The organism is Pseudomonas sp. Q11, assembly GCF_024494355.1.
In the GTDB taxonomy this organism is placed as follows: domain Bacteria; phylum Pseudomonadota; class Gammaproteobacteria; order Pseudomonadales; family Pseudomonadaceae; genus Aquipseudomonas; species Aquipseudomonas hefeiensis.
The window spans coordinates 64,474-122,144 of record NZ_JAKNQY010000003.1 but is presented as its reverse complement, the minus strand read 5'-3'; the positions used below and the strand labels follow the sequence as shown (position 1 = coordinate 122,144).

The 57,671-nt window shown below is 60.4% G+C and carries 48 protein-coding genes and 2 tRNA genes (2 of these 50 only partly in view); 39 read left to right on the top strand and 11 right to left on the bottom strand.

From position 1 onward, the window contains the following. The 10 genes from MA884_RS04775 to MA884_RS04730 form a co-directional block, all read left to right on the top strand. On the top strand, positions 1-213 hold the end of the coding sequence (locus tag MA884_RS04775) for an NUDIX domain-containing protein (RefSeq protein WP_256229296.1). It extends 405 nt beyond the left edge of the window; the window shows 213 of its 618 coding nt (coding positions 406-618); its start codon lies beyond the left edge, outside the window; its stop codon occupies positions 211-213. Further along, positions 204-656, top strand: coding sequence for a DUF1249 domain-containing protein (locus MA884_RS04770; RefSeq protein ID WP_024781420.1), 453 nt, complete (start codon positions 204-206; stop codon positions 654-656). Before MA884_RS04775 ends, MA884_RS04770 begins: the two co-directional genes overlap by 10 nt. Positions 657-779: 123 nt before the next feature. Then, positions 780-1,595 (top strand): 3',5'-cyclic-AMP phosphodiesterase, encoded by an 816-nt coding sequence (gene cpdA, locus MA884_RS04765; RefSeq protein WP_256229295.1) that lies wholly within the window; start codon positions 780-782, stop codon positions 1,593-1,595. Positions 1,596-2,579: 984 nt separating this feature from the next. Beyond that, positions 2,580-2,936, top strand: coding sequence for a DUF6124 family protein (locus tag MA884_RS04760; RefSeq protein ID WP_256229294.1), 357 nt, complete (start codon positions 2,580-2,582; stop codon positions 2,934-2,936). 830 nt (positions 2,937-3,766) lie between these two features. Next, positions 3,767-4,375, top strand: coding sequence for a YqiA/YcfP family alpha/beta fold hydrolase (locus tag MA884_RS04755; protein WP_256229293.1), 609 nt, complete (start codon positions 3,767-3,769; stop codon positions 4,373-4,375). Positions 4,376-4,416: 41 nt separating this feature from the next. Further along, positions 4,417-6,321, top strand: coding sequence for a DNA topoisomerase IV subunit B (gene parE, locus MA884_RS04750; protein ID WP_256229292.1), 1,905 nt, complete (start codon positions 4,417-4,419; stop codon positions 6,319-6,321). Then, positions 6,321-7,307 (top strand): esterase-like activity of phytase family protein, encoded by a 987-nt coding sequence (locus tag MA884_RS04745; RefSeq protein ID WP_256229290.1) that lies wholly within the window; start codon positions 6,321-6,323, stop codon positions 7,305-7,307. Before parE ends, MA884_RS04745 begins: the two co-directional genes overlap by 1 nt. Further along, positions 7,304-7,825 carry a TIGR02281 family clan AA aspartic protease gene (locus MA884_RS04740; protein ID WP_256229289.1) on the top strand — a complete coding sequence of 174 codons (522 nt, stop codon included), beginning with the start codon at positions 7,304-7,306 and terminating at the stop codon, positions 7,823-7,825. Before MA884_RS04745 ends, MA884_RS04740 begins: the two co-directional genes overlap by 4 nt. Positions 7,826-7,835: 10 nt before the next feature. Then, a complete protein-coding gene (gene parC, locus MA884_RS04735) occupies positions 7,836-10,100 on the top strand; it encodes a DNA topoisomerase IV subunit A (RefSeq protein ID WP_256229288.1) in 2,265 nt (754 codons plus the stop codon). 179 nt (positions 10,101-10,279) lie between these two features. Then, positions 10,280-10,984 (top strand): membrane integrity-associated transporter subunit PqiC, encoded by a 705-nt coding sequence (locus MA884_RS04730; protein ID WP_256229287.1) that lies wholly within the window; start codon positions 10,280-10,282, stop codon positions 10,982-10,984. A 237-nt stretch (positions 10,985-11,221) separates the two neighbouring features. On the opposite strand, the gene MA884_RS04725 is transcribed toward MA884_RS04730, so the two are convergent. Next, positions 11,222-12,739 carry an AhpA/YtjB family protein gene (locus MA884_RS04725; RefSeq protein ID WP_256229286.1) on the bottom strand — a complete coding sequence of 506 codons (1,518 nt, stop codon included), beginning with the start codon at positions 12,737-12,739 and terminating at the stop codon, positions 11,222-11,224. A 133-nt stretch (positions 12,740-12,872) separates the two neighbouring features. Between MA884_RS04725 and serB the strand changes: the two genes are divergently transcribed. Beyond that, complete coding sequence (gene serB / locus MA884_RS04720; protein ID WP_256229285.1) at positions 12,873-14,087, top strand: phosphoserine phosphatase SerB; 1,215 nt, start codon at positions 12,873-12,875, stop codon at positions 14,085-14,087. Positions 14,088-14,208: 121 nt separating this feature from the next. Here serB and MA884_RS04715 read toward each other — a convergent pair whose 3' ends face one another. From MA884_RS04715 to MA884_RS04690, 6 genes are all read right to left on the bottom strand, one after another. Continuing rightward, positions 14,209-15,969, bottom strand: coding sequence for a molecular chaperone (locus tag MA884_RS04715; RefSeq protein WP_256229283.1), 1,761 nt, complete (start codon positions 15,967-15,969; stop codon positions 14,209-14,211). Positions 15,970-16,121: 152 nt separating this feature from the next. Beyond that, complete coding sequence (locus MA884_RS04710) at positions 16,122-16,721, bottom strand: serine acetyltransferase (protein ID WP_256229282.1); 600 nt, start codon at positions 16,719-16,721, stop codon at positions 16,122-16,124. Then, positions 16,711-17,928, bottom strand: a complete 1,218-nt coding sequence (locus MA884_RS04705) for an O-antigen ligase (RefSeq protein WP_256229281.1) — start codon at positions 17,926-17,928, stop codon at positions 16,711-16,713. Before MA884_RS04705 ends, MA884_RS04710 begins: the two co-directional genes overlap by 11 nt. A gap of 96 nt (positions 17,929-18,024) precedes the next feature. Further along, entirely contained in the window at positions 18,025-18,888 is an 864-nt protein-coding gene (gene asd / locus MA884_RS04700; protein ID WP_256229279.1) for an archaetidylserine decarboxylase, read from the bottom strand. Between the two features lie 19 nt (positions 18,889-18,907). Further along, positions 18,908-19,723: a thiosulfate sulfurtransferase gene (gene rhdA, locus MA884_RS04695; RefSeq protein ID WP_256229278.1), complete on the bottom strand. Its 816-nt coding sequence runs from the start codon at positions 19,721-19,723 to the stop codon at positions 18,908-18,910. Between the two features lie 42 nt (positions 19,724-19,765). After that, positions 19,766-21,304 carry an HDOD domain-containing protein gene (locus MA884_RS04690; RefSeq protein WP_256229277.1) on the bottom strand — a complete coding sequence of 513 codons (1,539 nt, stop codon included), beginning with the start codon at positions 21,302-21,304 and terminating at the stop codon, positions 19,766-19,768. Between the two features lie 166 nt (positions 21,305-21,470). Between MA884_RS04690 and motA the strand changes: the two genes are divergently transcribed. Together motA and motB are read left to right on the top strand one after the other, a co-directional pair. Then, positions 21,471-22,322 carry a flagellar motor stator protein MotA gene (motA, locus tag MA884_RS04685; RefSeq protein ID WP_256229276.1) on the top strand — a complete coding sequence of 284 codons (852 nt, stop codon included), beginning with the start codon at positions 21,471-21,473 and terminating at the stop codon, positions 22,320-22,322. Positions 22,323-22,325: 3 nt separating this feature from the next. Then, positions 22,326-23,363: a flagellar motor protein MotB gene (gene motB, locus MA884_RS04680; RefSeq protein ID WP_256229275.1), complete on the top strand. Its 1,038-nt coding sequence runs from the start codon at positions 22,326-22,328 to the stop codon at positions 23,361-23,363. A 173-nt stretch (positions 23,364-23,536) separates the two neighbouring features. On the opposite strand, the gene rsgA is transcribed toward motB, so the two are convergent. After that, complete coding sequence (gene rsgA / locus MA884_RS04675) at positions 23,537-24,568, bottom strand: small ribosomal subunit biogenesis GTPase RsgA (RefSeq protein WP_092395734.1); 1,032 nt, start codon at positions 24,566-24,568, stop codon at positions 23,537-23,539. A gap of 251 nt (positions 24,569-24,819) precedes the next feature. Here rsgA and orn point away from each other — a divergent pair, with 251 nt between their 5' ends. Together orn and MA884_RS04665 are read left to right on the top strand one after the other, a co-directional pair. Beyond that, on the top strand, positions 24,820-25,362 hold the full coding sequence (orn, locus tag MA884_RS04670; RefSeq protein ID WP_024780809.1) for an oligoribonuclease: 543 nt from the start codon (positions 24,820-24,822) through the stop codon (positions 25,360-25,362). A gap of 235 nt (positions 25,363-25,597) precedes the next feature. Next, positions 25,598-26,212 carry a trimeric intracellular cation channel family protein gene (locus MA884_RS04665; RefSeq protein ID WP_186656755.1) on the top strand — a complete coding sequence of 205 codons (615 nt, stop codon included), beginning with the start codon at positions 25,598-25,600 and terminating at the stop codon, positions 26,210-26,212. On the opposite strand, the gene queG is transcribed toward MA884_RS04665, so the two are convergent. Continuing rightward, positions 26,194-27,273, bottom strand: coding sequence for a tRNA epoxyqueuosine(34) reductase QueG (gene queG / locus MA884_RS04660; protein ID WP_256229273.1), 1,080 nt, complete (start codon positions 27,271-27,273; stop codon positions 26,194-26,196). The genes MA884_RS04665 and queG overlap by 19 nt on opposite strands. 63 nt (positions 27,274-27,336) lie before the next feature. On the opposite strand from queG, the gene MA884_RS04655 reads away from it, so the two are divergent. The 12 genes from MA884_RS04655 (at position 27,337) to MA884_RS04600 (ending at position 42,331) form a co-directional block, all read left to right on the top strand. Further along, positions 27,337-28,836 carry an NAD(P)H-hydrate dehydratase gene (locus MA884_RS04655; protein WP_256229271.1) on the top strand — a complete coding sequence of 500 codons (1,500 nt, stop codon included), beginning with the start codon at positions 27,337-27,339 and terminating at the stop codon, positions 28,834-28,836. Then, a complete protein-coding gene (tsaE, locus tag MA884_RS04650; RefSeq protein ID WP_256229270.1) occupies positions 28,824-29,294 on the top strand; it encodes a tRNA (adenosine(37)-N6)-threonylcarbamoyltransferase complex ATPase subunit type 1 TsaE in 471 nt (156 codons plus the stop codon). Before MA884_RS04655 ends, tsaE begins: the two co-directional genes overlap by 13 nt. Continuing rightward, a complete protein-coding gene (locus tag MA884_RS04645; RefSeq protein ID WP_305518417.1) occupies positions 29,294-30,724 on the top strand; it encodes an N-acetylmuramoyl-L-alanine amidase in 1,431 nt (476 codons plus the stop codon). Before tsaE ends, MA884_RS04645 begins: the two co-directional genes overlap by 1 nt. Next, complete coding sequence (gene mutL, locus MA884_RS04640) at positions 30,721-32,634, top strand: DNA mismatch repair endonuclease MutL (RefSeq protein WP_256229268.1); 1,914 nt, start codon at positions 30,721-30,723, stop codon at positions 32,632-32,634. The genes MA884_RS04645 and mutL overlap by 4 nt, the downstream gene beginning before the upstream one ends. Beyond that, positions 32,634-33,605 (top strand): tRNA (adenosine(37)-N6)-dimethylallyltransferase MiaA, encoded by a 972-nt coding sequence (gene miaA / locus MA884_RS04635; RefSeq protein ID WP_256229267.1) that lies wholly within the window; start codon positions 32,634-32,636, stop codon positions 33,603-33,605. The genes mutL and miaA overlap by 1 nt, the downstream gene beginning before the upstream one ends. A 91-nt stretch (positions 33,606-33,696) precedes the next feature. After that, the gene (gene hfq / locus MA884_RS04630; RefSeq protein WP_214913595.1) at positions 33,697-33,957 is read left to right on the top strand and encodes an RNA chaperone Hfq; all 261 of its coding nucleotides are present in this window, start codon (positions 33,697-33,699) and stop codon (positions 33,955-33,957) included. Positions 33,958-33,969: 12 nt separating this feature from the next. Further along, a complete protein-coding gene (gene hflX, locus MA884_RS04625; RefSeq protein ID WP_256229266.1) occupies positions 33,970-35,271 on the top strand; it encodes a ribosome rescue GTPase HflX in 1,302 nt (433 codons plus the stop codon). Between the two features lie 85 nt (positions 35,272-35,356). Further along, positions 35,357-36,529 (top strand): FtsH protease activity modulator HflK, encoded by a 1,173-nt coding sequence (hflK, locus tag MA884_RS04620; RefSeq protein ID WP_256229264.1) that lies wholly within the window; start codon positions 35,357-35,359, stop codon positions 36,527-36,529. Next, entirely contained in the window at positions 36,529-37,398 is an 870-nt protein-coding gene (gene hflC / locus MA884_RS04615) for a protease modulator HflC (RefSeq protein WP_256229263.1), read from the top strand. The genes hflK and hflC overlap by 1 nt, the downstream gene beginning before the upstream one ends. Positions 37,399-37,711: 313 nt before the next feature. Continuing rightward, complete coding sequence (locus MA884_RS04610) at positions 37,712-38,899, top strand: ATP phosphoribosyltransferase regulatory subunit (RefSeq protein ID WP_047227314.1); 1,188 nt, start codon at positions 37,712-37,714, stop codon at positions 38,897-38,899. A gap of 54 nt (positions 38,900-38,953) precedes the next feature. After that, positions 38,954-40,246, top strand: coding sequence for an adenylosuccinate synthase (locus MA884_RS04605; protein WP_256229261.1), 1,293 nt, complete (start codon positions 38,954-38,956; stop codon positions 40,244-40,246). A 150-nt stretch (positions 40,247-40,396) separates the two neighbouring features. Then, entirely contained in the window at positions 40,397-42,331 is a 1,935-nt protein-coding gene (locus MA884_RS04600; protein WP_256229260.1) for a methyl-accepting chemotaxis protein, read from the top strand. A 237-nt stretch (positions 42,332-42,568) separates the two neighbouring features. Here the strand turns inward: MA884_RS04600 and MA884_RS04595 are convergent. Both MA884_RS04595 and MA884_RS04590 read right to left on the bottom strand, forming a co-directional pair. Further along, positions 42,569-42,655 (bottom strand) — tRNA-Leu (locus MA884_RS04595). A 176-nt stretch (positions 42,656-42,831) separates the two neighbouring features. Next, positions 42,832-42,918 (bottom strand) — tRNA-Leu (locus tag MA884_RS04590). Between the two features lie 226 nt (positions 42,919-43,144). Between MA884_RS04590 and rnr the strand changes: the two genes are divergently transcribed. The 12 genes from rnr to MA884_RS04530 all read left to right on the top strand — a co-directional run. Continuing rightward, positions 43,145-45,763, top strand: coding sequence for a ribonuclease R (rnr, locus tag MA884_RS04585; RefSeq protein WP_256229259.1), 2,619 nt, complete (start codon positions 43,145-43,147; stop codon positions 45,761-45,763). Then, on the top strand, positions 45,760-46,527 hold the full coding sequence (rlmB, locus tag MA884_RS04580; RefSeq protein ID WP_256229258.1) for a 23S rRNA (guanosine(2251)-2'-O)-methyltransferase RlmB: 768 nt from the start codon (positions 45,760-45,762) through the stop codon (positions 46,525-46,527). Before rnr ends, rlmB begins: the two co-directional genes overlap by 4 nt. Before the next feature lie 303 nt (positions 46,528-46,830). After that, positions 46,831-47,259: a 30S ribosomal protein S6 gene (gene rpsF, locus MA884_RS04575; protein ID WP_025211554.1), complete on the top strand. Its 429-nt coding sequence runs from the start codon at positions 46,831-46,833 to the stop codon at positions 47,257-47,259. Positions 47,260-47,287: 28 nt separating this feature from the next. After that, the gene (rpsR, locus tag MA884_RS04570) at positions 47,288-47,518 is read left to right on the top strand and encodes a 30S ribosomal protein S18 (RefSeq protein WP_002551829.1); all 231 of its coding nucleotides are present in this window, start codon (positions 47,288-47,290) and stop codon (positions 47,516-47,518) included. A 36-nt stretch (positions 47,519-47,554) separates the two neighbouring features. Beyond that, positions 47,555-48,448, top strand: coding sequence for a hypothetical protein (locus tag MA884_RS04565; RefSeq protein ID WP_256229257.1), 894 nt, complete (start codon positions 47,555-47,557; stop codon positions 48,446-48,448). Positions 48,449-48,466: 18 nt separating this feature from the next. Beyond that, positions 48,467-48,913, top strand: a complete 447-nt coding sequence (gene rplI, locus MA884_RS04560; RefSeq protein ID WP_047227319.1) for a 50S ribosomal protein L9 — start codon at positions 48,467-48,469, stop codon at positions 48,911-48,913. Between the two features lie 136 nt (positions 48,914-49,049). Beyond that, positions 49,050-50,447, top strand: a complete 1,398-nt coding sequence (gene dnaB, locus MA884_RS04555) for a replicative DNA helicase (protein ID WP_003197253.1) — start codon at positions 49,050-49,052, stop codon at positions 50,445-50,447. A 188-nt stretch (positions 50,448-50,635) separates the two neighbouring features. Next, a complete protein-coding gene (locus MA884_RS04550; RefSeq protein WP_256229256.1) occupies positions 50,636-52,936 on the top strand; it encodes a YgiQ family radical SAM protein in 2,301 nt (766 codons plus the stop codon). 294 nt (positions 52,937-53,230) lie between these two features. Then, positions 53,231-54,151, top strand: coding sequence for an NAD synthetase (locus MA884_RS04545; protein ID WP_256229255.1), 921 nt, complete (start codon positions 53,231-53,233; stop codon positions 54,149-54,151). Further along, complete coding sequence (locus MA884_RS04540; RefSeq protein ID WP_256229254.1) at positions 54,151-54,609, top strand: hypothetical protein; 459 nt, start codon at positions 54,151-54,153, stop codon at positions 54,607-54,609. Before MA884_RS04545 ends, MA884_RS04540 begins: the two co-directional genes overlap by 1 nt. Before the next feature lie 445 nt (positions 54,610-55,054). Beyond that, positions 55,055-55,408 carry a hypothetical protein gene (locus tag MA884_RS04535; RefSeq protein WP_256229253.1) on the top strand — a complete coding sequence of 118 codons (354 nt, stop codon included), beginning with the start codon at positions 55,055-55,057 and terminating at the stop codon, positions 55,406-55,408. Positions 55,409-55,583: 175 nt separating this feature from the next. After that, a protein-coding gene (locus MA884_RS04530; protein WP_256229252.1) for a transglutaminase family protein crosses the window boundary here: on the top strand, positions 55,584-57,671 show its 5' portion. The gene runs 1,203 nt beyond the window's last position; the window shows 2,088 of its 3,291 coding nt (coding positions 1-2,088); it begins with the start codon at positions 55,584-55,586; its stop codon lies beyond the right edge, outside the window.

Below are 57,671 nucleotides of genomic sequence, written 5' to 3'. Positions count from 1 at the left end.
TTTGTGCATCTTTACCTGGGGCGTTGCGACAGTGCGGGGGCCGGTGGCCTGCATGGGCTTGTGGAAGAGGCCGAAGACATTCGTGTGAAGGTCTGGGCTTTCGAAGATGCCTTGCAAGCAGTGCGCGACGGGCAGATCTGCAACGCGGCCAGCATCATTGCCTTGCAATGGCTGGCCTTGAATCGCGATGAAGTGAGGGGGCTATGGTCTTAAGCAAGCTGCGCGACCGTTATCGCGTCGATCTGGTGGGGTTGCAGGCCGCCTGCGAGGCCAACTACGCCCGCCTGATGCGCTTGTTGCCGGACATGCGCAACGACCCTGCGCCCCGGCGCATTGCCGTGACCCATGGCGACCAGATGCTCGGTGTGCTGGCCCTTGAAGTGCTGCAGACCTGTCCGTACACCACCACGCTGCAAGTGCGCCAGGAGCACAGCTTGCCGTGGCTGCCGGTGCCGCAGTTGGAAGTGCAGGTCTATCACGATGCGCGCATGGCCGAAGTCGTGAGCGCCGAACATGCGCGACGCTTTCGCGGTATCTATCCTTATCCCAATGCGTCAATGCACCAGCCGGATGAAAAGGCCCAGTTGAACCTGTTCTTGGGTGAATGGCTGAGTCATTGCCTGGCGCTGGGTCACGAATTCGAGGTCGTTCGGTAGTTGCCAGTCAAATACTGGGCGCTGGTTGTGAACCGGTTCCGGTTCGCGGGTTTCCCCTTTCGATCATCACCAGCATAATTGCGGCTTCATCCAATGGCGTGACTGCGCCTGGGAGAGAGCGATTTGCCGAGCGTACCCACCTTGACCACCGCCGATGCGGCGCTGCTGGTCCAACTGTCCGACAGTCACCTGTTTGCCGAGGCCGATGCCTCGTTGCTGGGCATGAACACCCGCGACAGCCTGCGGGCGGTTATTGAACTGGTGCTCAGACAGCAGCCAAACATTGACCTGATGCTTGCCACTGGGGATTTGTCCCAGGACGGTACGCTACAGTCCTACGAGGCGTTTCGGCAACTGAGTGCGCGAATTGACGCGCCGGCGCGTTGGATTCCCGGTAACCATGATGAGCCTCAGGTGATGCTTGAGGCGGCGGTCAAGAGTACGTTGCTCGATCCGGTGGTGGACATTGGCAATTGGCGGGTGACGATGCTCGATTCTGCCGTGCCAGGTTCGGTGCCGGGTTTTTTGGCAGAGGAACAACTGATTCTGTTGGCCAATGCTTTGAGTGAGGCGCCGCAGCGGCATCACTTGGTGTGCCTGCATCATCATCCTGTTTCGATCGGGTGTGTGTGGATGGAGCCGATCGGGTTGCGTAATCCTGAGGCGTTGTTTGCGGTGCTGGATCGGTTTCCTCAGGTGCGTGCTGTTCTGTGGGGGCATGTGCATCAGGAGATTGATCAGGTGCGTGAGGGGGTTCGTTTGTTGGCTTCGCCTTCGACCTGTATTCAGTTTGAGCCAGGGAGTGAGGATTTTGCGGTGGGCTCGCAGGCGCCGGGGTATCGGTGGTTGCGGCTTTGGCCGGATGGGCGGTTGGAGACGGGGGTTGAGCGGGTGGTTGGGTTTGCGTTTACCCCTGACTATGGCTCCAACGGGTATTGAAGACGAGGCGGTCTGATAGCCGGCCTGTCTCTCCCTGGCGTATACCCCTCAGACCTGTTTGAGCAGGACCTGTGGGAGCAAAGCTTGCTCGCGAGGCGGCCTTATAGCCGACCTGCTCTTGCGGATGTACTCCAATCCAACTGTGGGAGCGAGCCTGCTCGCGATGGCGGCCAGATAGCCGGGTAGGATTTTGTTGATCGGGTACATATCCATTGCTGCGGTAACGGCCGCTTAGGGTTCCGCCCTGACGGCGGCTCACTTTTGAAAATCCGGAAGCCGGCCCAGGCGAAAGTAAGCAAAACGCTTTTGCCCCACCACTCGGCACCTCGCCTAGGCTCGGTGTGCCCTCACTCCGGCATTGCTCCGTGGGCCCGCCGCGAAGGGCCATCCATGGCCCAGCGCGGCTAACCCGGCATCCATGCCGGGTTGCCCACTACGCAATACCTGCGTTCGGCCAGCGTGGTTAACGGGGCGCCCAAGATCAACGTCCACCGCGAGGCGGCCTGACAGCCGGCCTGGCTCTTGGGGGGTACACCCATCAGATTTGTTTGAGCTGGGCCTGTGGGAGCAAAGCTTGCTCGCGAGGCGGCCTTATAGCCGACCTAGCTGTTGCGGGTGTACTCCCATCCAATTGTGGGAGCGGGCTTGCTCGCGAAGGCGGCGGTACATTCAGCATCGATGCAGCAGACCCACCGCTATCGCGAGCAAGCTTTGCTCCCACAAGATTGGCGGTGGGCACTGATCTTATAAACGACCGAAACCAGTGTGGGAGCGAGCCTGCTCGCGATGGCGGCCTGACAGCCGACCAGGATTGTGGGAATGGTCGGACAATCGTCCTGACGCAAGCAGATTTTTCCGACGATTTCTGGCGGTTGCCGGGTGGGAAGGGTGTCGCTAACCTTCTCCCGTCGCTGCAAATTCAGTGGCCGGGCCTGGAAACCCGAAAGAAAAAGGGCGTTATTTTAATCCTAGTGGAGCGCCAACATGTCTGAAGATAACTCTGGGCCGACAAAAAACGATTCCATTTCTCCCGAAGCCAGCCAGATTCCCCCAATGCTCGATGAAGCCGCCAAGCGCGCCATCGACCATTATCTCGACCCCAAACCTCAAGCCAAAAAGAAACAACCCTCAAGCCAACTGTTCTCCGTCGCGGAGAGCGCCGACACCGAAACCCTCCTGGTCAACCTCAGCGAAACCCTGGCCTCCGCCAACGCCATGCTCGGCGACCTGACCTTCGATCTGGAAGGCTCGCGTCGGCATTTCGCCCTGGGAGTCCAGCAGATGATCGAACTCAGTGAATTGTTGGCGAACCGGGCGTTGGACATCGTCGATCCGCGCTAACGTCAAGCGCAAGCATTGTGGGGAGCACTTATCGCCGACCTGTCTCTAGTGGCTGTACTTCAATCCAGCTGTGGGAGCGGGCTTGCGAAGACGGCGGGACATCCAGCGCTGATGCAAGCTGTTCCACCGCCATCGCGAGCAGGCTCGCTCCCACATTTTTCGGAGTTGTTCTCAGGTCGCATTCACCACAAATCCTCTGTGGGAGCGAGCCTGCTCGCGAAAATGGTGTGTCATCAACATTGATGTTGGCTGACCCGACGCATTCGCGAGCAAGCCCGCTCCCACAAGAGAAGCGCGGTCCCCATCAAGAACAAGGTCGGCTCTCAGGCCGCCTCGCGGTGGACGTTGATCTCGGCGCCCCGTTAACCACGCTGGCCGAACGCAGGCATTGTGGAGTGGGCATCCCGGCATGGATGCCGGGATAGCCGCGCTGGGCCATGGATGGCCCTTCGCGGCGGGCCCACGGAGCAATGCCTTCGTTCGGGCATGCCGAGCCTAGGCGAGGCACCGAGTGGTGGGGCAAAAGCGTTTTGCTTACTTTTGCGCTTCAAAAGTGAGCCGCTGTAAGAGCGGAACCATAAGCGGCCGTTACCGCAGCAATGGATATGTACTCAATCAGACCGCCATCGCGAGCAGGCTCGCTCCCACAGTTTGATCGAAGTACAACCGTGAGAAACAGGTCGGCTATAAGGCCGCCTCGCGAGCAAGCTGTACTCCCACAGGTGCATTGATCGACGGGTCATAGGAGGCGACAACACGGGCAAATCCCCCCCAATCACCGCAATCTCCCTGTAAACTCCGGCCTTTGCCCAACACCCAGGGAGTCGGCAATGTCGGGTTCGATCCTTTATATCCATGGCTTCAACAGCGCCCCAGCGTCGACCAAGGCCAGTCAGTTGATCGAGGTAATGGCACGCCTGGGCCTGAGCGACCAGTTGCAGGTGCCCGCCTTGCATCACCACCCCCGCCAAGCCATCGGTCAGCTGGAACAGGCGATTACAGAACTGGGGCGCCCGCTGCTGGTCGGCAGCTCGCTCGGCGGCTACTATGCGACTCACTTGGCCGAGCGCCACGGCCTCAAGGCCCTGTTGATCAACCCTGCCGTCAGCCCGCATCGGATGTTCGACGGCTACCTGGGCACGCAGAAGAATTTGTACACCGACGAAGCCTGGGAGTTGACCCACGACCACGTCACGGCCCTGGCCGAACTGGAAGTGCCGGCGCCCCAGGATCCGCAGCGGTATCAGGTATGGTTGCAAACCGGGGACGAAACGCTGGATTATCGCCACGCCCAGCAGTATTACCGTGCCTGTGCCTTGCGCATCCAGGCCGGTGGCGATCACAGTTTCCAAGGGTTTGCACAACAGTTGCCGGCGCTGCTGAGTTTTGCCGGCATTGGCGCCGATTTGTACCAGGCGATCGACTTCACGTCGCTGTGAGCCATCGCCCCTTTTTCATTGAACACTGACGACGAGACCCCATGGCCACTCCCAGCGCTAGCTCTTATAACGCAGACGCCATCGAAGTCCTCTCGGGCCTCGACCCGGTGCGCAAGCGCCCCGGCATGTACACCGACACCAGTCGGCCGAACCACCTTGCCCAGGAAGTCATCGACAACAGCGTCGATGAAGCCTTGGCCGGGCACGCCCGTTCGGTGCAGGTGATCCTGCACGCCGACCACTCGCTGGAAGTCAGCGACGACGGCCGCGGTATGCCGGTGGATATTCACGCTGAAGAAGGCGTGTCGGGCGTCGAGTTGATCCTCACCAAGCTCCACGCGGGCGGCAAGTTTTCAAACAAGAACTACCAGTTCTCCGGCGGTCTGCACGGGGTGGGTATTTCCGTGGTCAACGCCTTGTCGACCCTGGTCCGCGTGCGGGTCAAGCGTGACGGCAACGAGTACCAGATGACCTTCGCCGACGGCTACAAGGCCACCGAACTGGAAGTGGTCGGCACCGTCGGCAAGCGCAACACCGGGACCAGCGTGTATTTTGCGCCGGACCCCAAGTATTTCGATTCGCCGAAATTCTCCGTCAGCCGCCTCAAGCATGTGCTCAAGGCCAAGGCCGTGTTGTGTCCGGGGCTGCTGGTCAGTTTCGAGGACAAGGCCACCGGCGAGAAAGTCGAATGGCATTACGAAGACGGCCTGCGTTCTTACCTGGTGGACGCGGTCAACGGTTTCGAACGCCTGCCTGATGAGCCGTTCTGCGGCAGTTTGGCCGGTAACAAGGAAGCGGTGGACTGGGCGCTGTTGTGGTTGCCCGAAGGGGGCGAAAGCGTTCAGGAGAGCTACGTCAACCTGATCCCCACCGCTCAGGGCGGCACCCACGTCAATGGTTTGCGCCAGGGTTTGCTCGACGCCATGCGCGAGTTCTGCGAGTTCCGCAACCTGTTGCCCCGTGGCGTGAAGCTGGCACCCGAAGACGTCTGGGAGCGCATCGCCTTTGTGCTGTCGATGAAAATGCAGGAGCCGCAATTTTCCGGCCAGACCAAGGAGCGGCTGTCGTCCCGCGAAGCGGCGGCGTTTGTCTCCGGGGTGGTCAAGGACGCGTTCAGCCTGTGGCTCAACGCCAACCCGGAAACCGGCCTGGCCCTGGCGGAGCTGGCGATCAACAACGCCGGGCGTCGTCTCAAGGCCAGCAAGAAGGTCGAGCGCAAGCGCATCACCCAGGGGCCAGCATTGCCCGGCAAGCTCGCTGACTGCGCCGGGCAGGATCCGATGCGTTCCGAGCTGTTCCTGGTCGAAGGTGATTCCGCCGGCGGTTCGGCCAAGCAGGCGCGGGATAAAGAGTTCCAGGCGATCCTGCCGTTGCGCGGCAAGATTCTCAACACCTGGGAAGTGGACGGCAGCGAAGTGCTGGCCAGCCAGGAAGTGCATAACATTGCCGTGGCCATCGGGGTCGATCCGGGCGCCGCGGACATGAGCCAATTGCGTTACGGCAAGATCTGCATCCTCGCCGACGCCGACTCCGACGGTCTGCACATCGCCACATTGTTGTGCGCCTTGTTCGTCCAGCATTTCCGCCCGCTGGTGGACGCCGGTCACGTCTACGTCGCGATGCCGCCGCTGTATCGCATCGACTTGGGCAAAGAGATTTACTACGCCCTGGACGAGGCTGAGCGCGATGGCATTCTTGATCGTTTGGTGGCCGAAAAGAAACGCGGCAAACCGCAGGTCACCCGATTCAAAGGCCTTGGCGAGATGAACCCGCCGCAACTGCGCGAAACCACCATGGACCCCAACACGCGCCGCTTGGTGCAGTTGACCCTGGATGACTTCGAGGCGACTTCGGAAATGATGGACATGTTGCTGGCGAAGAAACGCGCCGGCGATCGCAAGTCCTGGCTCGAGTCCAAAGGGGATCTGGCCGAGGTGCTGGCCTGATGCGCAACGGTTTCGCCCTGGCGTTGTTGCTGTGGGCGGGGGCGGTGGTCGCAGGTCCTGCACCGCAATTGAAGTTGCTGTCCGAGCATGCCGTCGAAGACTTGCGTGGCGGTAATTTGTCCGGTCTGGCCGTGTGCGGCGGGGAAATGTGGACGGTATCGGATCGCGACGATGATCGGATCTACCGCCTCAAGTCCTCTGATGCGCCGGTCTGGCAGGCAGAAGCGGTGGAGATTGAGGTGCCGCGGGTGCCGGACAGCGGTTTACCGTGGGGTTTGAGATCGCGGACCTGGGCGGCGTCGTTCCTGCGCGGTGGTGAGCTGGACTTCGAAGGCATCAGCTGTGACAGCGCCGGCAATCGCTACGTGGTCAGTGAATCTCATGCGGCGGTGTTGCAGGTGCCGCCGACGGGCGCCGCGTCCTGGTTGAAAATCGCACCAGCGATGATTCGTCAGGCGCGGGCCAGCGGCATGTTGCTGCATTTCAATGCTTTGTTTGAAGGCTTGGCGATCAATCCGGCCGGCGATCAGCTATGGCTGGGGGTTGAGCGTGAGCGTCGCGGCGTGGTGCTGATCAAGCGTCAGCAAGCGGTGTGGGAGTGTGATGGCAACTGCGTGTTGCTGAGTGAAGCGGGGAAGCAGATGCAGCCGGCGCAGTTCCTCAATGCCCAGGCGGTATCACGGGACTTCGCGGATCTGTCACTGTTCGACGGCAAGCTGTTTACCCTGGAGCGCAACGCTTATCAGATCTGCCGGCGTGACGCGCAAAGCGCTCAGGTAGAGCGTTGCTGGTCGTTCGCCGCCGAGGCGTTGCAGGAAAACCGTCGTTATTCACAGAACTATGGCCTGGCCGAAGCGCTGGTGGTGGATGCCGAGGGCGCCTGGATTGGCCTGGATAACAACGACGGCGCACGGGCCGACGGCGAACAGCGGCCGATCATCTGGCGCTTTGCCGCGCCGGACGGTGGCTGGAGTGCCAAGCCATGAGCCCACAGCCACCGGGCAAGCGCGCTGGCCGGGTGCTGATGATACTGGCCTGGTGCGCGGCACTGTTCCTGGCAACGCGGTTTTTTGCCCAGTGGGAGCAGCGTGCGCAAAACCCCAATACCGAGGTGTATTCGCAAAAGGGTGAAGGTTTTATCGAGGTGAAGCTGGTCAGCAATAAACAGGGGCATTTTGTCGCCAGCGGTCAGATCAATGGCCAGCCGGTGGACTTCATGCTCGACACCGGCGCTACGGACGTGGCGATCCCGCAAGAGCTGGCAGCGCGCCTCAAGCTGGAAAAAGGTTTCGGCGTGACGTTGAGTACCGCCAACGGTTTGAGCGAGGGTTATCGCACCCGCATCGACCGGCTGCAATTGGGTGACATCGTGTTGCGCGATGTCCGTGCCCTGGTGGCGCCAGGCCTGGGCGGCACGCAAGTGCTGCTGGGCATGAGCGCCCTGAACAAACTTGAATTTACCCAGCGCGGCGGCACCATGCTGCTGCGCCAGACAACGAACTGATGAGGCCCGCATGAGCGACATTCTTGCAGACAGCTTGGACGGCGTAGAACGCCGATCGCTGGCTGACTTCACCGAAAGTGCCTACCTCAACTACTCCATGTACGTGATCATGGACCGTGCCTTGCCGCACATCGGCGATGGCCTTAAACCGGTTCAACGGCGGATCATCTACGCCATGAGTGAGCTGGGGCTGGACGCTGATTCCAAGCACAAGAAGTCGGCGCGTACCGTCGGTGACGTGCTCGGCAAGTTCCACCCCCACGGCGACTCGGCGTGCTACGAGGCCATGGTGCTGATGGCCCAGCCGTTCAGCTACCGCTACACCCTGGTTGACGGGCAGGGTAACTGGGGGGCGCCGGACGATCCCAAGTCTTTCGCCGCCATGCGTTACACCGAGGCGCGGTTGTCGCGTTATTCCGAAGTGCTGCTCAGCGAGTTGGGCCAGGGCACCGCGGACTGGGGGCCGAACTTCGACGGCACCCTCGATGAACCCTTGGTATTGCCGGCACGTTTGCCGAACATCCTGCTCAATGGCACCACCGGCATCGCCGTCGGCATGGCCACCGATGTGCCGCCCCACAACCTGCGGGAAGTGGCCACGGCATGCGTGCGTCTGCTGGACGAGCCCAAAGCCACGGTGGAACAGCTCTGCGAGCACATCCAGGGGCCGGACTACCCGACCGAAGCGGAAATCATCACCCCGCGCGCCGACCTGCTGAAGATCTACGAAACCGGTCGCGGTTCGGTGCGTATGCGCGCGGTGTACCACATCGAAGACGGCGATATCATCGTGACCGCATTGCCACATCAGGTTTCCGGGGCGAAGGTGTTGGAGCAAATCGCCGCGATGATGCAGGCAAAACCGTCAAAAGCACCGCAAGTCGCTGACCTGCGCGATGAGTCCGACCATGAAAACCCCTGCCGGATCGTGATCATTCCGGTCAACAACCGGGTTGATCATGACGCGCTGATGCAGCACCTGTTCGCCAGTACCGATCTTGAGTCCAGCTACAGGGTCAACATCAATATCATCGGCCTGGACGGCAAGCCGCAGCTGAAAAACCTGCGGGCACTGCTGGTGGAATGGCTGGAGTTTCGCGTAAGGACCGTGCGTCGGCGCCTGCAATTTCGCCTGGACAAGGTCGAGCGTCGCCTGCACCTGTTGGACGGTTTGCTGATTGCCTACCTCAACCTGGATGAAGTGATCCACATCATCCGTACCGAGGAGCACCCCAAGGCCAGCCTGATTGCGCGTTTTGACTTGAGCGAAACCCAGGCCGATTACATCCTCGATACCCGTCTGCGGCAGTTGGCGCGACTGGAGGAAATGAAGCTGCGGGCCGAGCAGGATGAATTGCTCAAGGAGCAGGCCAAGCTGCAAGCTTTGTTGGGCAGCGAAGCCAAGCTCAAAAAACTGGTGCGCACCGAACTGCTCAAGGATGCTGAAACCTACGGCGACGACCGTCGTTCGCCCATCGTCGAGCGCGCCGAAGCCAAGGCGCTGAGCGAACATGATCTGTTGCCGAACGAGAAAGTGACTGTCGTGCTGTCAGAAAAAGGTTGGGTGCGCTCCGCCAAAGGTCATGATATTGACGCGACGGGGCTTTCCTACAAGGCTGGGGATGGTTTCAAGGCCCTGGCGGCCGGGCGTTCCAACCAATTTGCGGTGTTCGTCGATTCCACTGGGCGCAGTTATTCGGTGCCGGCGCATACCCTGCCATCGGCTCGCGGCCAGGGCGAGCCACTGACCGGTCGATTAACTCCACCACCGGGTGCAACTTTTGAATGCGTGCTGATGCCTGATGATGACGGGCTGTACGTTATTGCGTCGGACGCCGGCTACGGGTTTGTCGTCAAGGGTGAGGACCTGCAAGCCAAGAACAAGGCGGGCAAGGCGTTGTTGAGCTTGCCAAACAACGCCAAGGTCATAGCGCCGCGACCTGTATCCGATCGCGAGAACAACTGGCTGGCTTCGGTGACGACCGAAGGACGATTGCTGGTCTTCAAAATCAGTGACTTGCCGCAGTTGGGTAAAGGTAAGGGCAACAAGATCATCGGTATTTCCGGCGAACGGGTGGCAAGTCGTGAGGAATATGTCACGGATATTGCAGTGTTACCGGAAGGCGCCACGCTTGTGCTGCAGGCTGGAAAGCGTACGCTTTCGTTGAAGGCGGACGATCTTGAACACTACAAAGGTGAACGCGGTCGGCGGGGCAACAAGCTTCCGAGAGGGTTTCAACGGGTCGATGCACTGCTCGTCGAAAACCTCAATTAAGCGTGCTAGAGCGCTCGGTCTGCGATTAAAAGCCGCAGATCGACGCTTTCGCGCTGGAGTCGGAGCGCATATTCACGGATGATAGGCCCTTTCAAGCGCCGGCGTGGCCGAGCGTTCTTCATATTGACCGAGTATTTTTTCACTGTGGTAAGCCTTGTGGCCGCCACCTGGACGGGACGATGACTGCTCTGCGCCTTCCTATTTTGTGGCTCGCCGGCCTGCTTGGCCTGGCGGGCTGCAGCGTCAATCAGCCAGTATCGCTGTATCAACTCGACAGCGGAAACCCGGCCCAGCCTGCGCAAAGCGCAGGTATGGCGGTATTACTGGGCCCGGTATTGATTGCCGATTACCTGCAACGCGAAACCCTATTGCAACGCCAACCGGACGGCAGCCTGCAGGCCGCCACCGATGGCCGTTGGGCCGGTAGCCTGTCCTCGGACATTGACCAGTTGTTGCTGCGTCAGGTCGCCGGGCACCTGGACAGCCAGCGTGTGGTACTGGCGCCGGCCAACCAGGGCTTTACCCCGGATGTTCAGGTGTTGCTGTCGATTACCCGCCTGGATTCGGGCGCATCGCAACCGGCAGTGCTGGACGCCCAATGGCGGCTGATTGACCGTCGCGGTAAGGTTCGCGAGAACCGTATCGTTCATCTGCAAGAGCAACATGCCGGCGGTACCGCTGCGCAGGTCCAGGCTCAGGGCGTGCTGCTGCAGCGCCTGGCCGAACAACTGTCCACGGCGCTCAAGCCCTTGGCCAACCAGACTCCCATTGCAGAAGTCCCGCGCAAGTCCGCTCCGGCGGCGACCAAGAAGGTCGAGAAGGAAAAGGACAAGATTCCTATGGCCTTGCCGATCCGTACGGACATGGAAGTGTTCAGGTTCTGATGGTTGAACTGGATGCAAAACAAAGCCCGCGTTGATGCGGGCTTTGTTGTTTCTGTGGGTTGCAGTCTCGGGTGTCTATGCCGGCCTCATCGCGAGCAGGCTCGCTCCCACAGGGACCTCTGCTAGCCACAGATCCAGTGTGGGAGAGAGCCTGCTCGCGATGAGGTAGACGAAGGCCACAAAAAAGCCCGCAGACAATCACTCATCTGCGGGCTTCGTCATTTCAGGTGCTGAGGCTCAAGCCTGGCGCTCATGCATCCGCGCCAGTTGTCGCTCCAGCATCGACGGATAAGGCTCCATCAGCCTCTCGACGCAGCATGCGCCTTCCGGGCTGGCGATTGGGCGGATGCGGGCGCGCTGGCGGATCAGGGCGTCGTCGTTGATCTTGCGCTCCACCAGCAGCAGGTTGCGGCTGTGCTGCGACAAGGCTAGAGCGTCCTGGGCGGTTTCGGTCAGCAGCAGGTCGATCTGGCTCAGGCCGAACAGCCCGTCGCCCAAGGTCAGGCCCAATTGCAATTGCAGGGTGATGCCGCTGTCGGCGACTTCGATCTGCAACTGGTGGCCGAGGGCTCGGAGCAACTCGCCGCAGCAAATGGCATTGGTAAGGTAGTCATCACCGCTGTCTTCGGTGTGGAACAGCATCAGCGTGCTGCCATCGTTCAGGGTGTGCAATTGGCCCTGATAAAGCGATGCAGCCTGGTCGAGGCAGTCGCGGTAGCGCTCAAGCAGTTCCTTCAGGCGTGCCTGGGGCAGGCGGCGCAGTTGGTCCTGGGCGCCTAGTTGCACGGCGAGTACGGCGCTGTGTTGTGGCAGGTCCGAGGCGACAGGTCTGGCGACCGATTGCGGCTCATCGGCAATTGAATCGTCACGCAGATCGGCGAAAGCATCGTCGTCTTCATCGTCCTCCACCGTGCGTACCACGCGGCGTAGAGCGGGTTTGGAAGCGGGGACAGGTTGGCTTTCGTCGAAGTCCGGGTCACGCAGGTTACGCACTTCGAAACCGGGCTCGGCTTCGTCGTCGTCAATGTAGTCGATGTCCTCAGGCTCTGGCACGGGCTCAGGTTCCGGCGCGAAGCTGGCGTGCAGTTGCCGGGCCAGATCGCCTATTTCGTCTTGACGCTGGGTGGCTGGGGTGTGTTCGTCGATATCCCGCAACCAGACACGCAATTGCAGCAGCGGCGTAGAAATGTGTCGTCCCAGGCGCAGACTCAGTGCCAGTGCCAGCGCCAGCAATATCGCGCTGAGGATGCCCATGCTTTGCAGGCTGATGGTCATCGGTTGCTGGAACTGGTCCATGTCCAGGCTGATGCGCAGTTGCCCGGCGGTCACGTCTTGGAAGGTGATCTTGCTTTGGTACATGCCGCCGGATTCGCCCAGCAGGCCCGGCTTGGGGCGCTGGCCGGCTTCGGCGAGGATGCGGTTGTCCACGCTATAGATGGCGGCGTGCGCCACCAGTTTGTTCTTGGTGAGGTTGTTGAGCAGCACGTTGAGGCTGAGGATGTCGTTGGACACCAGTAGCTCGGTGGCGGAGGTGGCGGTCTGCGTGGTCAGGCTCTCGCCCAGGGCATCAGCCTGCTCGTGCATTGCCTGCTTGAACTGCAGGCCCATCACGCAGGCATAGATCACCAGGGCCAGGGCGACCAGGATCACATTATGGCTGGCAATGCGTAATGCAATCGGCACGCGACGGTGGCGCAGTGCACGGAAGATCAGCAGAAAGAAATTGTCGGTTTTGACTGGCGTGGGCCGGTTCACTGAGCTCGGCTCTTTGTCCGTGAAATTGACGCGCAGTATAGCGACAGCCCCATGACCGGCAAAGCACCGACGGTGCCCGATGGTCACTGAAAGTGGGTAGAATGCGGTTTTTTTCCACCTGCGGGGGTGCGCCTTGCGCGAAATCGTCCTGATAAACATCACTGGCAGTGACCGTCCGGGTCTGACTGCGGCCATTACCGGCGTTCTGGCCCAGGGTGGTGTGAACATTCTCGACATTGGTCAGGCGGTGATTCACGACACATTGTCGTTCGGCATCCTGGTTGAAATCCCCGACGCCGAACAGAGCAAGTCGGTGCTCAAGGACATCCTGTTCACCGCCTACAAGCTCGACCAGCAGGTGCGTTTCACCCCGGTGTCCGAAGCCGATTACCAGCACTGGGTGAGCGGCCAGGGCAAGACTCGCCACATCGTGACCCTGTTGACCCGCAAGGTCACCGCCGAGCAATTGCAGCGGGTCAGTTCGATCACTGCCAAATACGACCTGAATATCGACCACATCGATCGGTTGTCCGGGCGCATGCCGCTGGATACGCCGGATGACCAGGGCAAGGGCTGCATCGAGTTCTCCGTGCGCGGTGAGCCGGCCGATCCCCAGGCGCTGCGTGCCGAATTCCTCAGCGTGGCCCAGGAGCTGAACGTCGACATCGCGTTCCAGGAAGACTCACTGTTTCGGCGTAACCGCCGTCTGGCCGTGTTCGACATGGATTCGACGCTGATCGAAGCCGAGGTCATTGATGAGCTGGCCAAGGCGGCCGGCGTGGGTGATAAGGTGTCGGCCATCACTGAGCGAGCCATGGCCGGCGAGCTGGATTTTCGCGCCAGCTTCAAGGAGCGCCTGGCGCTGCTCAAGGGGCTGGACGTCAGCGTGCTGGACTCCATTGGAGCTTCGCTGCGCCTGACCGAAGGCGCCGAAACCCTGTTCGCCGAACTCAAGCGTTTGGGCTACAAAACCGCGATCCTGTCCGGTGGTTTCACTTACTTCGCCAAGCAATTGCAGGCCAAACTCGGCATCGACTACGTGTTCGCCAATGAACTGGAAGTAGTGGATGGCAAGGTCACTGGCGTGGCCGTCGAACCGATCGTCGATGCCCGGCGCAAGGCGGATCTATTGCGCGAACTGGCCGAGAAGGAAGGCTTGCGCCTGGAGCAGACCATTGCCGTGGGCGACGGTGCCAACGACTTGCCTATGCTGGCGATCGCGGGCCTGGGCGTGGCGTTCCGGGCCAAGCCGTTGGTCAAGCAGTCGGCCCGGCAGGCGATCTCTACCTTGGGGTTGGATGGGGTGTTGTATCTGCTGGGCTTCAGGGATCGTGACGGGCAGCTTTAAGGCCGACACTTACCTGTGTAGGAGCTGCCGAAGGCTGCGATCTTTTGATCTTGATCTTGATCTTTCGCTGGAGGCTCAATGGGTCTTGGAAAGATCGCAGCCTCGCTTCGCTCGGCAGCTCCTACAGCGACTTCCACAACGAATCAAAATTCCCTTCTTGCTCGCTGCCATCCTCGGCGGCGGTTGAGTCTTCCTGGCGATAAGCAAACTGGTTGAAGCTGTGCGTGCTGGTCACCCGTCGGTCCAGGCTGGCGCGGCGTTCCTGGCCGTTGGTATTGATCAGCACCTGCTGGCCTTCCTGGAACGGCAGGCGGGGAGCAATCATGGTGGGCGGCAGGTCAATGGCGCTGATCTCGGGCAGCAACAACCCTCGCAGGTAGTGGCCATGCTCATCCTTCTCTCGCACCAGTTGCAACCCGCAAGGCTGGGCATGGGGGGCGACCAGTTCGATGCCCATTTGCATGGCGCCACTGCGCACCTGCCTGATCCAGCGCACCACGGCGATGCTCCAGGCCTGATCGTTGGTGTCGCGAATGCCGACCATTTCCCCGGCCTGCAGTTGCTCGGGTACCTCTTTCGGCCAGCCGAGGCAGTAACCTCCTGGGCTGTGGTTGATGATGGGCAGGTCGTAGGTCGCAAAGTGATGCCGGTTGTCGGAGCTGGCACTGTCGTCATCGGCCGGATTGACCGGGTACTCGATTTCTTCATAGGGCAACAGATCAATGTCACCGGTCGGAGCGGCGTCGAAGGCCTGGCTCCAGGTGTCGTTGGTCTTGCTCGGTGAGGCTTCGAACCGGGCCTTGCGCGTTGCGGAGTCCTTCAGGATTTCGCTGAAAGAGCGTTCGCCACCGAGGTAATAGTGCAATGCACTCATGCCCACGCAGAGCGTCAGCGTACCGTTGCCCTCTGTGCGCTGGAAGCTGCGTTCGACCGCTTCGCCCCAGGCGGCTTGCAGGTGATGCAAGGTGTCGGCGCTCATTGCGCCAGGCACTGGCAGGGTGTGATCGGCAGGTTGTTCCAGGTGAGTGGCAATGGCACGCACCAGCGGCTGCGGATCGAACCCCAGCAAGCTTGATTGTTGCTCGGCCCTGAACTTGGAGCGATAGCGCGGCCCGACATCCAACTGCGGTGAGACGGCGAACAGGCTCGTGGCGGTGACTGCCGGGTCCAGCGTGGCCCTCTGACTCCAGGATTCCAGCGCCTCGGCGAGCCGCGCAATCTGGCCCTGGCGCAGTTGATTGCTGCGTGAGGCGCCCAGCAGCAGGGCGACGACGTAGGTTTGCTCGGCACTCAGTTGGTGAACCTGGCTGGCCAGTTCATCGCTGACGCTGAGGTATTGCAGTCGATGGTGGCAGGCGATTCGATATAGCTGATGCAAATCAAGCCACAGTCCTTCAGGTACCGGGCTATACAACTGGCTGACACGCAGCAGCGTGCCGTCCAGGGCATGCATCGCGCGTTGCAGCGCGGTGCTCAGCAGGCGGGCGCGGTCTTTGGTGTATTTCGGCGAAATACGCGCGACGATCTGTTTGTAACCCATGGCCAATTGGGTTTGCAGGGCCTGGCAAAGGTTGACGATTTTGCGCGAGCGCTCATCCAGGACGATGGCCTGTTGCAGAAAATGCCGCTCCAGGTGTTTGCAGACGTAATACACCTCGGGCCGCAGCAATTCGAGCAGTTGCAGGCGATTATCGCTGGGCGTGAGCAACTGGTTGAGTTCACCAAGGGCCTGGTACAACAGACGTGCGGTTTCGCCGATGTTGGCCTTGGGCAGGTTGGCGATCCAGCGCTTGAGGTCCCGCGGCGTTGCGTCGCAGAACGACAGGCGCGACTGTGTCGGTGTCAGAACGCGCGATAACTGGAGAGGGCTGGTCTCATTCATGCCGTGGATGGGCTCCGGCGGGAAATGAAGGGGATGTTTCCAACTCTAGCAGCTGTGGGCGAAAGAACGTGTGTTATCGACGCTCATTGTCTTGCTCGGGCGGCGCCACTTATCGCTCATTTGCCATAGGTGCAATCGAAGGGCGGTAGCGCCTATTCCTCCCGCTTTTTCGTCCGTTTTTGCAGGCGGCCCATTGATTGAGGATCGTATCGCTTTATTTCGCCTACGCTCCTGGTGATGTACATGTGGTCGGACGGGACGCTCTTGTTGACGAAAGCACCGGCGCCAATAATGACATTGTCGCCCAGCACCAGATCGTCAGAAATAATGCAGGCGTGTGCGTGTACCCTCACTCCGTCACCAATGCGCAAGGTTGCGGATTCGCTTTGTCCCTTGATACCAAGTGTGCAGTTTTGCCAGATCCTGAAGTCTTTCCCGATAACGGCATGGGACGTAATGACTATTCCGTTCGGATGTGCAATCCAAAGTCCTTCCCCGATACTGGCCCCCAGCATGATCTCGACATTGAATTGGCGGCTTATTCGTTCGTTGAGCAGTTTGCCACGTCGTTTCCAGAATTTACTGTCTTGCTGATGCATGGCATAGCCGAGGCGAAACCAGAATAAATAACGGTATCTATTGATCCTCTGGCACTTCTGGAAAAGCCGCCTCCATCTGAACGGTTTATCCAGGCCGCCCAGAATTTCGATGTGCCAGTAGCGCTTGGCTGACCGAAAAATATCAATGAGCATGAGCCGTCTCTTTGTGCGGGACATTAGGAAGGGTCGTTTGGGAGAGAACTATTCCGATAGGCAACCAGAAGACAATCCAATAAACACCCGGTCTGTTGAATACGGTGTGATAGTCAAACAGGGCGGCGGTAATACCAAATAAGAGTAGAGGCAGACCAATCGAGCCCATGGGAAGCTTCCAGGCGCTCTTGTCCAGAGAGTATTTGAAGGCGTAAAAAATGGTTAGAAGCATCAGCGCAGCACCTATGACCCCAAATTCATAAAAAAACTGAAGGAGCAAGTTGTGTGCCTGGTTGAAGCAGGCTGTCCCGGCAATGCAGAAGTCAAAATCACGACCTGCTCCCGCGCCGAATATCCAGAAATCTCCAAAGCGGTTCAGCCAACCGGCCCATATATCGTCCCGCAGGCTGAAGCCACGGCTTTGCTGCTGAACCAGTATGGGCCACAACCATGCCGCCAGAACGAGAAAAACCATACCTGCCAGGTACAGCCATTTCCTTGATCTGGAATTATGATGGAAAAGAATGGTAGTACAGGCGGCCATGCCGTATCCAAGCCAGACAGCCCTGGAGAGGGTGCTAAACAGATACATCGATAAGCCCAGTACGCATACCGAGAATAAAACCCTGGACCACAAACCGAAGGTTTTGGTCAGCAGTAGGTGAAAACCGTAGATACCAAAAAAGCCAAAATATAGAGCGGCAATGATAGGGTTCTTGAAATTTGCGTAATCGCCATACCCCAAGCTGAATAACCGCTTGCCACTGAACAGGATGTTCTGTCCGTGTTGCATCGAGTGGATCAGCAAGCCCGCAATGGCAAAGAGTCCCGCCACTACAAAGGTAAGGGTGAGACATTTTTCAAGTAGCCCCTCCCTGTTCAATATATGAATCGTGCCCAGGTACAGGGCAATATACAACACGGTTTTGAACTGTATGAAAGCGGACGTCGTTGCGTGGGGGTTTAGCAAGGCCATGAGTATAGAAAAGACAAGCAGTAGCAGAACGGGTCGATACCGTTTTTGGATAAGGCTTCTGCGCAGGTCTGTGTCGCCAATACATAAAATCAAAGCAGGCAGGAAAAGACCAAGATTGGATATGGTCGTGTAAGTGCTCCCGTCAACGATGAAAAGTAACCCAGTTAGGTGTGCAGTGAATCCGATCGTTAAAATGAACAATGTGTATCTTAGAACAGCCGAACTCTTCATGCCTGTTTTCCAGGGGTAATAGATAATAGCTTCGTCAGATAATTCGGAGCATTGAACGTCTCGCTCGCGAGATGGCGGCTCCATCCAGTCGAGCCGTCAATCAAGCTGAGGCAATGCCAATCCCTGGCCCATCTGCACAGGCGAACCTGCCACCAGGTCTTCGACCCATTTCACCTGATCCGGGCCGAACAGCACGATGGCGGTCGATCCCAGTTTGAAGCGGCCCAGTTCGGCACCTTTCTCCAGATGGATCGGCGCGCGGGCGGTTTCGTCGTAACGGAAAGTTTTCAGCTCGCGCTTGGGCGGAGTCACCAGCCCGGCCCAGACGGTTTCGATGGAGGCAACGATCATCGCGCCCACCAGCACCACGGCCATGGGGCCGCGCTCGGTGTCGAAAATGCACGCCACGCGCTCGTTACGGGCGAACAGCTCCGGAACGTTTTCGGCGGTGGTCTGGTTCACCGAGAAAATTCGTCCCGGAATGTAGACCATTTCCCGCAGGGTGCCGGCCAGCGGCATGTGCACGCGGTGGTAGTCCTTGGGTGACAGGTAGATGGTGGCGAAATCACCGCCCATGAACGGCGCTGCGTTGGCCGCGTCGCCGCCCAGCAGTTCCAGCACACTGAAGCTGTGGCCCTTGGCCTGGAATACCCGTCCGTGCTCAATCGGGCCGAGTTGGCTGACGGAACCGTCCGCGGGGCTGAGGACCGCACCTGGCGTTTGGTCCAGTGGGCGGGCGCCTTCTTTCAGCGCTCGAGTGAAGAACGCATTGAAATGCTCGTAGGCGGTGAGGTCTTCGACCAGCGCCTGGGACATGTCCACCTGATAACGTTTGGCGAACCACTGGGTGAAGGCATTCTTGAACCAGCGCACGCGGCATTCGGCAATGCAGCCGGCCAGGCGAGACAGCAGGTGGTGAGGGAGCAGGTATTGGCTGAGGATGAACAAACGGTTTTTCATTAACTGTCCTTAGGAACCTTCAGAGCTCGATGGGGGTGTCGGGGTGGTTGCCCCATTCGCCCCAGGAACCGGCATAGCCTTTGACTCGCGGATAACCGAGTGCCTTGGCCACCAGATAGGTGAAGCCAGAGCGGTGGTGGGTCTGGCAGTGGGTGATGATTTCTTTGTCAGGCGTGATGCCCAACTGTTCGAGGATCTGCGGCATGTCGTTGCGGATGCGCAGGTTGCGCGCCTGATCCATGCCGGCGGTCCATTCGAAGTTGATCGCGCCGGGAATATGCCCGCCTCGGGCCGCTACGACTTTCTCGCCGGAATATTCCAGCGGTCCGCGTGCGTCCCAGATCGCCAGGTCAGCGGCACCGAGGCGGCTTTGCAGGTATTCGCGGGTGGCGGTGGGTTCATCATGCAGGGTCAGGCTCACCGGGCCTGCGCCGGGCGCCGGCACTTCAGTGGAGACCGGCAGGCCCTCGTCCAGCCACGACAGCAAGCCGCCGTCGAGGTAGTGGTAGTTCGAATGGCCGATCACATCCAGCAGCCAGATAAAACGTCCGGCCCAGCCACCACCTTCATCGTCATAGACCACGTAGACCGCATCCGGGTTATGCCCGAGTTCACCGAACAGTGCCTCAAGATCGGCTTTTGCCGGCAACAGGCCCGGCGCCGGGGGCTGGCCCAGTTGGGTGCGCTTGGGGTCGACAAAACGTGCGCCAGGGATGTGCCCGGTGCTATAGCGGGCTGCGCTGGTCAGGTCCACCAGAATCAGTTCGCGGGCGTCGAGGCGCGAGAGCAGGTCGCTCGGCTCGATCACCAGCGGCAAGCCAGAGAAGTCAGGCATGTGAGGTCTCCAGAGGCGCAAAGGGAAAGGATTGTATCAAGATCAGCGACCGCGGTTGGTAAAGCTGTGCAAGGCGCGTTCGATACACTGCACGGTTTTGCCGAAGGCCTGCACCGTCACGTCCGAGAACGGCCCGCCGCCCTGGTCCACCGCCACCAGCATGATCACCCGGCCGTTGCAGGTCAGTGAGCGAAGCAGCAGGTGTTCGCCGCGGAACAGGCTGCGCAGGCCCGGCGGCAGCAATGCCGAAAACTGGGCGTTGTTGTCCGGGTTCAGGCGCACCTGGGCCTGTTGGGCCTGCAACCGTTGCAACACCTTGCTTTGGCTGATGGAAAAACTCATGGCCGCCGCTTCTTTGGGCAGGCCGGCGATCTGATGCACGCGCAGGCTGGTCTGGCTGCGGTCGGCCATCAGAATCATCACCCTGCGCATGCCGCATGCCACCAGTGCATCCCGGGCCAATGTGGTCAGGTGCATGGCGTTGCTGAACGGGCTCGGTTCTACCAGCAGTTCGGCGCATTGCTTGCGCCACTGGGTCAGGTCTTCGGCGCTGGGCGGGGCAGCTGGCAGCAGCCCCGGGTGGACGCGCCGGCTGCCCCGGGGCCAGATCAACGCCACGGCCGGATGCCAGAGGCCTGACAGGGTGTTATGACGGGCGCTGTTGACGGCTTGCTGGTGCAATTGCTGCTGGACGTCATCCATGGACATTTGCAGATACAAACTAGTGAGATATTGCCAGCGGGTACTGTGAGGGCCATCCCACGCCTGTTGTGCTGAAAGTGCCAGGCCATTGGCCAGCAACACAGTGTTGGCCGGCTGATTGAGCCAGCGCCGCAGGGTCGGGTCATCGTCCAGGCGATTCTGCTGGCGCAGTGGGTGTTCGCTATCGCGGGCTATACGCAGTACTTGCACCAGTTCGCGACGTTCGTTGAGCAGCAGGCGATAGCCCTGCGCCACCCAGACCGGCAGGCGCCAGGCCTCCACCAGTGCCAGGCAGATTTTCAGCAGGCCGACGCCGAACAGTTCGCGCTCCACCTTGCTCGCTGACTGGCCTTTGTGGACAACCCGCAACTCCCACTCCCCCAGCAATCCTGGATGAGTCAGGGCCAGCGGCCAGAGCGGGGACAGAAACAACAGGCTGCCCCAGTGGATGTCTTGCCACAGCCGCGCCAGGCGGCTGGCAAAAAAACCATTGGCCTGTTGCGTTGCGTGCTGGCTGATCAGTTGCAGCTGGCGCAGGGCGACAGGTATTTGCTGCTCTGGCAACGAGGGTAGGCGCGCGAGCAACTCTTCGGTGCGCTTGAGGCCGAGGCGGTTGATGGCCACTTCGAGGTTTTCTGCCGGTTCCGCGAAGTTGCCATGGGTGTGATGGTTGGCTTCACGGATGACGCTTAGCGCCAGGGCGGGGCTGTCCTGGATCAGCTCGGCGATGTCACGCAGGGACCGGCGGCTGTCGGCAATGGCTTTGCAGACCAGGTCATGACTGGCCTGGGGCACCGGCAGATGGACGCCCTCGAGCAGCTTTACCCAGCCTTCGAGCGTGGTCGGTCGTGGAGTTGGAACCTTCGTTTCGTTAGCCATGGCTGGACGCGATCATCATAGGAAGTATCTACGCCCGGAACGGGGCAAATTGGCTTTTCGCCTGAACTGGCTATAGTCTGGCGCAGTTTTGCCGATAAGTAGAAGAAGAGATTTTTCAGCTTCCGAATATGACCTTGAACCCGACTTAAATAAGTACTTTCTATCTATGGCTAAAATTATCGGCATCATTGTCGTGTTCGCGAGCGTTCTGGGCGGATACGTGCTTTCCCATGGCAAGATTGCCGCCCTGGTCCAGCCCTTTGAGGTGCTGATCATCGGCGGTGCGGCCCTTGGCGCATTTTTGCAGGCCAACCCCGGCTACATGACGCTGCACGTGCTCAAGAAATCCTTGAGCATGTTCGGCTCGCGTTTCAGCCACACCTTCTACCTTGAGGTGCTGGGGCTGATCTACGAGATCCTCAACAAGAGCCGCCGCGAAGGCATGATGGCGATCGAAGGGGATATCGAAGACGCGGCGTCCAGCCCGATCTTCGCCAAGTACCCCTCCGTGCTCAAGGACGATCGCATGACGGCGTTCGTCTGTGACTACCTGCGCATCATGTCGTCCGGCAACATGGCTCCCCATGAGCTCGAAGGCCTGTTCGACATGGAACTGTACAGCCTCAAGGAAGACCTGGAGCACCCGTCTCACGCCGTCAACGGTATCGCCGACGCCATGCCCGGTTTCGGTATCGTCGCGGCGGTATTGGGGATTGTCGTCACCATGGCTTCCCTGGGGGAAGGCGACCAGGCATCCATCGGCTTGCACGTCGGTGCGGCACTGGTAGGTACGTTCTTCGGTATTCTCGCCGCGTACGGTTTCTTCGGCCCGCTGGCCCATTCCCTGGCCCATGACGCCAAAGAAGAACTCAACGTCTACGAAGCCATCAAGGCCTCGCTCGTGGCCTCGGCGTCGGGCATGCCGCCATCGCTTGCTGTGGAGTTCGGTCGCAAGGTCCTGTACCCGGCGCACCGTCCAAGCTTCGCCGAGTTAGAACAAGCGGTTCGCGGTCGTTAAGTCATGGAGAATAACCAGCCGATCATTATCAAGCGCGTCAGGCGCTTAGCTGCCGGGCATCACGGAGGCTCCTGGAAAATCGCCTTCGCCGACTTCGCGACGGCGATGATGGCGTTCTTCCTGGTGCTGTGGCTGCTATCCACCGCCACCCCGGAGCAGAAAATCGCCATTGCCGGTTACTTCAAGGATCCGGTGGGTTTTTCCGAAAGCGGCACGCCCTACATTATCGACCTCGGCGGTTCGCCGACCCTTGCGCCGGAAAATACCCTCAACCCTGAAGTCGAGTCCCAGCCCCAGCCCGACCAGATCAAGGTGGACGCCGATCAGGCCGAAGGCATGGCCGAGGAGGTCGAGCGCGAGCGTCTGGAGTTGTTGCTGCAAGAGTTGCAGAACAAAGTCGAAGAGAACCCTGAACTACAGAAGTTCAAGGACCAGATCCTGTTCGAAATCACCCCCAACGGCTTGCGTATCCAGATCATGGACGCCGAGAACCGTCCGATGTTCGACTCTGGCAGCGCGCGCCTGAAACCTTACTTCGAAGATATTCTGCTGGCCATGGCCGACACCATCAAAGCGGTGCCGAACAAGATCAGCATCAGTGGTCATACCGATGCCAAGCCCTTCATCGGCAAGGGCGATTTCGGTAACTGGGAGCTTTCCGCCAATCGCGCCAACGCGGCGCGTCGGGCCCTGGTGGCCGGCAGTTATCCGGACGAGCAGGTGGCGCGGGTGGTCGGTTATGCCTCCTCGGCACTGTTCGATCGCAAAGACCCGTTCAACCCGGTCAACCGGCGTATCGATATCGTGGTATTGACCAAAAAGGCCCAGAAAGCCATCGAAGGTTCGCAAACTGATGATCCGGCGCCGGACCCGGCCCAAGGCGATGGCGCGCCAGGTGAAGTGCCGGCAACGCCAGGTGCGGCGGCTGATCCCAACGCATTGCCGGCGGACCAGCAGCCTGTTCCGGCCCATGAGGTGCGCGAGCGTCTGAACCTGTTCGATGATCTCGCGCCGAAACCGGCGGAGCCGCCTGCGCAGTGACCTGACTGGCGAGCGCAAACCTGTGGCGAGGGGATTTATCCCCGTTGGGCTGCGAAGCAGCCCCTCTTTTTTTCATCTGATATTCGGGGTTGAATAAAAAGGGGGGGCGCTTCGCGCCCCAGCGGGGATAAATCCCCTCGCCACAACTGTGTCCGGCTTACCTTTCTTTCAGGTCAGTAACTGCTTTCCGGCAAGCTGGCGATGATCGAGCGGTAGCTGTTCATCCGTTGCTGTTGCACACGACCGTCTTCCAGCGCCTTGAGCAGGGCGCAACCGGGTTCGCGGTCGTGCTTGCAGTCGCGGAAGCGGCAGGTGCCGATCAGGTCGTTGAACTCAATGAACCCCGCCTCCACATCGGCTCGGCTGACATGGCCCAGGCCAAATTCGCGGATGCCCGGCGAGTCGATCAGTTCACCGCCGCCGGGGAAGTGGAACAACCGCGCAGTGGTGGTGGTGTGAGTGCCCTGGCCGGACAGCTCGGACAACGGCCCGACGCGAGTCTCGACTTCCGGCAGCAGGCTGTTGACCAGCGACGACTTGCCGACACCAGACTGGCCGACGAATACGCTGATGCGTCCGTCCAGTTGTTCCTGCAATTTCTCCATGCCGTCGCCGTGGTGAGCCGAAACCTCTAGCACCGGGTAGCCCAATTGCCGATAGACCGAGAGCAAGGCGTTCAGCGCCGGGGCGTTGTGCTCGTCGATCAGGTCGAATTTGTTGAGCAGCAACAATGGGCGGATCCCGGCGTGTTCGGCTGCCACCAGATAACGGTCGATCAGGTTGGCGTGGGGCTCGGGCAGCGGGGCGAAGACGATGACGATCATGTCGACGTTGGCCGCTACCGGCTTGAGCTGGCCTCGGCTGTCCGGGCGGCACAGCTCGGTGTGGCGCGGCAGTTGTGCCACGATCACGCCGATGCCTTGGTTGCCGGCACGCCAGACCACTTGGTCGCCGGTGACCAGGGCCGGCAGGTTGGCTCGCAGATGGCAGCGGAATACCTGGCCGGCCAATTCGCCTTCACGGGCCTCGACCTCGACCTGTACACCGAAGTGCGCGATCACCAGGCCTGTCTGTTCAGGGCCCAGGTCGCCGCCCTCCAGCGCTTGCACCGCGCTGGATTCGCGTTTGGCGGCGCGGGCGGCGCGCTCGCCCTGGATCTTTTCGATGCGCCAGTTTTGACGACGATTGAGTTGGCGTTTGGCCATGGGTGTTCCGTATGAAGAATGCAGCGATTAGGTAAAACGGCGGCGAGTTTAGCACGCCCAAGGGCCCGCCTCGGGTTTGAACGAAAAGTCGCCGAGCGGCGATCAGGCAAGGCGAAAACAGGCGAGGAAGCGGAGTTGACTGGTTGCCAATGAGCATTCCGAGTCTGTTTTCAACGCAGCATGATCGTCGCGCAGGCACTTTTCGTTCAAAGCCTAAGCTAAACTGCGCAGCTACGCCGAGGAGCTCCCCCATGCAAAACCCGCAGAACCTGATCTGGATCGACCTGGAAATGACCGGTCTGAACCCGGACACCGACGTCATCATCGAAATGGCCACCATCGTCACCGACAGTGACCTCAACACCCTGGCCGAAGGCCCAGTGATCGCGATCCATCACAGCGACGAAATCCTGGCCGGCATGGACGAATGGAACACCCGCCAGCACGGCGGCTCCGGGCTGACCCAGCGGGTGCGCGAGAGCAAAATCAGCATGGCTGAGGCCGAAGCCCAGACCATCGCCTTCCTGGAGCAGTGGGTGCCAAAGGGCAAGTCACCGATCTGCGGCAACAGCATCTGCCAGGATCGGCGCTTCCTCTATACCCACATGAAATCCCTGGAAAGCTACTTCCACTACCGCAACCTGGACGTCTCCACCCTCAAGGAACTGGCCGCCCGCTGGGCTCCAGAGGTGCGTGACAGCTTCCAGAAGGGTGGTAGCCACCTGGCCCTGGACGACATCCGCGAGTCCATCGCCGAGTTGCAGCATTACCGCAAGCATTTCATCAAGTTCTGATTGAAGCGCACGGCGCTCTTGTGGCGAGCGGGGAGTGGGGGCAAAGCTTGTGGGAGCAAAGCTTGCTCGCGAAACAGGCGACTCGGTTTCTGTAGGGCCGTACCGCCATCATCGCGGGCAAGCCTTGCTCCCACAAATCTCCTCGCCACTGGGATTGTGTTGGACATGTCGGAGCTGCCCTCTTTTGGTGCCTGCCCGAAATGGCTAGACTGCGCGCCTTCCTGCAAGGACCGCCATCATGTTGCTGATGCTTTATCTGATCGCCATCACTGCTGAAGCGATGACCGGTGCCTTGTCTGCCGGGCGTCGTGGCATGGACTGGTTCGGCGTGGTGCTGATCGCCTGCGTCACCGCGTTGGGGGGTGGCTCAGTGCGCGATGTGCTGCTCGGTCATTACCCGCTCACCTGGGTCAAGCACCCGGAATACCTGGTGCTGACCACCGCAGCGGCGATGCTGACGGTGATCCTGGCGCGCTGGATGCGCCATTTGCGCTCGTTGTTCCTGGTGCTCGACGCCGTGGGTCTGGTGGCGTTCACCTTGATCGGCTGCATGACCGCCCTGGAAATGGGCCACGGCATGCTCGTGGCTTCGGTCAGTGGAGTGATTACGGGGGTTTTCGGTGGCATCTTGCGGGACATTTTCTGCAACGACATCCCGCTGATCTTCCGCCGCGAGCTCTACGCCAGCGTCTCGTTTGCCGCGGCGTGGTGCTACATGCTGTGTGTCTATCTGCAGTTGCCGAGTGAACAGGCAATCCTTATCACTCTGTTCGGCGGTTTCCTGTTGCGGCTCCTGGCGATCCGCTTTCATTGGGAAATGCCGAAGTTCGTCTACAACGACGAGGTCTGACGCTCGGCGTGTTGGCGCAACGCCCACTCGACATGCTCGCGCACCAGTTCCGATGGGTAATCGCGCCGCGCTTCAAGCGCTTGCAAGACCGGGATGGTTGACGGCGCATTCCCCAACCCCACCGCCAGGTTGCGCAGCCAGCTTTCGTACCCGGCGCGGCGCAGGGGCGATCCTTCGGTACTGCTGAGAAATTTTTCCTCGTCCCACATGAACAGCTCGGCCAACCCTGCATTGTCCAGGTTGTGTCGCGGTTTGAAGTCGCTTTCTCCGGACGGCCGGGCGAAGCGGTTCCACGGGCAGACGATCTGGCAGTCATCGCAACCGAACACCCGATTGCCGATCAACGGCCGCAGTTCTTCGGGGATGGCGCTTTTGAGTTCGATGGTGAGGTAGGAAATGCAGCGTCGGGCATCCAGGACGTAGGGGCCGACGAAGGCATTCGTAGGGCAGATGTCCAGGCACGCCGTGCATTTTCCGCAGTGTTCGCTGGCGTGGGGCGGGTCCGCCGGTAGCGGCAGGTCGACGAACAGCTCGCTCAGGAAGAAATAGCTACCGGCCTTGCGGTTCAATACCAGGGTGTTTTTACCGATCCAGCCCAGTCCGGCCTGTTCGGCGATGGCTTTTTCCAGCACCGGCGCGCTGTCGACGAAGGCGCGATAGCCGAAGGGGCCGATGGCCGCCTGGATTTTTTCTGCCAGTTGTTGCACGCGTTTACGGATCAATTTGTGGTAATCGCGGCCCAACGCATAACGCGAGATGTAGGCTTTTTCCGGTTGGGCGAGCCTCTGCGCCATTTGCGTGTCACCCGGGAGGTAGTCCATGCGCAGGGAAACCACGCGCAATGTGCCCGGCACCAGTTCCTCGGGGTGCGAGCGTTTGCTGCCGTGGGCGCCCATGTATTGCATTTCGCCATGGTAGCCGGCGTCGAGCCAGCGTTGCAGGTGGTGCTCATGCTCGGCCAGGTCCAGGCCGCTGATGCCGACCTGCTGGAAACCCAGCTCGCGGCCCCAATCCTTGATGGATTGGGCGAGGGCGGGGAGATCTATGGGAATGACAGGCATGAGGCGAGAGAAACCGGAGCTGAGATGCGTATAATTCTGCCAGACATCGGAGCCTGAAGACGCATGCCGCACACTAAAGATGATTTTCCCGACGCGCTGTACAGTGCCGCACAGGTCCGGGACCTCGACGCCCGGCTGATCGCGGCTGGCACTACCGGCTTCGAGTTGATGCAGCGTGCGGCCCGCGCCACCTGGCGGGCCATTGTCCGGCGCTGGCCGGACGCCAGGGAGCTGACCGTGCTGGCCGGGCATGGCAACAACGCCGGCGATGGTTATCTGGTGGCGACCCTGGCCCGACGCGCCGGTTGGTCAGTGCGGGTGCTGACGGTGGGCGAGCCCCGGCGTTTGCAGGGGGATGCCGCTAATGCCCACGCCGAGGCGGTGGCGGTGGGTGTGCCGGTGGAACCATGGTCGGACGAGTCCGACTTGCGCGGCGTGCTGCTTGATGCCTTGCTCGGCACCGGACTGAGTGGCGAAGTACGCGAGCCTTATGTCCGGGCAATCGACACCATCAATGTCAGTGGCCTGCCAGTGGCTGCGGTGGATATCCCTTCGGGGCTGTGTGCCAACACGGGGCGGGTGTTGGGTACGGCAGTGGCGGCAGACCTGACGGTGACGTTCATCGGCCTGAAACTGGGCCTGTTCACCGGCGACGCGGCGGATCGGGTCGGCGAGCTGATGTTCAACGACCTGCATGCCGATCCGGACATCATTGAGTTAGCGCCGGTCACGGCCCGGCTTCTGCTGCCCCATAATCTGCCGTCCCTGACGCCTCGTGCGCGCGCATCCCACAAAGGCAAGTTCGGGCATGTCCTGTTGATCGGCGGCGACCGAGGTTTTGGCGGCGCCATCCAGATGAGCGCCGAAAGTGCCCTGCGTTGCGGCGCGGGGATGGTGTCCATGGCCACTCGCAATGAGCATGTGTCCGCTGCGCTGACGCGTTTACCCGAAGTCATGGTGCAGGGCACCCACTCGGCCAACCAATTGATGGGGTTGATTGAGCAGGCCACGGTGTTGGTGGTTGGTCCGGGCCTGGGCCAGGCTGCGTGGGGGCGTAGCCTATTGTCGGCGGCGGCCAACACATCGCTGCCCCAGGTGTGGGATGCCGATGCGCTGAACCTGCTGAGCAGTGGCGCGGTCAGTTTGCCCGAGCACTGTGTGATCACCCCTCATCCGGGCGAGGCGGCGCGGCTTCTGGGTATCTCCACGGCCCAGGTGCAGGCTGATCGTCCGGCGGCAGCCCACGCCTTGAGCAAAAAATACGCGGCCACGGTGATTCTCAAGGGCGCTGGCAGTCTGATTGCCAGTGCGGACGGTCGCCTGTCGGTTTGCAGTCAGGGCCATCCGGCCATGGCTACGGCAGGCCTCGGGGATGTGCTGGCCGGGGTGGTCGGCGCGTTGCTCGCCCAAGGCATGGAGGGCTTCGATGCCGCCTGCCTGGGAGTGTGGTTGCATGCCAATGCCGGTGTGCAAGCCGGTCAGTCGGGCCGGGGGTTGGCGGCGACCGATCTGATCCCGGCCATTCGTCAGTTGTTGGAGGAGCATTCACCGTGTCTGAAGTAACCCTGTACGTGGCGGACGAACAAGCCATGACGGAATTCGGCGCGCGCATTGCGCGTACCACGGCAGGCCATGGTCTGATTTTTCTGGAGGGCGACCTCGGCGCGGGAAAAACCACCCTGTCCCGCGGCATTATTCGTGGCTTGGGACACATCGGCGCAGTGAAAAGCCCTACGTTCACGTTGGTTGAGCCCTACGAGATCGGCGACATTCGTGCCTTCCATTTCGACCTGTATCGACTGGTGGATCCTGAAGAATTGGAATTCCTCGGTATCCGCGATTACTTCGAAGATGACGCCTTGTGTCTGATCGAATGGCCCCAGCAGGGTGCAGGCTTTTTGCCAAAGCCTGACCTGACCATTACCATTGGCGCGCAGAACGGCGGGCGTTCGTTGATACTGACGCCGCAAGGCTCGCGCGGCGAGTCGTGGTGTGCCGCTTTGGCATTGGAAACTAATTGATGATGGGGTTTGGTATGCGCTTTCGCGCGGTGGTTGCTGTCGTAGGAATGTTGCTTACGGCACTGGCCGTCGATGCTGTGGCTCAGACGAAGGTCAGCAGCGTTCGTCTGTGGCGGGCGCCGGACAACACTCGACTGGTGTTCGACCTGACGGGGCCGGTGCAGCACAGCGTATTCACCCTGACCGCTCCGGATCGCCTGGTGATCGACATCAATGGCGCGTCCCTGGGGGCGCCGCTGACTGCAGCCACTGCCAACACGCCGATCACGGCCATTCGCTCGGCTCAGCGCACGCCGACTGACCTGCGGGTCGTCATCGACCTGAAAAAGGCCGTGACCCCGAAAAGCTTCACCCTGACGCCCAACGCCCAGTACGGCAACCGGCTGGTGGTGGATCTGTTCGACAACCCGGCCGATGCCGCGCCACCGCCTCCACCCCCGACCAAAGTCGCCACAGTGCCGGCGGTGCCGGTCACGCCAACTGAGCCTGCTCTCAAGCTACCGCCGATGCCTTCCGGCAAGCGCGACATCATCGTCGTGATCGATGCCGGTCACGGTGGCGAGGACCCTGGCGCCTCGGGCTCGCGCGGGCAACGTGAAAAAGACGTGGTGCTGTCCATCGCCCGTGAGTTGCAGCGCCAGGTCAACGGCATGAAAGGCTTTCGCGCCGAGTTGACCCGTACCGGCGACTACTTCATCCCGTTGCGTGGCCGTACCGAAATCGCCCGCAAGAAGGGCGCGGACCTGTTCGTTTCGATCCATGCCGACGCCGCCCCTTCAAAAGCCGCGTTCGGGGCTTCGGTGTTTGCCCTGTCCGACCGGGGTGCCACCTCCGAGACCGCCCGTTGGCTGGCTGACAGCGAAAACCGTTCCGACCTGATTGGCGGCGCCGGCAACGTCAGCCTCGATGACAAGGACCGCATGCTTGCCGGCGTGCTGCTCGATCTGTCGATGACGGCCTCGCTGACGTCCAGCCTTAACGTCGGCCAAAAAGTCTTGAGCAACATTGGGCGCGTCACGCCGCTGCACAAGCGGCGCGTCGAACAGGCAGGGTTCATGGTGCTCAAGTCGCCGGATATCCCATCGATCCTGGTGGAAACCGGGTTCATCTCCAATGCCAACGAAGCCTCGAAGCTGACATCCTCCAGTCATCAACAGGCCCTGGCCCGGTCCATCAGCAGCGGCGTGCGCCAGTTCTTCCAGCAGAACCCGCCACCGGGCACCTACATCGCCTGGCTGCGAGACTCCGGCAAGATCGCCCAGGGGCCACGGGACCATCGGGTCAATCCTGGCGAAACCCTGGCAATGATCGCGGTGCGCTATCAGGTGTCGCCCGCGTCCCTGCGCAGTGCCAATCATCTTAAGAGCGACGACCTCAAGATCGGCCAGACCCTGACCATTCCCGGCAACGAAGTGGTGGTCAAGCAATGAGCGATGAACTGACCGGCAGCAACGCCCGCATCGAACTGCTCAGCCCCCGGCTGGCGAACCAGATCGCCGCCGGTGAGGTGGTCGAGCGTCCGGCGTCGGTCATCAAGGAGTTGCTGGAGAACAGTCTCGACTCCGGGGCCAAACGCATCGATGTGGATATCGAGCAGGGCGGCGTCAAGCTGCTGCGAGTGCGCGATGACGGTGGCGGCATCCCTGCCGACGACCTGCCATTGGCCCTGGCGCGCCACGCCACCAGCAAGATCCGCGACCTGGAAGACCTCGAGCGGGTCATGAGCCTGGGGTTCCGTGGCGAGGCACTGGCCTCCATCAGTTCGGTGTCGCGCCTGACACTCACCTCCCGTACCCGTGAAGCCGACCAGGCCTGGCAGGTCGAAACCGAAGGCCGGGACATGGCGTCCCGCGTCCAGCCTGCGGCCCATCCGGTGGGCACCTCGGTGGAAGTGCGCGACCTGTTCTTCAATACCCCGGCCCGACGCAAGTTTCTCAAGGCCGAGAAGACTGAATTCGATCATTTGCAGGAAGTCATCAAGCGCCTGGCCCTGGCGCGTTTTGACGTGGCGTTCCATTTGCGCCACAACGGCAAGACCATCCTCAGCCTGCACGAGGCCCATGATGATGCGGCCCGGGCGCGACGCGTCGGCGCGGTGTGCGGTGCCGGGTTCCTGGAACAGGCTCTGCCCATCGAAGTGGAGCGCAATGGCCTGCACCTCTGGGGTTGGGTCGGGCTGCCGACTTTTTCTCGCAGTCAGGCGGACCTGCAGTACTTCTACGTAAACGGGCGGGCGGTGCGCGACAAACTGGTGGCCCACGCGGTGCGCCAGGCCTATCGCGACGTATTGTTCAACGGCCGGCATCCGACCTTCGTGCTGTTTTTCGAAGTCGACCCCGCGGTGGTGGACGTCAACGTGCACCCGACCAAGCATGAAGTGCGCTTTCGTGACGGGCGCATGGTGCACGATTTCCTCTATGGCACCTTGCACCGCGCCTTGGGCGATGTGCGTCCCGAGGATCAACTGGCGGCACCGGCGGCAGTGGCCGGCATGGTCCGGCCAACGGGGCTGGAGGCGGGCGAATTCGGACCCCAGGGCGAAATGCGCCTGGCCGCCAATGCACTGTTGGAGCAACCCCAGCCCCAACCGTCCTACAATGCCGCAGGGACCGGCGCGGGCAGCGGCTATCAGTACCAATACACCCCGCGTGCGCAATCGAATGTTCCGGCGGCCGAAGCCCAGGCGGCTTATCGTGAGTTTTTCAAACCCTTGCCCGAAACCGGTGCGGCGGCTTTGCCGGACGGCCAAGGGGATATCCCGCCGCTGGGTTACGCCCTGGCGCAGCTCAAAGGTATTTATATCCTCTCGGAAAATGCCCAGGGCCTGGTCCTGGTGGACATGCACGCCGCCCATGAGCGGATCATGTACGAACGGCTGAAGATCGCCATGGCCAGCGAAGGCCTCAGCGGGCAACCGCTATTGGTGCCCGAGTCCCTGGCGGTCAGCCAGCGTGAGGCCGACTGCGCCGAAGAACACGTATCCTGGTTCCAGCGCCTGGGTTTTGAGCTGCAGCGCCTGGGCCCGGAAACCCTGGCAATCCGGCAAATCCCGGCCCTGTTGAAGCAGGCCGAGGCCAATCGACTGGTCAGCGACGTGCTGGCGGACCTGATGGAGTACGGCACCAGCGACCGGATCCAGGCGCACCTGAACGAATTGCTCGGCACCATGGCCTGCCACGGCGCAATCCGCGCCAACCGGCGCCTGGCCTTGCCGGAAATGAACGGCCTGCTGCGCGACATGGAAAACACCGAGCGCAGCGGCCAATGCAACCATGGCCGGCCGACCTGGACCCAATTGGGCCTGGACGACCTGGACAAACTGTTCCTGCGCGGTCGTTGATGAGCCAGTTACCACCTGCGATCTTTCTGATGGGGCCAACCGCCGCCGGCAAGACCGACCTGGCCATTGAATTGAGCAAGGTGCTGCCCTGCGAGCTGATCAGCGTCGATTCGGCCCTGGTCTACCGGAGCATGGACATTGGCACCGCAAAACCGTCAAAAGAGCTGCTGGCCGAGTTCCCGCACCGACTGATCGACATCCTGGACCCGGCCGAGGCTTACTCGGCGGCGGACTTTCGTCGTGATGCCCTTCAGGCCATGGCCGAAATCACCGCCAGGGGCAAGATTCCGCTGCTGGTGGGCGGCACGATGCTGTATTACAAGGCCCTGGTCGAGGGGCTGGCAGACATGCCGGCAGCCGACCCCAGCGTGCGCGCGCAGATCGAAGAAGAGGCTGCGCGCCTTGGCTGGCAAGCTTTGCACCAACAATTGGCGGTCATCGACCCGGAGTCGGCAGCGCGTATTCACCCCAACGACCCGCAGCGGCTCAGTCGGGCGCTGGAGGTTTATCGGGTCAGCGGTCAGAGCATGACCGCTCTGAGACAGCGACAATCTGCGCAAAGTACTGAAGCAGCCGCTTCGGGAATGCAACAATTGCCCTATACTGTCGCCAATCTGGCCATCGCTCCGGCGAACCGGCAAGTGCTGCATCGGCGAATTGAACAAAGATTCACATTAATGTTGGAACAGGGATTCATAGACGAGGTCGTAGCCCTGCGTGAGCGAAGTGACCTGCATGCCGGGTTGCCGTCTATACGTGCGGTGGGTTATCGACAAGTCTGGGACTATCTGGACGGCAAGCTGACGTCAGCCGAGATGCAGGAGCGTGGAATCATTGCCACGCGCCAATTGGCGAAACGCCAGTTCACCTGGCTGCGCAGCTGGACTGACTTGCACTGGCTTGACAGTCTCGATTGCGACAATCTGCCACGCGCCTTGAAATACCTTGGGACCATCTCCATATTGAGCTGAGTCCTTGCAATTGCCGTCTATCCTTGGGGGTGTGACGGCCCAAGCCATCTGATTCCGATTTTAATTATTGATCCTTAAAGGAGTGCGGCACATGTCAAAAGGGCATTCGCTACAAGACCCTTACTTGAACACTTTACGTAAAGAGAAAGTTGGGGTGTCCATCTATCTGGTCAACGGGATCAAACTGCAAGGCCAGATCGAGTCTTTCGACCAGTTCGTCATCCTTCTGAAGAACACCGTCAGCCAGATGGTCTACAAGCACGCGATCTCGACAGTAGTGCCCGTCCGAGCGATTCGTCTGCCTAGCGCAACCGAATCCGAAGCGGGTGATGCTGAACCGGGTAACGCTTGATAGGAGTCTCCTTTGTTCTTTGAGCGCCACGGTGGGGGTGAGCGGGCCATTCTCGTTCACTTGGATGGACAAGACCCTGAGGCGCGCGAAGATCCGCAGGAGTTTCAGGAATTGGCACTTTCGGCCGGCGCCGAGACCGTCGCGTTTTTTAACGTGCCGCGTCATCGGCCAACCGCCAAATACCTGATTGGCAGCGGCAAGGTCGAGGAATTGCGCGACCTGGTCAAAACCGAGCAGGTCGACCTGGTGATTTTCAATCACATCCTCACGCCAAGTCAGGAACGTAACCTTGAACGTGTGTTCGAGTGTCGCGTGATCGACCGCACAGGGCTGATTCTCGACATCTTCGCCCAACGCGCCCGTACCCATGAAGGCAAGCTCCAGGTCGAACTGGCCCAGCTTGAACACATGAGTACGCGGCTGGTTCGTGGCTGGACCCACCTTGAGCGGCAGAAGGGCGGTATCGGTCTGCGCGGTCCGGGTGAGACCCAGCTGGAAACCGACCGGCGTCTGCTGCGGGTTCGCCTGCGCCAGATCAAGGGGCGCCTGGAAAAGGTCCGCAGCCAGCGTGAGCAATCACGACGCGGCCGCAAGCGTGCTGATATCCCGACGGTTTCACTGGTGGGTTATACCAACGCCGGTAAATCGACGCTGTTCAATAACGTGACCCAATCCGACGTCTACGCCGCCGACCAGTTGTTCGCCACGCTCGATCCGACCCTGCGCCGGCTCGATCTGGACGACCTCGGGCCGATTGTGCTGGCCGACACCGTGGGCTTCATTCGGCACCTGCCGCATAAGCTGGTCGAGGCTTTTCGGGCTACGCTCGAAGAGTCGAGCAACTCCGACCTGCTGCTGCACGTGATCGATGCCGCCGAGCCGGACCGGATGCTGCAGATCGAGCAGGTCATGGTGGTGCTGGGCGAGATCGGCGCCCAGGACTTGCCGATCCTCGAGGTATACAACAAACTCGATTTGCTCGAAGGCGTGGACCCGCAGATCCAGCGCGATGCCGATGGCAAGCCGCAGCGGGTCTGGCTGTCGGCCCGCGACGGTTCTGGTCTGGATCTGCTCAAGCAGGCCGTGGCGGAGCTGTTGGGCAACGACCTGTTTGTCGGCACGCTGAAGTTGCCGCAACGTTTTGCCCGGCTGCGGGCCCAGTTCTTTGAGCTCGGAGCGGTGCAGAAAGAAGAACACGACGAAGAAGGCATCTGCCTGCTGGCGGTTCGCCTGCCTCGGGCGGAGCTCAATCGACTGGTCAGTCGCGAAGGGCTGCAGCCGATGGAATTCATCGAGCAACACACTTTGCAATAAAAGCCTGAGAAAGCTGTGTCAGGCATTCTGTAGCATTGGTCGGCGCGCCGTGGGTGCGTCTTTGCTTTATCAGATGGAGAGCGCTATGGCTTGGAATGAGCCGGGTGGCAACTCGAATAATCAGGATCCCTGGGGTGGCAAACGTCGTAACAACGGCGACCGCAAGGGACCGCCGGATCTCGACGAGGCCTTCCGAAAGCTGCAGGAAAGCCTGAACGGTTTGTTCGGTGGTGGTAAGAAACGCGGTGACGATGGTGGTGGACGTTCGGGCAAGGGCGGCGGTTTCGGCCTGCTCGGCATCGGTCTCGTTGTGCTCGCGGCTGTCTGGCTGTATAGCGCGGTTTATGTCGTGGACGAGCAAGAGCAGGCTGTAGTGCTGCGCTTTGGCAAGTACTACGAAACTGTCGGGCCGGGCCTGAATATCTATTTCCCGCCGATCGACAAGAAGTTCATGGAAAACGTCACGCGTGAGCGTGCCTACACCAAGCAGGGCCAGATGCTCACTGAAGACGAAAACATCGTCGAAGTGCCGCTGACCGTGCAATACAAGATCTCCAATCTGCAAGACTTCGTCCTGAACGTCGACCAGCCGGAAATCAGCCTGCAGCACGCAACTGAAAGCGCCTTGCGCCATGTGGTGGGTTCCACCGCGATGGACCAGGTGCTGACTGAAGGTCGTGAGTTGATGGCCAGCGAAATCAAGGAGCGCCTGCAACGGTTCCTCGACACCTATCGCACCGGTATCACCGTTACCCAGGTCAACGTTCAGAGCGCAGCGGCACCGCGTGAAGTCCAGGAAGCCTTCGATGACGTGATCCGTGCCCGTGAAGACGAGCAGCGTTCGCGCAACCAGGCCGAGACCTACGCCAACGGAGTCGTGCCGGAAGCTCGTGGTCAGGCCCAGCGCATCATTGAAGATGCCAACGGTTACCGCGACGAAGTGGTCTCCCGTGCCAAGGGTGAGGCGGACCGCTTCACCAAGCTGGTGGCCGAGTATCGCAAGGCGCCTGAAGTGACCCGCGAGCGTCTCTACCTGGACACCATGCAGGAAGTCTTCAGCAACACCAGCAAGGTCCTCGTGACCGGCAACAAGAACGGCCAGAGCAATCTGCTGTACTTGCCGTTGGACAAGATGGTCGAAGGAGGTCGTAAAAGCGGCACGCCGTCGTCCAGCACAGCCGCCGTCAGCAATGAAGCCAATGCCCGCGCGGCGGCGGAGCAGCAGCAACAGCAAGCACGTACCAGGGAGAGTCGCTGATGAGCAATAAATCGCTGATCGCCCTTATTGTCGGTGTCGTCGTGGCGATCGCTGCCTGGAACTGCTTCTACATCGTGGCTCAGACCGAGCGTGCGGTGTTACTGCAATTCGGTCGCGTGGTCGAGGCGGATGTCCAGCCGGGCCTGCATGTGAAGGTGCCGTACGTCAACAAGGTGCGCAAGTTCGATGGCCGCCTGATGACGCTGGATGCGCCGACACAACGCTTCCTGACGCTGGAAAAGAAAGCCGTGATGGTGGACGCCTACGCCAAGTGGCGCGTGAAAGATGCCGAGCGCTTCTACACCGCGACTTCCGGCCTCAAGCAGATCGCCGACGAGCGTCTGTCCCGTCGTCTGGAATCGGGCCTGCGTGACCAGTTCGGTAAGCGCACGCTGCATGAAGTCGTGTCCGGTGAGCGTGATGCGCTCATGGCCGACATCACCCGTTCGCTGAACGCAATGGCGGAAAAAGAGCTGGGTATCGAAGTTGTCGATGTCCGGGTCAAGGCCATTGACCTGCCGAAGGAGGTGAACCGCAGTGTGTTCGAGCGGATGAGCACCGAGCGTGAGCGCGAAGCTCGCGAGCACCGCGCCAAGGGTAACGAACTGGCTGAAGGCATCCGTGCCGACGCCGATCGCCAGCGTCGCGTGTTGTTGGCCGAGGCTTATCGTGAATCGGAAGAGCTGCGCGGTGATGGTGATGCCCAGGCCGCTTCGATCTACGCCCAGGCCTACGGTCAGGATCAGGAGTTCTACGCGTTTTATCGTAGCCTGCGTGCCTACCGTGAAAGTTTTGCGGACAAATCCGACGTCTTGGTCCTTGACCCAAGCAGCGACTTCTTCCAGTACCTGGAAAAGTCCAAGCCTTGATGCGACGTTGACCTGAAACACTCCGCCCGGCGGCTAAAGCGTCGGGCGGGGTGATCCTTTGGGAAAACGTGTGTATGATGCGGCAGCCGGGAAATTCCCGGCTTTTTTGCGTCTGCACGTTCGATTGCGGTTTTGGTTGCAGGCGTCGGGTTGTACGACTCGACAGGTTTTTCGAGGAAAGTGCTTGGCGAGGCCGACTACAGGCCATTCGTCACGTTGCTCATGCGCGGGGTTTGCGCGTGGACGGAGCATTTTCTGCTTCACTCAAGGCTTGCCCGAGGGCTGGCCGCCCGGACCATAGGGGAATGGCGTAATGGCAACGGTAGACCGCTGGCTGCTGCCAGATGGCATCGAAGAAGTACTGCCACCGGAAGCTGCGCGCATCGAAGTAGCGCGTCGGCAGGTGTTGGATCTGTTCCAGAGCTGGGGTTACGAATTCGTCGTTACCCCGCATATCGAGTACCTGGAATCCCTGCTGACCGGCGCGGGCCAGGACCTGGATCTGCGTACCTTCAAGGTTATCGACCCGCAGTCGGGCCGGCAGATGGGCTTTCGTGCTGACATCACGCCGCAGGTAGCGCGTATCGACGCCCACACCCTGCGTCGTGAAGGCCCGAGTCGCCTGTGCTACGCCGGCAGCGTGCTGCACGCCCAGCCGCGCGCCCTGTCGTCTTCGCGCAGCCCGATCCAGCTGGGCGCCGAGTTGTATGGCGACGCCAGCCCGAGCAGTGATGTGGAAGTCATCAGCCTGATGCTTGCCATGCTGCAACTGGCCGACGTACCGGATGTCCACATGGACCTGGGCCATGTCGGCATCTATCGTGGCCTGGCGCGGGCGGCCGGTTTGTCGGGCGAAGTGGAGCAGCAGTTGTTCGATGCCTTGCAGCGCAAGGCCATCGATGAAGTGATCAGTCTGACCGAAGGCCTGCCGGCCGATCTGTCCGGCATGTTGCGGGCGCTGGTAGACCTCTGCGGAGGTCGCGAAGTGCTGGCTGCAGCCCGCGAACGGCTCGCCCATGCGCCGGCACCGGTGCTCGCGGCACTGGACGATTTGCTGGCGATTGCCGAGCGCCTGTCGGTGCGTTTTCCTGAGTTGCCGCTGTATTTCGATCTGGGCGAATTGCGCGGTTATCACTACCACACTGGCGTAGTTTTCGCGGTGTTTGTACCAGGCGTTGGTCAGTCCATCGCCCAAGGTGGTCGCTACGACGATATCGGCGCCGACTTCGGTCGTGCCCGTCCGGCAACCGGCTTCTCTACCGATTTGAAAACCCTGGTGACCCTGGGGCGTGCTGAGGTCGAGCTACCGTCTGGCGGTATCTGGATGCCCGACAGTACGGATGCAGCACTCTGGCAGACGGTCTGCCAGTTGCGCAGTGAGGGTCAGCGTGTCGTCCAGGCCTTGCCTGGGCAGCCTTTGGCCGCCGCCCGTGAAGCGGACTGCGACCGGCAATTGATTCAGCAGAACGGGCTTTGGCAAGTATTGCCGCTGGCTTCTTGAGTTTTCCTGCCGGCCGCGGCCGGCACCAAGTTTGCGCGAATGAGGACAAGTGTTATGGGTAAGAATGTCGTAGTCCTGGGCACCCAGTGGGGTGATGAGGGCAAAGGCAAGATCGTTGATCTGCTGACCGAACATGCTGCCGCCGTAGTGCGCTACCAGGGTGGCCACAACGCAGGTCACACCTTGGTGATCGACGGTGAAAAAACCGTTCTGCACCTGATCCCGTCGGGCGTGCTGCGCGAAGGCGTGCAATGCCTGATCGGCAACGGCGTGGTAGTTGCCCCCGACGCCTTGCTGCGGGAAATCATCAAGCTGGAAGAGAAAGGCGTACCGGTGCGCGAGCGCCTGCGTATCAGCCCGTCCTGCCCGTTGATCCTGTCCTATCACGTCGCGCTGGACCAGGCTCGTGAAAAGGCCCGTGGCGAGCTGAAGATCGGCACCACCGGCCGTGGCATCGGCCCGGCCTACGAAGACAAGGTGGCCCGTCGTGGCCTGCGCATCGGTGACCTGTTCCACCGTGAGCGCTTCGCCGCCAAGCTGGGCGAGTTGTTGGACTACCACAACTTTGTCCTGGTCAATTATTACAAAGAGCCGGCCATCGACTTCCAGAAAACCCTGGACGAGTGCATGGAATACGCCGAGTTGCTCCAGCCGATGATGCTCGACGTCACGGCCGAGCTGCACGAACTGCGTCGCGCGGGCAAGGACATCATGTTCGAAGGCGCCCAGGGTTCGCTGCTGGACATCGACCACGGCACCTACCCGTACGTCACCAGTTCCAACACCACTGCTGGCGGCATCGCCACCGGTTCGGGTTTTGGACCGATGTACCTGGACTACATCCTGGGTATCACCAAGGCCTACACCACTCGTGTCGGTTCGGGTCCGTTCCCGACCGAGCTGTTCGATGACGTCGGTGCGTTCCTGGCCAAGCGTGGCCATGAGTTCGGTGCTACCACTGGCCGTGCCCGTCGTTGTGGCTGGTTCGATGCCGTCATCCTGCGTCGCGCCATCGACGTCAACAGCATCTCGGGCCTGTGCCTGACCAAGCTGGACGTGCTGGACGGCCTGGAAACCATCAACATCTGCGTGGGCTACAAGAACCAGGACGGCGCCGTTATCGACGCACCGACTGATGCTGACAGCTACATCGGCCTGGAGCCGGTGTACGAGCAGATGCCGGGCTGGACCGAATCGACCGTCGGCGCCAAGACCCTGGAAGAGCTGCCAGTGGCGGCCCGCAACTACATCAAGCGCGTCGAAGAGTTGGTCGGTGCGCCGATCGACATTATTTCGACGGGGCCGGACCGCAACGAAACCATCGTTCTGCGTCATCCTTTTGCCTGATAAGTCGTTGATGTAAAAAACAAAGGACCCTTGTTTGGGTCCTTTGTCATATCTGGCTGCCAGGCGGCACGACACTTGCTATACAGCTTAAATAATAAGTGCTTTTTTTGAAGTGCTAGCAATTTAATGGCGTTAGTAGAGGGATTCCCTGTGTCGGCCGTTCTCTCATTGTTACAAAGCCGCCTGTTGCGGCCCGTATTCGTTACCCTTGGTGTCGCCCTTTTGGTGCAGGTCCTGGTGGCTGTCGCGCTGACGCGAAGCACGGTCACTGCGCTGGAGGCCGATCTAGAGGCTCGGCTCGGGGGCGACAGTCAAAAGTTGTCTGGCGAACTGGAGCAGGCCGGGCGTGAAGTCACCTCAAGCCTGGACAGTTTGTCTACCAGCACCCGCCAACGTCTCACCGCCGGTTTATCCACCCGTTTGAAGGATGAACAGGCGCAGTTGCGCGCGACGCTGGAAAAATCGCTCAAGGACTCCGCCAATGATATGGCGCAGCTCCTGGCTTCGGTCGCGCCGCGCGCCATGTGGGACAGCGACGTGCCGGCCCTCTCCGAGTTTGCCCGTCGGGCCCAGCGCAATCCCAACGTACTCTTCGTCATTTATGACGACGCCACCGGCCAGCATCTGACCCGCTACCTGAATCGGCAAAACCCGATCAACAAGGCTTTGCTGGAGAAAGGCAAGGGCGACCGGGCGCTGGACAAGGTGCTGGATGCGGCGAAGAACGATCCCTCGGTGTATTACCTTGAAGCATCGATCAGCCCCAACGGCGTAGAGATCGGCAAGGTGTTGATGGGTGTTTCCACGGCCTCCGTTGAAGCCGACCTGAAGGCGCTGGACCAACGCTTCTCGGCCCTGATAGCCAGTGGTGATCAGTTGGTCGGGGATAGCCTCAAGGGTGCGGCAGCCGACAGTGCCACTGCGATGCGCAGTCGCCTGGAGTCGGCTCAGGCCACGGCCACGCAAATGCAGGCCAACACCGCGACCACCGTGCAGGATGCTGCGGGCACTTTGCGCTGGCGCATCGGTCTGGGTCTGGCGGTGGTGGGTTTTGGCGTGCTGTTGCTGTTGGCTGTGGTGCTGGGACGCCGAGTGGTCAATCGCTTGAAACTGTTGATTGCCGCGATGAACGACCTGGCGGCAGGCGAGGGCGACCTGACCAAGCGTGTGCAAATCAACAGCAAGGATGAAATTGGCGACATGGCCTCGGCGGTCAATCGTTTTGTGGATAAGTTGCAGCCTATTGTGCGAGAAGCGGGTGATGTGGCCCAGCGTACTGGCGTGGAAATCGGTGCCATGACCTTGCGCAACTCCGGTGCCGATGCGGCGGCGGGGATGCAGCGTGATGAAGTGGCTGAGAGCCTGCGGGCGCTGTCGCAGATGGCCGACGAAGCGCAATCGGAAAGCCATGCGATGCAGGCTGCCTTGCAGCAGGTAGTGGAAATCCGTAAGGCCACCGACGAAAACACCCGAACCTCGGCCAAAGTCGGCGGTTTAATCGAGGCGCTGGCCGGGCAGGTCGACACAGGGGCGAAAGTCATCGAGCGGCTGGCGCAGCAGAGCGAGCAGATCGAAGTGGTGCTCACCGTCATCCACGGCATTGCCGAACAAACCAATCTGCTGGCCTTGAACGCGGCCATCGAAGCGGCGCGGGCCGGGGAAACCGGGCGCGGGTTCGCGGTGGTGGCGGACGAGGTGCGGGCGCTGGCGAGCAAGACACAGAGTTCGACCGGCGACATCCAGGCTCATATTGTCGCGCTGCAGCAGGGCGCGCGCGAGGCGGTAGCCGCCATCGGCCAAGCCGGGCGCCAGGCCAGCGAAGGGTTGTTGGTGCTGCGTGACAGCGCGCGTTTGCAGCAGACGGTACAGACCTCCGTAGAGCAGGTGCATGCGGCCATCGGTCTGGCGACGCAAGCGGCGGCTCATCAGGCTCAAGGCGCGCAAGCGGTACGCGGGCGGGTGGAAACCATTCACGCCCAGGCCGAGAAAGCGGCCCAGGCCGTGGTCGAGACCACGGCCAGTGGCAAGGTATTGGATAGTTTGGCGGCGCAGTTGAAGGCGAGCCTGGGGCAGTTCAGGGCTTGATTAATCGCTGCCTGGGCTGGCCTCATCGCGAGCAGGCTCGCTCCCACAGGAGATATCCAGCGTTCACAGATATTGTGTTCGCAGCAGATCCTCTGTGGGAGCGAGCCTGCTCGCGATAGCGGTTTCAATGGCTCGGATGCATCTGTGTCGTCAGCCAATAAATCGGCACCCCAGAAACGCAAAAACCCGCTTTCGCGGGTTTCTGTGAGCTCAAGGCCGTAACCTTGAAGCTTGAATTGGTGCCCAGAAGAAGACTCGAACTTCCACGACCTTGCGGTCACCAGCACCTGAAGCTGGCGTGTCTACCAATTTCACCATCTGGGCAGCATCTTCAGCGTTGCCGCTGTCGATGTGGCGCACTATACGGAGCGTGTTTTGATCTGTAAACCCCTGTTTTTGTTTTAGTAATTACCAGCCAGGTTCCAGGGGGGCAGAAACGCAAAAACCCGCTTTCGCGGGTTTTTTTGGAGCTGGCAGATCATTGATCTGCTGCTCGAAATTGGTGCCCAGAAGAAGACTCGAACTTCCACGACCTTGCGGTCACCAGCACCTGAAGCTGGCGTGTCTACCAATTTCACCATCTGGGCAGTATCGGCAACGTGTGTGCGTCATCGATGGCGCGCACTATACGGAGCGTGTTTTTAACTGTAAACCCCTCCGGCAAAAAAAACCGGTAAATTTCACGAGCGGTGCATTTCCTGGCTTCAAGAGGGGTCAAAAGACTTCAGGGAACGGCATCGGATGCTTGAAATTTCCCGTTTCATTACGCCTATGCCAAACTAACCCGCATATAGACAAGGTGAAAACTCTCTAATGGCCGATTGGCAGTCCCTCGATCCCGAGGCCGCTCGTGAAGCGGAAAAATACGAAAACCCTATTCCTAGCCGCGAACTGATCCTGGCGCATCTCGCCGATCGGGGTTCGCCTGCTAGCCGCGAGCAACTGGTCGAAGAGTTCGGTCTGACCACCGAAGACCAGCTCGAAGCCCTGCGCCGCCGTCTGCGCGCCATGGAGCGCGATGCTCAGTTGATCTATACCCGGCGCGGCACCTATGCGCCCGTGGACAAGCTTGACCTGATCCTGGGCCGCATCGCCGGTCACCGTGACGGTTTCGGCTTCCTGATCCCGGACGACGGCAGTGACGACCTGTTCATGAGCCCGGCGCAAATGCGCCTGGTGTTCGACGGTGATCGGGCCCTGGCCCGGGTGTCCGGCCTGGACCGCCGTGGTCGCCGTGAGGGCGTGATCGTCGAAGTGGTGTCCCGTGCTCACGAAAGCATCGTCGGCCGCTACTTCGAAGAGGGCGGCATCGGTTTTGTCGTCGCGGACAACCCGAAGATCCAGCAGGAAGTGCTGGTCACCCCGGGCCGCAACGCCAACGCCAAGGTCGGTCAGTTCGTCGAGGTGAAAATCACCCACTGGCCCACCCCACGCTTCCAGCCTCAGGGCGATGTGGTGGAAGTGGTCGGTAACTACATGGCGCCGGGCATGGAAATCGATGTTGCCTTGCGCACCTACGACATCCCTCACGTCTGGCCCGAAGCGGTCCTGAAAGAAGCCGCCAAACTCAAGCCTGAAGTCGAAGAAAAAGATAAAGAGAAGCGCATCGACCTGCGCCACTTGCCGTTCGTCACCATCGACGGCGAAGACGCCCGGGATTTCGACGATGCGGTCTTCTGCGAAGCCAGGCCGGGCAAATTGCGCCTGTTCTCCGGCGGCTGGAAGTTGTACGTGGCGATTGCCGATGTTTCCAGCTACGTGAAACTTGGTTCGGCGCTGGACGCCGAGGCCCAGGTGCGTGGCAACTCGGTGTACTTCCCCGAGCGCGTCGTGCCGATGCTGCCAGAGCAACTGTCCAATGGTTTGTGCTCGCTCAATCCTCACGTCGATCGTCTGGCCATGGTTTGCGAGATGACCATCTCCAAGTCTGGCGAAATGACCGACTACTGCTTCTACGAGGCGGTGATCCATTCCCACGCCCGTCTGACCTACAATAAGGTCAGCGCGATGCTGGAAACCCCGAAACTTGCCGAATCGCGCAAGCTTCGCGGTGAATACACTGATGTCGTGCCGCATCTCAAAGAGCTGTACTCGCTCTATAAAGTGCTGCTGGCGGCGCGTCATGTACGTGGCGCGATCGATTTTGAAACCCAGGAAACCCGGATCATCTTCGGTTCCGAGCGCAAGATCGCCGAGATTCGTCCGACGGTGCGCAACGATGCCCACAAGCTGATCGAGGAATGCATGCTGGCCGCCAACGTGGCCACTGCGGAGTTCCTGAAGAAGCACGAAATTCCTGCGTTGTACCGGGTCCACGATGGCCCGCCGCCGGAGCGTCTGGAAAAACTGCGCGCTTTCCTTGGTGAGCTCGGCTTGTCCCTGCACAAAGGCAAAGATGGTCCGTCGCCCAAGGATTACCAGGCCCTGCTGGCCGGTATCAAGGATCGCCCGGATTTCCACCTGATCCAGACCGTGATGCTGCGCTCGTTGAGCCAGGCGGTATACAGCGCCGATAACCAGGGTCACTTCGGCCTGAACTACGAAGCCTATACCCACTTCACGTCGCCGATCCGTCGCTACCCTGACTTGCTCACGCATCGGGCGATCCGCAGCGTGATCCATTCGAAGATGAATACCCCGCACGTCAAGCGTGCCGGTGCGATGACCATCCCCAAGGCGCGTATCTACCCGTACGACGAGGCGGCCCTGGAGCAGCTCGGCGAGCAATGCTCGATGAGCGAGCGCCGTGCCGATGAAGCGACTCGCGACGTAGTGAACTGGCTCAAGTGCGAGTTCATGAAAGATCGCGTGGGTGAGTCGTTCCCAGGTGTGATCACTGCCGTGACCGGTTTTGGCCTGTTCGTCGAACTGACCGACATCTACGTCGAAGGCCTGGTGCACGTCACCGCGCTGCCGGGCGATTACTACCACTTCGACCCAGTGCATCACCGCTTGGCGGGTGAGCGTACCGGTCGCAGCTTCCGCCTTGGCGATACGGTCGAAGTGCGGGTCATGCGCGTTGATCTCGACGAGCGCAAGATCGACTTCGAGATGGCAGAAAAAACCATCAGCGCGCCGATTGGCCGCAAGAAGCGCGGCAGCGAAACTTCTGCGCCTGCGGCCAAGACTGCCGCCGAGCCTGCTCCGGCCAAATCCGGGCGTCGCGGTCCGGCCAAGGAAAAAGCCGTCGAAGCCTATCGCCCGAGCGATGCGGCGACGAAAAACGCCGAGCTGCGCAAAAGCCGTGAGATGAAGCAGGCGTTGCTGGCCGAAGCCAAGAGCGGCGGTAAAGCGGCGTCTGGGGGAAAGACCGGACGGTCGGCGCCGGACAACGCGACCGGCAAGCCGAGCAAGCACCGTAAAGGCCCGCCGAAAGCGGGCTCGGCCCCAGCCAAAAGTGGCGGGGCGCGTAAACCCAAGGCCAAGTCATGAGTCAGTTGGAAAAAATCTACGGCGTGCATGCCGTGGAAGCATTGCTGCGTCACCATCCCAAGCGGGTCAAGCAGATCTGGCTGGCAGAAGGGCGTAGTGATCCGCGGGTCCAGACCCTGATCGAACTGGCCAGCGAGAATCGCGTGGCGGTCGGCCAGGCTGAACGGCGGGAAATGGACGCCTGGGTCGAAGGTGTGCACCAGGGTGTCGTGGCCGAGGTCAGCCCGAGCCAGGTCTGGGGCGAGGCGATGCTCGACGAGCTGCTCGATCGCACCGAAGGCGCGCCATTGTTGCTGGTACTGGACGGCGTGACCGATCCTCACAACCTCGGTGCTTGCCTGCGCTCGGCAGATGCGGCCGGCGCGTTGGCGGTCATCGTACCTAAAGACAAGTCGGCAACGTTGACGCCGGTGGTGCGTAAAGTCGCCTGCGGCGCGGCGGAGGTGATCCCGCTGGTGGCTGTGACCAACCTGGCGCGTACCCTGGAGAAGCTCCAGCAGCGCGGCCTGTGGGTGGTTGGTACGGCGGGCGAGGCTGAGGTCAGCATTTATGACCAGGACCTGACGGGCCCGACCATCCTGATCATGGGGGCTGAAGGCAAAGGCATGCGTCGCCTGACCCGCGAGCATTGCGACTACCTGGTCAAGCTGCCGATGGCCGGCAGTGTGAGCAGCCTCAACGTCTCGGTCGCGACTGGCGTGTGCCTGTTCGAGGCCCAGCGCCAGCGTAGTGTCAAGGTTGCTGCGGCCGCCAAAAAATCCTGATCCGGTTGCAGTCCCTGTGGGAGCGAGCCTGCTCGCGATAGCGGAGTGTCGTTCAACGCAAATGTTGAATGTGGCGCCCTCATCGCGAGCAGGCTCGCTCCCACATTGGTTTGTGTGGGTAAGCATTGGGGGTTGTTCAAATAATCACCAATCACCTTGCGTCGCCCTCGGCCCTTCTCTACAATTGCGCCCCTTGCTGTGATGGCAGGCACTTTTGTGTCTAGCGTCCACAAGTCCATAAGTGTCATTCACTCCTTGTCTGACCGTTTTTGAGCGGCAGGCTACAACCCGTAAGGAGCATTCATGCGTCATTACGAAATCATCTTTTTGGTCCACCCGGATCAAAGCGAGCAAGTCGGCGGCATGGTTGAGCGTTACACCAAGCTGATCGAAGAAGACGGCGGCAAAATCCACCGTCTGGAAGATTGGGGCCGTCGTCAACTGGCCTACGCAATCAACAATGTTCACAAGGCTCACTACGTGATGCTGAACGTTGAGTGCACCGGCAAGGCCCTGGCCGAGCTGGAAGACAACTTCCGCTACAACGATGCAGTGATCCGTAACCTGGTCATCCGTCGCGAAGAAGCCGTCACCGGCCAATCCGAGATGCTCAAGGCTGAAGAAAACCGCAGTGAGCGCCGTGAGCGTCGCGACCGTCCTGAGCACTCTGACAGCGCCGAAGGCGATGACAGCGATAGCGACAGCGACAACAGCGATAACGCTGACGAGTAATCCACGGACCTTTTAAGGAGCCAATCACATGGCACGTTTCTTCCGTCGTCGTAAATTCTGCCGCTTCACCGCTGAAGACGTGAAAGAGATCGATTACAAAGATCTCAACACTCTGAAAGCCTACGTATCCGAGACCGGCAAAATCGTTCCAAGCCGTATCACCGGTACCAAAGCTCGTTATCAGCGTCAGCTGGCCACCGCTATCAAGCGCGCCCGCTTCCTGGCCCTGCTGGCCTACACCGACAGCCACGGCCGCTGAGACCGGGCAGTCGACACGTAGCAAAGGATTGAATGCATGCGCGCCTTAGCTGAGTTCATCATGCGCGGTCGTATGCAGGCCACTCTGGTAGTGGCTGGATGCGCGGCATTGCCGTTGTTGTATTGGTTGGGTGCTGCCGCGGTGGGTCTTGTACTCCTGCGGCGCGGATTGAAGGACGCCCTTGGCGTTCTTGCTCTGGGACTGCTGCCGGCCTTGCTCTGGTGGCTGTATTCCGCTGACCCGCGGGCACTGATGGTGCTGCTGGGGTCTTCGGCGCTGGCGTTGGTGTTGCGCGCAAGCGAATCCTGGAACCGCGTGCTGCTGGTCAGCATAGCGATGGGAGTGGTGTTTTCAGTGGTGCTCGGGGTGGCTTTCGCGCCCCAGATCGAGATGCTGTCGCAGGCTTTGATAAAAATCCTGCCCGAGGCCCTCGGTGATCTCTACCAGCAGATGTCGGTAGAGGAGCAGGCGCGTTTCGCGTCCCTGATCGCACCGGTCCTGACCGGCCTGATTGCGGCCTTGTTACAAATCGTCAGTGTGCTGAGCCTGATTATCGGGCGCTACTGGCAGGCGTTGTTGTACAACTCGGGTGGTTTTGGTCGCGAATTTCGCGCCATCCGTTTCCCGCTTGGGCTGGCGATGTTGCTGCTGGCGGGCATGCTTCTGGGACCGAACTTCGGTCCGCAGATGGCCATGCTCACGCCGTTGTGCAGCGTACCGCTGGTATTTGCCGCTCTGGCCCTGATTCACGGGCTGGTGGCGAAAAAGCGGCTGGGCCGGTTCTGGCTGGTGGGGTTGTACGTCACGTTGTTGCTGTTCATGCAGCTGATCTATCCGTTGCTGGTGGTCTTGGCCATCGTCGACAGCCTGATTGATTTTCGCGGTCGTATGGCGCCGAAAGACGCCGACAACGCGAACGGTGAAGGTTAAAAGTTAGAGGATTTTCACATGCAACTGATCCTTCTGGAAAAAGTCACCAACCTGGGCAACCTGGGTGACAAAGTAAACGTTAAGGCCGGTTACGGCCGTAACTACCTGCTGCCTTACGGCAAAGCCACCGCTGCGACCGCTGCCAACCTGGCCGCGTTCGAAGAGCGTCGCGCTGAGCTGGAAAAAGCCGCAGCAGACCGTAAAACCTCGGCTGAAAGCCGTGCTGCCCAACTGGCCGAGCTGGAAGTGACCATCACTGCCACCGCTGGCGACGAAGGCAAGCTGTTCGGTTCGATCGGTACTCACGACATCGCTGACGCACTGACCGCCTCTGGCGTTGAAGTGTCGAAGAGCGAAGTTCGTCTGCCGAACGGCACCATCCGCAACGTAGGCGAATTCGACGTAGCCGTGCACCTGCACGCCGAAGTTGAAGCCACCGTACGCGTTGTCGTGGTAGCAGCTTAAGCAATACCTGTCGGCTGGCACCCTCGGGTACTAGTCGGTAACATCGGGCACGATCCTGTTTACAGGTCGTGCCCTTTGTCTTTCTGCAATTGCTGATTTTCAAAACCCCCTGCGTTTCCAAAAGAATCAAGTGGCCATGAACGAAATCACCGCTCCCGAGCAATACGATCTGCAAACCGCTGCCCTGAAGGTGCCTCCGCACTCCATCGAGGCCGAACAGGCCGTGCTCGGTGGTCTGATGCTGGACAACAACGCCTGGGAACGCGTGCTCGATCAAGTATCCGACGGCGATTTCTACCGGCATGACCACCGCCTGATTTTCCGTGCCATCGCAAGATTGGCCGATCAGAACATGCCGATCGATGTGGTAACCCTGGCCGAGCAATTGGACAAGGAAGGCCAGACGTCTCAGGTTGGCGGCCTCGGTTATCTGGGTGAACTGGCAAAAAACACGCCGTCTGTCGCCAACATCAAGGCCTATGCCCAGATCGTGCGTGAACGGGCGACCTTGCGCCAATTGATCGGCATCAGCACTGAAATCGCTGACAGCGCCTTCAACCCGGAAGGCCGAACCGCTGCCGAGATCCTCGACGAAGCGGAACGGCAAATCTTCCAGATCGCCGAGGCCCGGCCAAAAACCGGTGGCCCGGTGAGCGTCAACGATCTGCTGACCAAGGCCATCGATCGCATCGACACCCTGTTCAACACCGACAACGCCATCACCGGCCTGTCCACCGGCTACACCGACCTCGATGAGAAGACCAGCGGCTTGCAGCCATCGGACCTGGTCATCGTCGCCGGCCGTCCGTCGATGGGTAAAACCACTTTTGCGATGAACCTGGTGGAAAACGCCGTGTTGCGCAGCGACAAGGCCGTTCTGGTGTATTCCCTGGAGATGCCAGGTGAATCGCTGATCATGCGTATGCTCTCGTCCCTGGGGCGTATCGACCAGACCAAGGTCCGTTCCGGCCAACTGGAAGATGACGACTGGCCGCGCCTGACTTCGGCGGTCAACCTGCTCAACGACCGCAAGCTGTTCATCGACGATACTGCCGGTATCAGCCCATCGGAAATGCGCGCCCGAACCCGTCGTCTGGTGCGTGAGCACGGTGACATCGCGCTGATCATGATCGACTACCTGCAGTTGATGCAGATCCCAGGGTCCAGCGGTGACAACCGGACCAACGAGATTTCCGAAATCTCCCGCTCCCTCAAGGCCTTGGCCAAGGAGTTCAACTGCCCGGTGGTGGCGCTCTCCCAGTTGAACCGTTCCCTGGAACAGCGCCCCAACAAACGCCCGGTGAACTCCGACTTGCGTGAATCCGGAGCGATCGAGCAGGACGCCGACGTGATCATGTTCGTCTACCGTGACGAGGTGTATCACCCGGAGACGGAACACAAGGGCATCGCCGAAATCATCATCGGCAAGCAGCGTAACGGCCCGATTGGCTTCATCCGCCTGGCCTTTATCGGCAAGTACACGCGCTTCGAAAACCTGGCGCCGGGTAGCTACAATTTTGATGATGACGAGTAAGTTCGTCGTCGCCTGATCTGGCCTCATCGCGAGCAGGCTCGCTCCCACAGAGGAATGCATTCCAAGGTGGGAGCGAGCCTGCTCGCGAAAGGTGCACCACCAATTTCCGACCATAGCCGTCGGAATTGGTTATTTTTTGTGCTATATTCCGCGCCCGCGATTTTTCATCTTTCATACCGGTCATCGACATGCAAGCAGCCAAGCCGTTATTTGACTATCCCAAGTACTGGGCCGAATGTTTCGGCCCAGCGCCGTTCCTGCCCATGAGCAGGGAGGAGATGGATCAGCTCGGCTGGGATTCGTGCGACATCATCATCGTGACCGGTGATGCCTACGTCGATCACCCATCGTTCGGCATGGCAATCATCGGCCGTTTGCTGGAGGCCCAAGGCTTTCGTGTCGGGATCATTGCCCAGCCAAACTGGCAGTCCAAAGACGACTTCATGAAGCTCGGCGAGCCCAACCTGTTTTTTGGCGTCGCGGCCGGCAACATGGACTCGATGATCAACCGCTACACCGCCGACAAGAAAATCCGTTCCGATGACGCCTACACCCCCGGTGGCATGGCGGGCAAGCGGCCGGACCGTGCGAGCCTGGTCTACAGCCAGCGCTGCAAGGAAGCCTACAAGCATGTGCCAATCGTGCTCGGCGGTATCGAAGCGTCCCTGCGCCGTATCGCGCATTACGATTACTGGCAGGACCGGGTGCGCAACTCGATCCTGATCGACGCCAGCGCCGATATCCTGCTCTACGGCAACGCCGAGCGGGCGATTGTCGAAGTCGCCCAGCGTCTGTCTTACGGCCACAAGATCGAAGACATCACGGATGTGCGCGGCACGGCATTCATCCGCCGTGACACCCCGCAAGGCTGGTACGAGGTCGATTCCACCCGCATCGACCGCCCGGGCAAGATCGACAAGATCATCAACCCGTATGTGAACACCCAAGACACCCAGGCTTGCGCTATCGAGCAAGAGAAGGGGCCGGTTGAAGACCCGAGCGAAGCCAAGGTCGTACAAATCCTGGCAAGCCCGCGCATGACCCGCGACAAAACCGTGATCCGTCTGCCGTCGGTGGAAAAGGTCCGTGGCGACGCGGTGCTCTACGCTCACGCCAACCGCGTGCTGCATCTGGAAACCAACCCGGGCAATGCCCGTGCCTTGGTGCAGAAGCATGGTGAAGTCGATGTCTGGTTCAATCCGCCGCCCATTCCGATGACCACTGAGGAAATGGACTACGTGTTTGGCATGCCTTACGCACGTGTTCCCCATCCGGTGTACGGCAAGGAAAAAATCCCGGCCTACGAGATGATCCGTTTCTCGGTGAACATCATGCGGGGCTGCTTTGGCGGCTGCACCTTCTGCTCGATCACCGAGCATGAAGGCCGGATCATCCAGAACCGCTCTGAAGAATCGATCATTCGCGAGATTGAAGAGATTCGCGACAAGGTCCCGGGTTTCACCGGTGTCATCTCCGACCTCGGCGGCCCGACCGCGAACATGTACCGCATTGCCTGCAAGAGCCCGGAAATCGAATCCGCCTGCCGCAAGCCGTCCTGTGTGTTCCCCGGTATCTGCCCGAACCTCAATACCGACCATTCTTCGCTGATCCAGCTGTACCGCAGCGCCCGGGCGTTGCCTGGGGTGAAGAAGATCCTGATTGCTTCCGGCCTGCGTTACGACCTGGCGGTCGAGTCGCCGGAATACGTCAAGGAACTGGTGACCCACCACGTGGGTGGTTACCTGAAGATTGCTCCGGAGCACACCGAGGAAGGTCCGCTCAACCAGATGATGAAACCGGGCATCGGCAGCTATGACAAATTCAAGCGGATGTTCGAGAAGTACACCAAGGAAGCCGGGAAAGAGCAGTACCTGATTCCGTACTTCATCGCCGCTCACCCGGGCACCACCGACGAAGACATGATGAACCTGGCGCTGTGGCTCAAGGGCAACGGTTTCCGCGCCGACCAGGTGCAGGCGTTCTATCCGTCGCCGATGGCCACCGCCACGGCCATGTACCATTCGGGCAAGAACCCGCTGCGCAAGGTCACCTACAAGAGCGACGCAGTGACGATCGTCAAGAGCGAGGAGCAGCGCCGCCTGCACAAGGCCTTCCTGCGTTATCACGACCCCAAGGGCTGGCCGATGCTGCGCGAAGCGCTGACCCGCATGGGCCGCGCCGACCTGATCGGGCCGGGCAAGAATCAATTGATTCCGTTGCATCAGCCGGCCACCGACAGCTACCAGAGCGCCCGTCGCAAAAACTCGACGCCGGCTGGCAGCCATAAGGTGGGCAAGGAAACTACCAAGATCCTCACCCAGCACACCGGCCTGCCACCGCGCGCCAGCGACGGCGGCAACCCGTGGGACAAGCGCGAGCAGGCCAAGGCCGCGGCATTCGCCCGCAACCAGCAGGCCGCCAAGGAACGCAAGGACGCCGCCAAGGGCAAAGGGCCGAAACCCGCGCGCAAGCCGGTCGTGCCGCGCTGATCGCCTAGCCGCCTCGCAAAACGCCAGCCTTGAGTGCTGGCGTTTTGCTTTCTAGCGGCGGTGCTGGCCGTTTGTTATCGTGGCGCCCGCGTAGCCCTTGCTCCCGCTCGGCGGCGTGGGAGCTGTGTAGGAGCTGTCGAGTGCAACGAGGCTGCGATCTTTCCCCAGCCACTTGAATCTCAAGCGAAAGATCAAAAGATCGCAGCCTTCGGCAGCTCCTACAGGGCACAGCGCAGCGAGCGCAAGGTTCAGTGTGGATAAAATCTCGCCCTCCGATTCTCAAGGACGATTCATATGAGCACTCCATTACCCGGCATCGGCATGGACAACAGCATCTCTCAGATGATGGCCCGCCGCCGCATTGAAAGCCAAATCAACCTGCCACGCCTGTTTGCTGCCATTGACGCCGATCCCGGTATCGTCGGCGCCGGTGTGGTGTACATCGATGCTGAATTCAATGTAGTGACCCTGCGTGAGTTCAAGCCGATTTGCAGCATCAAGCCCAAGCGGATTATCTTGCGTGAGGCGCAGAAATACATCGCGCCGGAGCAGTTCGCGCAACAGGTACAGAGCAATCCTCGTGAGTCGCGATTAGTGGGGGAGGCGGTCAATACCACGCTATCTTGCGCAGGAGCGGTGCTGGGCTGGATTGTCGTGCTCAGTGGCACGATTGCGGTTCCCTTCAGCGCGGGAGCCAGTTCTGTCGTAGTTGCTCTGGGGTATACCGCGGCGGTTGCTAGCTCTGCGCAGTGCGTTATCGGAGTTATACGAACAGGGGCTGAAGTGACCAACCCGCAAATCAATGACAAATTGGACAGCGAGGAGTGGTACCAATACGCTTCTATCGGTCTAGATGCAGCCTCATTATTGGGAGTCGGGGCTTCTGCCTTAACTACCATAAAACTGGTAAAGGTGACGAAGGCCACCACCGGCAAAAGTCTGCGTGAGATTCTGCGTGGTCTGAATCGCCAAGAGCGGGCGAAGTTGACCAAAGAATTGCTAAGTATCAATGACCCACGGCTGACACCGAAAATGCTTAAGCTCAAACAGCTTGCTGGGGAGTTGCCCAAACGTCTCACGCCGACCCAGCTCAAGCACGCTACGGTTACTCAGATCAAAGACTCCTTAGGGGCGACAATCGGCCTGACCGGCAGCAGCTTGTCGGGAAATGTTAAGACTATTGCCGTTGGCTTGTACGAAGAGTTGGAGGAGTAATGGACGATTTGAGTTTGCCGCGTTTTCTTGCGCGTTACTTACCTACCTTTATTGGCGGCGTTTTTTCGATGCTGTTTTCAGTGGGCTGTGCTGTTCCCTTACTGGTGATGTTCTATTTGTCTGGGGTGTCAGTCGGTGAGCAAGCGACTTGGTCGGTATTGGGAGGAACGGCTGCCACCTTGGTCGTGGTGCATTGCAATTTCATGGTGATGCGGGGACGGCCACAGTGGGTGTGGGGACTGGTCGGAGTACTGGTTCTATGTCTGTTGAGCGTGTTACCGACCATTGACGGGCGCCCACACAAAGTCATCTATGTGATGGCTGTATTATTTCCGCTCCTGGGTCTGCTATTGCTCAACAGCAAACGCCACCGAGAGATGCGCAGCAAACTGGTAGAAATCCGCCGCCAGCGCGAACTCATCATCCAGGCCGCCAATGCCTCGCGCCGGCGGCGCTGAGTCGAATCGCGCTGTCCGCGCCGCATTTATGTGCATTGCTTTGCAGATGAATTCGGGCTTCGCGCGGTGTTAGTGCTCTACGGCCTTGGCGGGTAGACAAAGAAAGTGTCCGGCCTGCCTGCAGTGTAGGAGCTGTCGAGCGAAGCGAGGCTGCGATCTTTACCCAGGCACTTGAATCTCAAGCGAAAGATCAAAAGGTCAAAAGATCGCAGCCTTCGGCAGCTCCTACAGGACGCAGGCCAGCGGGAGCAAGTCTGCGGATAAAGTCTCACCTCCGATTCTCAAGGACGATTCATTTGAGCACACCGTTACCCGGCATCGGCATGGACAACAGCATCTCCCAGATGTTGGCCGCCGCCGCATTGAAAGCCAAATCAACCTGCCGCGGCTGTTCGCAGTCATTTTTGCAGGCTGCTTCGCTGCTTCGGCAACGGTATCGTTAGCGATGAGCACTTATTTCAGATCTATCCCTGTGGATGTCAGGGCGACTACCGGGTGGGCGACGACCGTTGTCATCGCCATGGTCATCGTGCATAGCAACTATTTGATCGTTCGAGGACGACCTTGGTGCGCATGGGTCATGGTCGCCGTATTTGCTGCTTGCTTGCTAACGGTTCTGCCGACTATCCAATATGAGCCGCACAAGTTTATTTACACCGAGGGGGTGTTTTGGCCTTTGCTCGGGCTGCTACTGCTCAACAGCAAACGTCACCGCGAAATGCGTAGCAAACTGGTAGAAGTCCGCTACCAACGTGAACTTTTCATCCAGGCCGCCAAGGCCACCCGCTCACGGCGTTGAGTCGATTCGCTACCACCGCTGCTACATTTATGTGCTTGCCTTTGCACCCGAATGCGAGCATCGCGCGCTTTTAGTGCTCTACTGCCTTGAGTAGACGAAGAAAGTGTCCGGCCTGCCTGCATGGCATAAGTCTTGCGCCGCTTTCGATAACGCCCAGGCTCGCAGGAGGTACGTCGTGTCGATTCACGTCGCGTTGCACCATGTCACGCATTACCGATACGACCGCGCTGTCGAGCTCGGTCCGCAGATCGTTCGCCTGCGCCCGGCGGCCCATAGCCGTACGCGCATTCTTTCTTATGCGCTGAAGGTCGCGCCCGACCAGCACTTCATCAACTGGCAGCAGGATCCCCAGGGCAATTATCTGGCGAGGCTGGTGTTTCCCGAGAAAACCCGGGAGCTGCGCATTGAAGTCGATCTGCTGGCGGAGATGGCGGTGTTCAATCCGTTCGACTTCTTCCTCGAGCCCTATGCCGAGAAAATCCCGTTCACCTATGCCGCCGACGAGCGCAAGGAGTTGGCGCCTTACCTTGAAACCCTGCCGTTAACGCCAAGATTCCAGGCCTACCTCGACGGCATCGACCGCACGCCGTTGCCGGCGGTGGATTTTCTGGTGGCGCTCAACCAGCGCCTGAGCGAAGACATCAACTACCTGATCCGCATGGAACCGGGCGTCCAGACTCCGGAGCACACCCTGGAACATGCGTCCGGTTCCTGCCGCGACTCGGCCTGGTTGCTGGTGCAGTTGTTGCGCAACCTTGGCCTGGCCGCGCGGTTCGTTTCCGGTTACCTGATCCAGTTGACCGCCGACGTGAAAAGCCTCGACGGTCCGTCCGGTACCGAGGTGGACTTCACCGACTTGCATGCCTGGTGCGAGGTGTATTTGCCCGGTGCCGGCTGGATCGGTCTGGATGCGACGTCCGGGCTGTTCGCCGGTGAAGGGCATATCCCGTTGGCCTGTAGTCCCGATCCGTCCTCGGCGGCGCCCATCAGTGGCTTGGTGGAGCCGTGCGAGTGCGAATTCAGCCACGAAATGTCCGTCGAGCGGATCTGGGAAGCGCCACGGGTCACCAAGCCTTACACGGAAGAACAGTGGCTGGCGATTCAGGCGTTGGGCCGGAAAATTGATGCCGACCTGCTGGAGGGCGATGTACGCCTGACCATGGGTGGCGAACCGACCTTTGTCTCGATCGACGACCCGGACGGCGCTGAATGGAACACCGCCGCGCTGGGGCCGGACAAACGTCGGCTCTCCGCTGAGTTGTTCCAGCGCATGCGCAAGCACTATGCGCCCCAGGGGCTTGTGCATTTCGGCCAGGGTAAGTGGTACCCCGGTGAGCAGTTGCCGCGCTGGTCGCTCAACTGCTATTGGCGGCGTGACGGGGTGCCGATCTGGCACAACAGCGCGTTGATCGCCGACGAGCAGCAGGACTATGGCGCCGACGGCGAAATGGCCGGGCGCTTTCTGACAAGTGTCGCCGAGCGCTTGAAAATTCCTGCGCGATTCGTGTTCCCAGCCTACGAGGACAACTTCTATTACCTCTGGCGCGAAGGTGCATTGCCATCGAATGTCACGGCCCAGGACCCACGCCTGGAAGATGCCCTGGAGCGGGAACGGTTGCGCAAGGTCTTCAGCCAGGGCCTGGACAAAGTGATCGGTCAGGTCCTGCCGCTGGCGCGCACCGCCAAGGGCGATCAATGGCAAAGCGGTCGATGGTACCTGCGCGATAGCCACTGCCGGTTGGTGCCGGGGGATTCGCCCCTGGGCTATCGCCTGCCATTGGCCTCCCAGCCATGGGTGACGGCGGCCGAATACCCTTTCATTCATCCCACCGACCCGAATCAGGACCTGCCGGCGCTGCCCGACGCCGAACACCTGGCTCGTCATGGTGAGCCGGCCACCGAGCAGGATCGTGCCCCGAAGATCGACGAATCCGCCGACTGGCTGACCCGCACGGCATTTTGTGCCGAGGCTCGTGAAGGTCGCTTGTACCTGTTCATGCCGCCTCTGGAGCGGGTAGAGGATTATCTGGAGTTGGTCAGCGCCATCGAGGCGACCGCCGAGGAGTTGCATTGCCCGGTGTTGTTGGAAGGCTATGAGCCGCCGAACGACCCGCGCCTGAGTAACTTTCGCATCACCCCCGATCCGGGCGTGATCGAGGTCAACGTGCAGCCGTCCGCGACCTGGGATGAGCTGGTCGAGCGCACCGAGTTTCTTTATCAGGAGGCGCGACAAACCCGGCTGACCACCGAGAAATTCATGATC

What these genes read in the sequence shown, in the direction of transcription:
- MA884_RS04770 (WP_024781420.1), top strand. Translation starts at nt 204, where the DNA reads ATGGTCTTAAGCAAGCTGCGCGACCGTTATCGCGTCGATCTGGTGGGG.
- MA884_RS04760 (WP_256229294.1), top strand. Translation starts at nt 2,580, where the DNA reads ATGTCTGAAGATAACTCTGGGCCGACAAAAAACGATTCCATTTCTCCC.
- MA884_RS04755 (WP_256229293.1), top strand. Translation starts at nt 3,767, where the DNA reads ATGTCGGGTTCGATCCTTTATATCCATGGCTTCAACAGCGCCCCAGCG.
- parE (WP_256229292.1), top strand. Translation starts at nt 4,417, where the DNA reads ATGGCCACTCCCAGCGCTAGCTCTTATAACGCAGACGCCATCGAAGTC.
- MA884_RS04745 (WP_256229290.1), top strand. Translation starts at nt 6,321, where the DNA reads ATGCGCAACGGTTTCGCCCTGGCGTTGTTGCTGTGGGCGGGGGCGGTG.
- MA884_RS04740 (WP_256229289.1), top strand. Translation starts at nt 7,304, where the DNA reads ATGAGCCCACAGCCACCGGGCAAGCGCGCTGGCCGGGTGCTGATGATA.
- parC (WP_256229288.1), top strand. Translation starts at nt 7,836, where the DNA reads ATGAGCGACATTCTTGCAGACAGCTTGGACGGCGTAGAACGCCGATCG.
- MA884_RS04730 (WP_256229287.1), top strand. Translation starts at nt 10,280, where the DNA reads ATGACTGCTCTGCGCCTTCCTATTTTGTGGCTCGCCGGCCTGCTTGGC.
- MA884_RS04715 (WP_256229283.1), bottom strand. Translation starts at nt 15,969, where the DNA reads ATGAATGAGACCAGCCCTCTCCAGTTATCGCGCGTTCTGACACCGACA.
- MA884_RS04710 (WP_256229282.1), bottom strand. Translation starts at nt 16,721, where the DNA reads ATGCTCATTGATATTTTTCGGTCAGCCAAGCGCTACTGGCACATCGAA.
- MA884_RS04705 (WP_256229281.1), bottom strand. Translation starts at nt 17,928, where the DNA reads ATGAAGAGTTCGGCTGTTCTAAGATACACATTGTTCATTTTAACGATC.
- asd (WP_256229279.1), bottom strand. Translation starts at nt 18,888, where the DNA reads ATGAAAAACCGTTTGTTCATCCTCAGCCAATACCTGCTCCCTCACCAC.
- rhdA (WP_256229278.1), bottom strand. Translation starts at nt 19,723, where the DNA reads ATGCCTGACTTCTCTGGCTTGCCGCTGGTGATCGAGCCGAGCGACCTG.
- MA884_RS04690 (WP_256229277.1), bottom strand. Translation starts at nt 21,304, where the DNA reads ATGGCTAACGAAACGAAGGTTCCAACTCCACGACCGACCACGCTCGAA.
- motA (WP_256229276.1), top strand. Translation starts at nt 21,471, where the DNA reads ATGGCTAAAATTATCGGCATCATTGTCGTGTTCGCGAGCGTTCTGGGC.
- motB (WP_256229275.1), top strand. Translation starts at nt 22,326, where the DNA reads ATGGAGAATAACCAGCCGATCATTATCAAGCGCGTCAGGCGCTTAGCT.
- rsgA (WP_092395734.1), bottom strand. Translation starts at nt 24,568, where the DNA reads ATGGCCAAACGCCAACTCAATCGTCGTCAAAACTGGCGCATCGAAAAG.
- orn (WP_024780809.1), top strand. Translation starts at nt 24,820, where the DNA reads ATGCAAAACCCGCAGAACCTGATCTGGATCGACCTGGAAATGACCGGT.
- queG (WP_256229273.1), bottom strand. Translation starts at nt 27,273, where the DNA reads ATGCCTGTCATTCCCATAGATCTCCCCGCCCTCGCCCAATCCATCAAG.
- MA884_RS04655 (WP_256229271.1), top strand. Translation starts at nt 27,337, where the DNA reads ATGCCGCACACTAAAGATGATTTTCCCGACGCGCTGTACAGTGCCGCA.
- MA884_RS04645 (WP_305518417.1), top strand. Translation starts at nt 29,294, where the DNA reads ATGATGGGGTTTGGTATGCGCTTTCGCGCGGTGGTTGCTGTCGTAGGA.
- mutL (WP_256229268.1), top strand. Translation starts at nt 30,721, where the DNA reads ATGAGCGATGAACTGACCGGCAGCAACGCCCGCATCGAACTGCTCAGC.
- miaA (WP_256229267.1), top strand. Translation starts at nt 32,634, where the DNA reads ATGAGCCAGTTACCACCTGCGATCTTTCTGATGGGGCCAACCGCCGCC.
- hfq (WP_214913595.1), top strand. Translation starts at nt 33,697, where the DNA reads ATGTCAAAAGGGCATTCGCTACAAGACCCTTACTTGAACACTTTACGT.
- hflK (WP_256229264.1), top strand. Translation starts at nt 35,357, where the DNA reads ATGGCTTGGAATGAGCCGGGTGGCAACTCGAATAATCAGGATCCCTGG.
- hflC (WP_256229263.1), top strand. Translation starts at nt 36,529, where the DNA reads ATGAGCAATAAATCGCTGATCGCCCTTATTGTCGGTGTCGTCGTGGCG.
- MA884_RS04610 (WP_047227314.1), top strand. Translation starts at nt 37,712, where the DNA reads ATGGCAACGGTAGACCGCTGGCTGCTGCCAGATGGCATCGAAGAAGTA.
- MA884_RS04605 (WP_256229261.1), top strand. Translation starts at nt 38,954, where the DNA reads ATGGGTAAGAATGTCGTAGTCCTGGGCACCCAGTGGGGTGATGAGGGC.
- rnr (WP_256229259.1), top strand. Translation starts at nt 43,145, where the DNA reads ATGGCCGATTGGCAGTCCCTCGATCCCGAGGCCGCTCGTGAAGCGGAA.
- rlmB (WP_256229258.1), top strand. Translation starts at nt 45,760, where the DNA reads ATGAGTCAGTTGGAAAAAATCTACGGCGTGCATGCCGTGGAAGCATTG.
- rpsF (WP_025211554.1), top strand. Translation starts at nt 46,831, where the DNA reads ATGCGTCATTACGAAATCATCTTTTTGGTCCACCCGGATCAAAGCGAG.
- rpsR (WP_002551829.1), top strand. Translation starts at nt 47,288, where the DNA reads ATGGCACGTTTCTTCCGTCGTCGTAAATTCTGCCGCTTCACCGCTGAA.
- MA884_RS04565 (WP_256229257.1), top strand. Translation starts at nt 47,555, where the DNA reads ATGCGCGCCTTAGCTGAGTTCATCATGCGCGGTCGTATGCAGGCCACT.
- rplI (WP_047227319.1), top strand. Translation starts at nt 48,467, where the DNA reads ATGCAACTGATCCTTCTGGAAAAAGTCACCAACCTGGGCAACCTGGGT.
- dnaB (WP_003197253.1), top strand. Translation starts at nt 49,050, where the DNA reads ATGAACGAAATCACCGCTCCCGAGCAATACGATCTGCAAACCGCTGCC.
- MA884_RS04550 (WP_256229256.1), top strand. Translation starts at nt 50,636, where the DNA reads ATGCAAGCAGCCAAGCCGTTATTTGACTATCCCAAGTACTGGGCCGAA.
- MA884_RS04545 (WP_256229255.1), top strand. Translation starts at nt 53,231, where the DNA reads ATGAGCACTCCATTACCCGGCATCGGCATGGACAACAGCATCTCTCAG.
- MA884_RS04540 (WP_256229254.1), top strand. Translation starts at nt 54,151, where the DNA reads ATGGACGATTTGAGTTTGCCGCGTTTTCTTGCGCGTTACTTACCTACC.
- MA884_RS04535 (WP_256229253.1), top strand. Translation starts at nt 55,055, where the DNA reads ATGAGCACTTATTTCAGATCTATCCCTGTGGATGTCAGGGCGACTACC.